The 48,199-nt window shown below is 48.6% G+C and carries 53 protein-coding genes and 2 pseudogenes; 13 read left to right on the top strand and 42 right to left on the bottom strand.

Annotation, left to right across the window (positions count from 1 at the left end; all coding sequences use genetic code 11):
- Positions 1 to 176: 176 nt before the first annotated feature.
- Positions 177 to 2,741, top strand: a complete 2,565-nt coding sequence (locus tag U8U68_RS15900; RefSeq protein ID WP_322202534.1) for a YfhO family protein — start codon at positions 177 to 179, stop codon at positions 2,739 to 2,741.
- Between the two features lie 55 nt (positions 2,742 to 2,796).
- On the opposite strand, the gene U8U68_RS15895 is transcribed toward U8U68_RS15900, so the two are convergent.
- The 4 genes from U8U68_RS15895 to asd all read right to left on the bottom strand — a co-directional run bounded on the left by U8U68_RS15895 (position 2,797) and on the right by asd (position 6,163).
- Positions 2,797 to 3,258, bottom strand: coding sequence for an ACT domain-containing protein (locus tag U8U68_RS15895; RefSeq protein ID WP_322202532.1), 462 nt, complete (start codon positions 3,256 to 3,258; stop codon positions 2,797 to 2,799).
- Between the two features lie 23 nt (positions 3,259 to 3,281).
- A complete protein-coding gene (dapB, locus tag U8U68_RS15890) occupies positions 3,282 to 4,043 on the bottom strand; it encodes a 4-hydroxy-tetrahydrodipicolinate reductase (RefSeq protein WP_322202530.1) in 762 nt (253 codons plus the stop codon).
- Positions 4,044 to 4,075: 32 nt separating this feature from the next.
- Positions 4,076 to 4,969: a 4-hydroxy-tetrahydrodipicolinate synthase gene (gene dapA, locus U8U68_RS15885; RefSeq protein WP_322202528.1), complete on the bottom strand. Its 894-nt coding sequence runs from the start codon at positions 4,967 to 4,969 to the stop codon at positions 4,076 to 4,078.
- Between the two features lie 114 nt (positions 4,970 to 5,083).
- The gene (asd, locus tag U8U68_RS15880; protein ID WP_322202526.1) at positions 5,084 to 6,163 is read right to left on the bottom strand and encodes an aspartate-semialdehyde dehydrogenase; all 1,080 of its coding nucleotides are present in this window, start codon (positions 6,161 to 6,163) and stop codon (positions 5,084 to 5,086) included.
- Between the two features lie 470 nt (positions 6,164 to 6,633).
- On the opposite strand from asd, the gene U8U68_RS15875 reads away from it, so the two are divergent.
- The 5 genes from U8U68_RS15875 to U8U68_RS22460 all read left to right on the top strand — a co-directional run bounded on the left by U8U68_RS15875 (position 6,634) and on the right by U8U68_RS22460 (position 9,788).
- Positions 6,634 to 7,419, top strand: coding sequence for a class I SAM-dependent methyltransferase (locus U8U68_RS15875; protein ID WP_322202524.1), 786 nt, complete (start codon positions 6,634 to 6,636; stop codon positions 7,417 to 7,419).
- A gap of 94 nt (positions 7,420 to 7,513) precedes the next feature.
- Positions 7,514 to 8,536 (top strand): tRNA preQ1(34) S-adenosylmethionine ribosyltransferase-isomerase QueA, encoded by a 1,023-nt coding sequence (gene queA, locus U8U68_RS15870; RefSeq protein ID WP_322202522.1) that lies wholly within the window; start codon positions 7,514 to 7,516, stop codon positions 8,534 to 8,536.
- 393 nt (positions 8,537 to 8,929) lie between these two features.
- Positions 8,930 to 9,193 carry a hypothetical protein gene (locus U8U68_RS15865; protein ID WP_322202520.1) on the top strand — a complete coding sequence of 88 codons (264 nt, stop codon included), beginning with the start codon at positions 8,930 to 8,932 and terminating at the stop codon, positions 9,191 to 9,193.
- A 10-nt stretch (positions 9,194 to 9,203) separates the two neighbouring features.
- A complete protein-coding gene (locus U8U68_RS15860) occupies positions 9,204 to 9,581 on the top strand; it encodes a hypothetical protein (protein ID WP_322202518.1) in 378 nt (125 codons plus the stop codon).
- Positions 9,582 to 9,629: 48 nt separating this feature from the next.
- Positions 9,630 to 9,788, top strand: coding sequence for a DUF3732 domain-containing protein (locus tag U8U68_RS22460; protein WP_367575841.1), 159 nt, complete (start codon positions 9,630 to 9,632; stop codon positions 9,786 to 9,788).
- A 285-nt stretch (positions 9,789 to 10,073) separates the two neighbouring features.
- On the opposite strand, the gene U8U68_RS22680 is transcribed toward U8U68_RS22460, so the two are convergent.
- From U8U68_RS22680 to U8U68_RS15850, 3 genes are all read right to left on the bottom strand, one after another.
- Positions 10,074 to 10,460: a hypothetical protein gene (locus U8U68_RS22680; RefSeq protein WP_322202516.1), complete on the bottom strand. Its 387-nt coding sequence runs from the start codon at positions 10,458 to 10,460 to the stop codon at positions 10,074 to 10,076.
- Between the two features lie 142 nt (positions 10,461 to 10,602).
- A complete protein-coding gene (locus U8U68_RS22450; protein ID WP_367575838.1) occupies positions 10,603 to 10,719 on the bottom strand; it encodes a transposase in 117 nt (38 codons plus the stop codon).
- Between the two features lie 261 nt (positions 10,720 to 10,980).
- Positions 10,981 to 11,160 carry a hypothetical protein gene (locus tag U8U68_RS15850; protein ID WP_322202514.1) on the bottom strand — a complete coding sequence of 60 codons (180 nt, stop codon included), beginning with the start codon at positions 11,158 to 11,160 and terminating at the stop codon, positions 10,981 to 10,983.
- Between the two features lie 534 nt (positions 11,161 to 11,694).
- Between U8U68_RS15850 and U8U68_RS15845 the strand changes: the two genes are divergently transcribed.
- The gene (locus U8U68_RS15845; protein WP_322202513.1) at positions 11,695 to 11,859 is read left to right on the top strand and encodes a hypothetical protein; all 165 of its coding nucleotides are present in this window, start codon (positions 11,695 to 11,697) and stop codon (positions 11,857 to 11,859) included.
- On the top strand, positions 11,849 to 12,136 hold the full coding sequence (locus U8U68_RS15840; RefSeq protein WP_322202538.1) for a CHAP domain-containing protein: 288 nt from the start codon (positions 11,849 to 11,851) through the stop codon (positions 12,134 to 12,136). The genes U8U68_RS15845 and U8U68_RS15840 overlap by 11 nt, the downstream gene beginning before the upstream one ends.
- Positions 12,137 to 12,322: 186 nt before the next feature.
- Here U8U68_RS15840 and glsA read toward each other — a convergent pair whose 3' ends face one another.
- A complete protein-coding gene (gene glsA, locus U8U68_RS15835) occupies positions 12,323 to 13,240 on the bottom strand; it encodes a glutaminase A (RefSeq protein ID WP_322202510.1) in 918 nt (305 codons plus the stop codon).
- A 202-nt stretch (positions 13,241 to 13,442) separates the two neighbouring features.
- On the opposite strand from glsA, the gene U8U68_RS15830 reads away from it, so the two are divergent.
- The 3 genes from U8U68_RS15830 (at position 13,443) to U8U68_RS22445 (ending at position 15,063) form a co-directional block, all read left to right on the top strand.
- Positions 13,443 to 13,895: a DUF8626 domain-containing protein gene (locus U8U68_RS15830; RefSeq protein ID WP_367575837.1), complete on the top strand. Its 453-nt coding sequence runs from the start codon at positions 13,443 to 13,445 to the stop codon at positions 13,893 to 13,895.
- Between the two features lie 506 nt (positions 13,896 to 14,401).
- Positions 14,402 to 14,587: a hypothetical protein gene (locus U8U68_RS15825; RefSeq protein ID WP_322202508.1), complete on the top strand. Its 186-nt coding sequence runs from the start codon at positions 14,402 to 14,404 to the stop codon at positions 14,585 to 14,587.
- Between the two features lie 278 nt (positions 14,588 to 14,865).
- Positions 14,866 to 15,063, top strand: coding sequence for a DUF3800 domain-containing protein (locus U8U68_RS22445; protein ID WP_367575836.1), 198 nt, complete (start codon positions 14,866 to 14,868; stop codon positions 15,061 to 15,063).
- Here U8U68_RS22445 and U8U68_RS15820 read toward each other — a convergent pair.
- The 9 genes and pseudogenes from U8U68_RS15820 to U8U68_RS15780 form a co-directional block, all read right to left on the bottom strand.
- A complete protein-coding gene (locus U8U68_RS15820; protein WP_322202506.1) occupies positions 15,050 to 15,265 on the bottom strand; it encodes a hypothetical protein in 216 nt (71 codons plus the stop codon). The two genes, U8U68_RS22445 and U8U68_RS15820, sit on opposite strands and share 14 nt — an antisense overlap.
- Positions 15,262 to 15,834 carry a TetR/AcrR family transcriptional regulator gene (locus U8U68_RS15815; protein WP_322202503.1) on the bottom strand — a complete coding sequence of 191 codons (573 nt, stop codon included), beginning with the start codon at positions 15,832 to 15,834 and terminating at the stop codon, positions 15,262 to 15,264. Before U8U68_RS15815 ends, U8U68_RS15820 begins: the two co-directional genes overlap by 4 nt.
- A 153-nt stretch (positions 15,835 to 15,987) precedes the next feature.
- Positions 15,988 to 16,734: an ABC transporter ATP-binding protein gene (locus U8U68_RS15810; RefSeq protein ID WP_322202501.1), complete on the bottom strand. Its 747-nt coding sequence runs from the start codon at positions 16,732 to 16,734 to the stop codon at positions 15,988 to 15,990.
- A 5-nt stretch (positions 16,735 to 16,739) separates the two neighbouring features.
- On the bottom strand, positions 16,740 to 18,974 hold the full coding sequence (locus tag U8U68_RS15805) for an ABC transporter permease (protein ID WP_322202499.1): 2,235 nt from the start codon (positions 18,972 to 18,974) through the stop codon (positions 16,740 to 16,742).
- Entirely contained in the window at positions 18,968 to 19,681 is a 714-nt protein-coding gene (locus U8U68_RS15800; protein ID WP_322202497.1) for an MFS transporter, read from the bottom strand. The genes U8U68_RS15805 and U8U68_RS15800 overlap by 7 nt, the downstream gene beginning before the upstream one ends.
- Positions 19,682 to 19,799: 118 nt before the next feature.
- Positions 19,800 to 20,249: a HEAT-like fold family protein gene (locus tag U8U68_RS15795; protein WP_322202495.1), complete on the bottom strand. Its 450-nt coding sequence runs from the start codon at positions 20,247 to 20,249 to the stop codon at positions 19,800 to 19,802.
- 13 nt (positions 20,250 to 20,262) lie between these two features.
- Positions 20,263 to 20,742, bottom strand: a complete 480-nt coding sequence (locus tag U8U68_RS15790) for an AraC family transcriptional regulator (RefSeq protein ID WP_322202493.1) — start codon at positions 20,740 to 20,742, stop codon at positions 20,263 to 20,265.
- A gap of 42 nt (positions 20,743 to 20,784) precedes the next feature.
- On the bottom strand, positions 20,785 to 21,408 hold the full coding sequence (locus U8U68_RS15785) for a TetR/AcrR family transcriptional regulator (protein ID WP_322202491.1): 624 nt from the start codon (positions 21,406 to 21,408) through the stop codon (positions 20,785 to 20,787).
- 266 nt (positions 21,409 to 21,674) lie between these two features.
- A pseudogene (locus U8U68_RS15780) lies at positions 21,675 to 21,962 on the bottom strand (XRE family transcriptional regulator).
- A 726-nt stretch (positions 21,963 to 22,688) separates the two neighbouring features.
- Here U8U68_RS15780 and U8U68_RS15775 point away from each other — a divergent pair.
- Entirely contained in the window at positions 22,689 to 23,231 is a 543-nt protein-coding gene (locus tag U8U68_RS15775; protein WP_322202489.1) for a nitroreductase family protein, read from the top strand.
- A gap of 87 nt (positions 23,232 to 23,318) precedes the next feature.
- Here U8U68_RS15775 and U8U68_RS15770 read toward each other — a convergent pair whose 3' ends face one another.
- The 5 genes from U8U68_RS15770 to U8U68_RS15750 form a co-directional block, all read right to left on the bottom strand.
- Entirely contained in the window at positions 23,319 to 24,365 is a 1,047-nt protein-coding gene (locus tag U8U68_RS15770; RefSeq protein ID WP_322202487.1) for a hypothetical protein, read from the bottom strand.
- Position 24,366: 1 nt separating this feature from the next.
- Positions 24,367 to 24,987 (bottom strand): DNA cytosine methyltransferase, encoded by a 621-nt coding sequence (locus tag U8U68_RS15765; RefSeq protein WP_322202536.1) that lies wholly within the window; start codon positions 24,985 to 24,987, stop codon positions 24,367 to 24,369.
- Positions 24,988 to 25,124: 137 nt separating this feature from the next.
- Positions 25,125 to 25,277 carry a hypothetical protein gene (locus U8U68_RS15760; protein ID WP_322202485.1) on the bottom strand — a complete coding sequence of 51 codons (153 nt, stop codon included), beginning with the start codon at positions 25,275 to 25,277 and terminating at the stop codon, positions 25,125 to 25,127.
- Positions 25,278 to 25,853: 576 nt separating this feature from the next.
- Positions 25,854 to 26,102 carry a transposase gene (locus tag U8U68_RS15755; RefSeq protein ID WP_322202483.1) on the bottom strand — a complete coding sequence of 83 codons (249 nt, stop codon included), beginning with the start codon at positions 26,100 to 26,102 and terminating at the stop codon, positions 25,854 to 25,856.
- Entirely contained in the window at positions 26,099 to 26,545 is a 447-nt protein-coding gene (locus tag U8U68_RS15750; RefSeq protein WP_322202481.1) for a transposase, read from the bottom strand. The genes U8U68_RS15755 and U8U68_RS15750 overlap by 4 nt, the downstream gene beginning before the upstream one ends.
- Positions 26,546 to 26,884: 339 nt before the next feature.
- Between U8U68_RS15750 and U8U68_RS15745 the strand changes: the two are divergent.
- Positions 26,885 to 27,116 (top strand): annotated as a pseudogene (locus U8U68_RS15745) (IS3 family transposase); the annotation flags it as partial.
- A gap of 198 nt (positions 27,117 to 27,314) precedes the next feature.
- Here the strand turns inward: U8U68_RS15745 and U8U68_RS15740 are convergent.
- From U8U68_RS15740 to U8U68_RS15650, 20 genes are all read right to left on the bottom strand, one after another.
- A complete protein-coding gene (locus U8U68_RS15740) occupies positions 27,315 to 28,220 on the bottom strand; it encodes an NAD-dependent epimerase/dehydratase family protein (RefSeq protein WP_322202479.1) in 906 nt (301 codons plus the stop codon).
- A 3-nt stretch (positions 28,221 to 28,223) separates the two neighbouring features.
- Complete coding sequence (locus tag U8U68_RS15735; protein ID WP_322202477.1) at positions 28,224 to 30,020, bottom strand: thiamine pyrophosphate-binding protein; 1,797 nt, start codon at positions 30,018 to 30,020, stop codon at positions 28,224 to 28,226.
- A gap of 235 nt (positions 30,021 to 30,255) precedes the next feature.
- Positions 30,256 to 31,026 carry an HpcH/HpaI aldolase family protein gene (locus tag U8U68_RS15730; RefSeq protein WP_322202475.1) on the bottom strand — a complete coding sequence of 257 codons (771 nt, stop codon included), beginning with the start codon at positions 31,024 to 31,026 and terminating at the stop codon, positions 30,256 to 30,258.
- 113 nt (positions 31,027 to 31,139) lie between these two features.
- The gene (gene dmpG, locus U8U68_RS15725; RefSeq protein WP_322202473.1) at positions 31,140 to 32,174 is read right to left on the bottom strand and encodes a 4-hydroxy-2-oxovalerate aldolase; all 1,035 of its coding nucleotides are present in this window, start codon (positions 32,172 to 32,174) and stop codon (positions 31,140 to 31,142) included.
- Complete coding sequence (locus tag U8U68_RS15720; protein ID WP_322202470.1) at positions 32,164 to 33,045, bottom strand: acetaldehyde dehydrogenase (acetylating); 882 nt, start codon at positions 33,043 to 33,045, stop codon at positions 32,164 to 32,166. The genes dmpG and U8U68_RS15720 overlap by 11 nt, the downstream gene beginning before the upstream one ends.
- A gap of 16 nt (positions 33,046 to 33,061) precedes the next feature.
- Positions 33,062 to 34,399 carry a lipopolysaccharide biosynthesis protein RfbH gene (gene rfbH, locus U8U68_RS15715; protein WP_322202468.1) on the bottom strand — a complete coding sequence of 446 codons (1,338 nt, stop codon included), beginning with the start codon at positions 34,397 to 34,399 and terminating at the stop codon, positions 33,062 to 33,064.
- Positions 34,400 to 34,408: 9 nt separating this feature from the next.
- Positions 34,409 to 35,476, bottom strand: coding sequence for a CDP-glucose 4,6-dehydratase (rfbG, locus tag U8U68_RS15710; RefSeq protein ID WP_322202466.1), 1,068 nt, complete (start codon positions 35,474 to 35,476; stop codon positions 34,409 to 34,411).
- Between the two features lies 1 nt (position 35,477).
- Positions 35,478 to 36,254 (bottom strand): glucose-1-phosphate cytidylyltransferase, encoded by a 777-nt coding sequence (gene rfbF, locus U8U68_RS15705; RefSeq protein ID WP_322202465.1) that lies wholly within the window; start codon positions 36,252 to 36,254, stop codon positions 35,478 to 35,480.
- A gap of 150 nt (positions 36,255 to 36,404) precedes the next feature.
- Complete coding sequence (locus U8U68_RS22440; protein WP_367575839.1) at positions 36,405 to 36,641, bottom strand: transposase; 237 nt, start codon at positions 36,639 to 36,641, stop codon at positions 36,405 to 36,407.
- A 120-nt stretch (positions 36,642 to 36,761) separates the two neighbouring features.
- Positions 36,762 to 37,145 (bottom strand): COG3415 family protein, encoded by a 384-nt coding sequence (locus tag U8U68_RS15700; RefSeq protein ID WP_322202463.1) that lies wholly within the window; start codon positions 37,143 to 37,145, stop codon positions 36,762 to 36,764.
- A gap of 103 nt (positions 37,146 to 37,248) precedes the next feature.
- Entirely contained in the window at positions 37,249 to 38,559 is a 1,311-nt protein-coding gene (locus U8U68_RS15695; protein ID WP_322202461.1) for a hypothetical protein, read from the bottom strand.
- A gap of 483 nt (positions 38,560 to 39,042) precedes the next feature.
- Entirely contained in the window at positions 39,043 to 40,362 is a 1,320-nt protein-coding gene (locus U8U68_RS15690) for a B12-binding domain-containing radical SAM protein (protein ID WP_322202459.1), read from the bottom strand.
- Entirely contained in the window at positions 40,362 to 41,753 is a 1,392-nt protein-coding gene (locus U8U68_RS15685; protein ID WP_322202457.1) for a radical SAM/SPASM domain-containing protein, read from the bottom strand. Before U8U68_RS15685 ends, U8U68_RS15690 begins: the two co-directional genes overlap by 1 nt.
- Before the next feature lie 24 nt (positions 41,754 to 41,777).
- The gene (locus U8U68_RS15680; RefSeq protein WP_322202456.1) at positions 41,778 to 42,329 is read right to left on the bottom strand and encodes a hypothetical protein; all 552 of its coding nucleotides are present in this window, start codon (positions 42,327 to 42,329) and stop codon (positions 41,778 to 41,780) included.
- Positions 42,330 to 42,333: 4 nt separating this feature from the next.
- Complete coding sequence (locus U8U68_RS15675; protein ID WP_322202454.1) at positions 42,334 to 43,314, bottom strand: glycosyltransferase; 981 nt, start codon at positions 43,312 to 43,314, stop codon at positions 42,334 to 42,336.
- A gap of 145 nt (positions 43,315 to 43,459) precedes the next feature.
- Positions 43,460 to 44,182 (bottom strand): dTDP-4-amino-4,6-dideoxyglucose formyltransferase, encoded by a 723-nt coding sequence (locus tag U8U68_RS15670; RefSeq protein ID WP_322202452.1) that lies wholly within the window; start codon positions 44,180 to 44,182, stop codon positions 43,460 to 43,462.
- A 37-nt stretch (positions 44,183 to 44,219) separates the two neighbouring features.
- Complete coding sequence (gene rfbB / locus U8U68_RS15665; protein ID WP_322202449.1) at positions 44,220 to 45,239, bottom strand: dTDP-glucose 4,6-dehydratase; 1,020 nt, start codon at positions 45,237 to 45,239, stop codon at positions 44,220 to 44,222.
- Positions 45,240 to 45,264: 25 nt separating this feature from the next.
- Positions 45,265 to 46,149, bottom strand: a complete 885-nt coding sequence (gene rfbA, locus U8U68_RS15660) for a glucose-1-phosphate thymidylyltransferase RfbA (RefSeq protein WP_322202447.1) — start codon at positions 46,147 to 46,149, stop codon at positions 45,265 to 45,267.
- 10 nt (positions 46,150 to 46,159) lie between these two features.
- On the bottom strand, positions 46,160 to 47,266 hold the full coding sequence (locus tag U8U68_RS15655; protein ID WP_322202445.1) for a DegT/DnrJ/EryC1/StrS family aminotransferase: 1,107 nt from the start codon (positions 47,264 to 47,266) through the stop codon (positions 46,160 to 46,162).
- On the bottom strand, positions 47,259 to 48,199 hold a 941-nt coding region (locus tag U8U68_RS15650), incomplete at its 5' end, for an NAD-dependent epimerase/dehydratase family protein (RefSeq protein WP_322202443.1). The genes U8U68_RS15650 and U8U68_RS15655, both read right to left, overlap by 8 nt.

Here is a 48,199-nt window from a genome sequence, read left to right as displayed (position 1 = left end):
ACCTGACTGCGTATCTGCTTGAGCCCTTCTTTTCCCACTTTCCGCAAATCGATATATTCCATATCCCTATTATATCACTCTTCCTCTCTTTTTCCTAGCTTTTTGAGCGGGAGTAATAATAAATCTGTAAGAATTTGTAATAGTATAAAGTAAGAATTTTATGGCATACTCTTTTTATGAGAGAATTATGCTTATCCAGAAAGATTCTGCGCCCTGGTGCTGCCTTTTTGCTCTCGGCAGTGCTGCTGGGCTGTGTGTTTGCTGCGTCTGGGCTGTTCCCTTTTGGGGAAAATACCTTGGCCTGGGGCGATATGTCCCAGCAAGTGGTCCCGCTGCTGATGGAACTGAAGGACATTATGCAGGGCAGGGCAAACCTGCTTTTGAACCTTCAAAATGCCGGCGGCATGAGCTTTTGGGGGGTATTCTTTTTCTTTTTGGCCAGCCCGTTCAGCTTCTTGGTGGCTTTTGTAGAGAAGGGCCAGATTTATTTGCTGGTCAACCTGCTGGTCCTGGTAAAGCTCTGTCTGGCGGCTGCCACGGCTTCGCGGTTTTTTGACCGGGAAGCACCAGGGCTAGCGGCTCCTGTGCACTTGGCCCTGTGCGTCTCTTATGGGCTATGCGGTTATGCCCTGCTGTATTACCAAAACCTGGTATGGCTGGATATGCTGTGCCTGTTTCCCTTGATTTTAATGGGCTTTATGCGGCTGATAGAGGGGAAAAGCTCCCGGCTGCTAACCGGGACCCTGATAGCGGCGTTGGTGGTCAATTACTACCTAAGCTACATGGTGTTTTTGGGGATGATCCTCTGCGCTGCGGTATTTCTCCGCTGCTATGTAAAAAGAGAGGCACAGAGAGAACTGGCCGGGAAAATTGGCCTAAGCGCCCTCACTGCTTTAGGGGCCACGGCTGTGGTGTGGCTGCCCTCTTTACTGCAATGCCTTGCCTCTGCCCGGACCAGCGGGGGCCTGATGGACCTGGTGCGCACCGGTAGTTTTTGGAGCAGCCTGACCACCACCCTGCCGCTGCTTCTGTGCACAGCGGGGGCCTCGGTATTACCGGCGCTATGGTTCTTTTTTCAAAAGACTTCCAAGCTAAGGGCCATTGCCCTCTGCTGGGGGCTGACCGTTCTGCCCCTGGTGGTGGAGCCAGTAAATAAATTGTGGCATATGGGCAGCTACCAGGCGTTTCCTGGGCGGTATGGCTACATGCCAGTGCTTTTTGGGCTTTGGTTCCTGGGCGTTGGTTTGGAACAGCGGGAAGAGAGAGCCGGGGCCCCTGGCTGGAAGAAAGCGGCCCTATGGGCACTGCCTCTGCTGGCGGTGGCCGGGGCGGGGATGTACCTGCTGCTGGCCCGGTATGACGCCGTATCCTCTTACACCTCCAGCCTTTGGGTAGACGCAAAGGCCTTTGGGCTGCTGTGCTTGTTCTGGGGCCCCTGCATGGGGGCAATGGTTCTGGGGTGCCGCTTTTCCAGCCGCCGGGCAGCTGGCTGGCTGCTTTTGGCGGTCTGCATGGCCCAGGGCCTGGTGCAGGCAGAGATCTTTATAGGGTCGGCCGCCCGGTCGCCGTCTCGGGGACAGGCTGTGGTGGAGGCCGCGCCCCCAGAGGACGCGGGGCTTTACCGGGTAAAGACAAAAGAGAAGTTTTTTGACGTGAACCTGCTGGGGGCGGCTGGCCACCCCACCTTGAACCACTACACCTCGTTAACGGACAGCCGGTTTCTTGCTGTTATGAAGAAACTGGGGTATTCTTCCTATTGGATGGAGACCTCTGGCTGTGGCGGCACGGGGATTAGCGACCTGCTGTTATCGAACAAGTACAGCATGGACGGCCACTACCTTTGGACTGCCACCGGCAGCGGGAATTTGGGGTACCTTTTGCCCCAGAACGTTTTGCCCGCGGCCCTGGAGACGGAAAATCGCTTTCAGGTGCAGGACCGGCTTTACCAGGCGGTAACAGGGGAGGCAGAGGGGGCTTTTTCCGTCTATAGGCCGGTACAGGGGAAGGCTGTCCTGGGAGAGGTTACCCTAGAGCCAACGGTGCTGCGCTACGAGGTCCCTGTCCTGCAAAGGGAGACATTATATTTTGACGCCTTTTCCTGTATCTCTACCCGGCTGAAGGAGAAGATTAACGACGGCTTTCACATTAAGGTGAACGGTCAGGAGATAGCCGCCTCGTATCCCACCCAGAGACAAAACGGCATTTTGGAGTTGGGTACCTTTGAAAACCAGAAGGTGTCTGTGGAAGTGACGGTTTTAAAGAGGGTAGAGCTATGCTCCTTTGGGGTGTACGGCCTAAAAGCCGCCAAGGTGCGGCGCCTTGCAGAGGCTTTAGGCAGCAGCGGCCTCTTTTGCCAGAAGGGAGGCCTTGGCTGCCAGACAGAGGCGGAAGCGGGACAGGCTTTGTTCCTGTCTGTGCCCTGGTACCAGGGCACAGAGGTATGGGTGAACGGGGAGCGGGTCCAGCCCAGGATTGTACTGGACTGCTTTATGGAGATTCCCCTGCCCGCCGGCTGGGGAGAAGTGGAGCTGCGCTATATTCCCAGCGGTCTAAGACTGGGCGGGTGCCTTAGCCTTGCCACCCTGGCGCTGTGCGTGATTTTCCGCAAAAAGCGGAGTCAGAACGCCGGAAAGCTGCGGCGGGCCTGGTACAGGGCCGCGCCGGCCCTGCTAACAGCGGCCTTTTCCGCAGTGATTCTGCTGGTATATGTTCTTCCACTGGCCTTGTGGATTTTAGGATAAGCGGCCAAAAAGCCCCCCTCCCGGGAAATTCCAGGAGGGGGGCTTTGCCTTGTTATTATTCCGCCATAGCCTTTTGGATGGAGAGCAGCACGGTATCAAAATCCGCCTCTGTAACCAAAAGGGAAATCTCCACCTCCGAGGTGGTGATTAACCGCAGGTCGGCCCGGGTGCTGGAGATAGCCCCAAATACTTTGGCAGCAATGCCGGGGGTGTTCTTCATGTCCGGGTCATAGACAGAGATTTTATGGTTTACCGAGCTGACAATTACGTTAACGTCGGTTTCTTTCTTCAGCTTGGTGGTAAAGGCCAGAACGTCTACCAAATCCTGGTCGGAAATGGTAAAGGAGAGCCCGGTAAAGGCCCCGTGGGTGGGAGCCATGGAGATCATATCAATATTAATGCCATACTGGGCAATGGAGTCGAAAATTTTGGCGATGGAATCCACATTGGCGGGAAATCCCACCAGGGTGACCAGCGTAATATTGTCCACTGTGCTGATTACAGTCTTTGCGCTCATTTTTACGTTCCTTTCCAGTAGTTTTATCCCAGCATATGGGACATGTCATACAGCCCTGGCTTCTGGCCAGCCATAAATACAGCGGCGCGAACCGCCCCGGCGGCGAAGAGCTCTTTAGACTGGGCGGAGTGAGACAAAGTGATCACCTCATGATTGCCCGCGAAGACCACCTGGTGCTCCCCCACAATGGTGCCGCCCCGCACAGAATGAATGCCGATCTCCCGGCTGTCCCGCTTTTTTCGCTGGGAGTGGCGGTCGTAGGTATACTTCATGTCTCCATCCCGCACCTGGTTGATGGCGTCCGCCAGCATAAGGGCCGTACCGCTGGGTGCGTCAATCTTCTGGTTATGGTGGGCCTCCACAATCTCCACATCGAACCCGCTGCCTAAAACAGCCTCGGCCTTTTTGGCCAGCTCAATGAGCAAATTAATGCCCAAGGACATATTCCGGGAATAGAAAATAGGCAGTTCTCTGGCGGCGGCATGGACCTGCTCCACCTGCTCGGGGGTATAGCCAGTGGTGCACAGCACGGCGGCCGCGCCAGGGTGGGCCCGGCAGTAGTCTAGAATCGAGGAGAGAGCGCTGGGGTGGGAGAAATCCACCACTACATCCACCGGTTCGGAGACTTCCTGGATTTCTTGGTAGAGCGGAAAGTCCATCTCTCCGCCCAAACGGTCCACACCGGCAACAATTTGGCAGTTCTCCCGGTTTTGGACAAAATTTCTTACAGCCGCGCCCATTTTTCCCGCGCAGCCGCACAGCAGCAGCTTGGTCAAGCTTATCACGTCCTGTTTTTTTTTATTGCTAGAAGCAGCCTTTATGAAATCAGCCCATGCTCCCGCAGCATTTCGTGCATTTTTGTCTGCTTCTCCTCTGGCATACAGGTCAAAGGCATCCGGCAGAAGTTGGTGCTAAGCAGCCCCATGCGCCAAAGGGCGTCCTTAATGGGAATGGGATTTACGTCCATAAAGAAGCCGTCCATCAGGTCCAGGAACTGGCAGTTTAGTTTACGGGCAGTGTCCAGGTCGCCTTTTAGCATAGCGTGGGTCAGGTCACGCATTTCTCGTGGCAGGGCGTTGGAAAAGACAGAGATGACCCCCTGGCCGCCCATGGCCATAATGGCCAAAGCCTGATTATCCTCGCCGGAATAGACCGCCAGTTCATCGCCGCACAGGGCCAAAGTGCGGGCCACCGAGGCAGTGTCGCCGTTGGCCTCTTTGGTGGCCACGATATAGGGATTTTTGGAAAGCTCCTGGTAGGTGGCGGGCTGAATATTGCAGCCGGTGCGGCTGGGCACATTATAGAGGATGCAGGGCATCTGTACGCAGTCGGCAATGTAGTTAAAGCTTTCTACCAGGCCTTTTTGGGAGGTTTTGTTATAGTAAGGGGTTACCAGCAGAAGGCCCTCCACGCCCAAAGCCTTGGCCTCTAAGGAGAGGTCCACACAAAAGCGGGTATCGTTGCTGCCGGTTCCCGCGATAATGGGGACCCGCCCCTTGGCCTTTTCCACAATAAAGGCAATGGTTTTCAGGTGTTCCTCTGTGCTCATGGTGGCGGCCTCGCCGGTGGTTCCACAGGCAATGATGGCGTCTACGCCGCCGGCCACCTGCTGCTCTACCAGCTGCTCCAGTTCATCCCAAAGGACGTCGCCGCATTGGTTCATAGGGGTGACGAGGGCGGTGCCCACGCCGGTAAAAATGGTATTCTTCATAAGGTTGGCACGTTCCTTTCAAAGTGGCTTACGGATTCCTATTTGAAGTAAAAGAGAGGAGATATTGCGCACCCCAGGGGCAAAAGAGCGCAAATTTTGAAAGCGGCAAAAAAATCAGTCAAAATAGCCCTTCTTGCACAGCAGTTCGGCCATCAGCAGGCCGCCGCCGGCCGCGCCCCGCAGGGTGTTATGAGAAAGACAGACAAACTTGTAGTCATACTGTGTATCCGGGCGCAGGCGGCCTACTGAAATGGCCATGCCGCCCTCTATATCCCGGTCCAGCTTGGTTTGGGGCCGGTTGGGCTCGGTAAAATAGTGGATAAACTGCTTGGGGGCGCTGGGCAGCTCCAGCTCTTGGGCAGGGCCCCGGAACTGGTTCCAGCGCCGGATAATCTCTTCGGCCTCCACCTTCTTTTCCAAAGAGAAGAACACCGCCGCCATATGTCCGTCGGCCACAGGCACCCGCAGGCACTGGGCGGTGATGGAGGGCGCTGTGGCATTGACAATTACGCCGTTTTCCACATGGCCCCATATTTTCATAGGCTCCCGCTCGGACTTTTCCTCCTCGCCGCCAATGTAGGGGATAATATTGTCCACAATCTCCGGCATGGTCTCAAAGGTCTTGCCCGCGCCAGAAATGGCCTGATAAGTGCAGGCCAGCACTTTGCTGACCCCCAGGTCCAGCAGGGGGTGGATAGCGGGCACGTAGCTCTGCAAAGAACAGTTGCACTTAACGGCAATGAAGCCCCGCTTGGTGCCAAGCCGCTGGCGCTGGTGCTGGATGACTTGGGCGTGGTCCGCGTTCAGCTCTGGAATAATCATGGGAACGTCCGGGGTGCCGCGGTGCTCTTTGTTGTTGGAGATGACCGGGCACTCCAGCTTGGCATAGCTCTCTTCCAGGGCCAGGATGTCCTGGGAGTTCATATTGACAGCACAGAACACAAAGTCTACGAGAGAGGCCACGGTTTCCCGGTCTTTTTCCGCGTCATAGACCATAAGGCCGGCCATCTCCTCTGGAATAGGGGCGGCCATGGCCCAGCGGCCCTCCACGGCCTGACGGTAGGTCTTTCCCGCCGAAGAAGCGCTGGCCGCCAGGGCGGTGACTTGAAACCAGGGGTGTCCGTCTAAAATGGTGGCAAAGCGCTGGCCTACCATACCTGTACATCCAATGATTCCCACGCGATATTGTTTCATTTTCAAAAATCCTTTCTTAAAAGAACAAGAATGATAGGGGGAACGCAGTCCATACAGTGGTAAAGCATTTTTAGATGGGCGGCACAGCGGCTGGTTTGAGAATCGGTGAACGCAGATGCTCAAACGCATTTCCCCGTAAAAAAGGGTTGAAAAAAGGCCGGCAATCCCCTATAATGAGAAGAGTATTGTATAATAATACTCTAGTTCGCGGTCTTTGTCAAGGTGAAGCGCCATCAGGGAGTGTCCAAATGCAGTGTTTTATGAGCAGACTTTCCGGCGACGGAACAGGAAAAGTTTCGTCGTCTCCTCTGGGGCTTGCCAGCAATTTCCTCGGCAGGCGAGACTCCCCAATATTGTCATAAACGCCTTGTTTGGGCCACGCCCCGCAACCAGGAGGGAATCCCTTTTTAGCTGACCAGAAGATTTTTTATGGATAACGTTTGAATTTGGTGGAGAGGAGACCATGACCCGTGGATTTTCAGCGCAATTTTGATAACCAGGCAGAGGCGTATGAAGCCTCCCGCCCGGAATACCCCAGGGAGCTTTACCAGGACATGCTCCGCTATCAGCCCTTGGAGAGAACAAGCCAGGTGCTGGAAATTGGCCTGGGCAGCGGCAAGGCCACAAAGCCGGTTTTAGAAACAGGCTGCCGCCTGGTGGGACTAGAACCAGGTGGCAGCCTGGCGGCGCTGGCCCGGCGGCGGTTAAGGGATTATGAAAACCTCACCCTGTTGGAACAAGTGTTCCAAGATTACAGTGGGCCGGATGAGCGCTTTGATTTGATCTATGCTGCCACTGCGTTTCATTGGCTTCCAGAAGACTACGGCTACCGGCGGGTCTATCGTTTGCTGCGGCCGGGCGGGGCCTTTGCCCGGTTTGCCTACCACGCGGGACCAGACAGAAAACGCCTGGCCCTGACCGAAGAGGTTTATAAGCTGTACCGTGAGCATATGAACGGGGGCAAGGGGACATACCGCCCCTTGTGTCCAGAGGACGGGGAACGGCTTTTGGCCGTTCCCAAAAGCTATGGATTTGAGGAAACAGAGTTTCATCTGTATGAGCTGGAAAAGAACTTCACCGCCGAAGAGTATCTGTGTCTTTTGAGGACCTACCCGGACCATATGGCCCTGGACGAGGAGCACAGGGCAAAGCTGTTCCATGGGATTTATCAGGCTATTGAGCGGCATGGAGGGACCATGACAGTGTATTATACAGTAGATCTGGAGTTGGCCCGAAAACCAGGGGAAGCGCGCTAGGTAAGTGGACGCCCTGGCTTATAATATGAAAGAACATAAGAAACGTGAAGCCTGACGGAGATATTAGGAGAGAGCTGTCATAAATCAAACAACTATGAAAACGCATGATTTTTATTATAACCTTCCGCCGGAGCAGATTGCCCAAACCCCGGTGGAGCCCAGGGACTCCTCCCGGCTAATGACCCTGGACAAAACCACCGGCCAGGTGGGGCACCGGCACTTTCGTGATATAACGGAACTGTTGAACCCTGGCGACTGCCTGATTCTCAATGATTCCCGGGTGCTTCCGGCCCGTATCTATGGAGAGAAAGAAGAAACAGGAGCCCATGTGGAGTTTCTGCTGCTTAAAAACCGGGGGGACGTTTGGGAGGCCCTTTGCAAGCCTGGAAAACGCGCAAAGCCTGGCAGCCGTTTTTCCTTTGGCGGGGGACTTTTGCGGGGGGAAGTCACCGGCGTGACAGAAGAGGGCGGCCGCCTGGTGCGCTTTACCTGTGAAGGGGAATTTTTCAGCGTGCTGGACCAAATCGGACAAATGCCCCTGCCGCCCTACATTAAGGAAAAGCTCCAGGACCAAGAGCGTTATCAGACTGTGTATTCTCGAGAGAGGGGCTCCGCGGCCGCTCCCACAGCTGGCCTCCACTTTACTCCAGCGCTGTTGGAGGCCGTCCGGGCAAAAGGCGTCCAGCTGGGATTTGTGACCCTGCACGTGGGGCTGGGGACCTTCCGGCCCGTGAGCGCGGAGAACATTGCCGACCACAAGATGCATTCAGAGCACTACTTTATGCCCGGAGCCACAGCGGAGCTGATCAACCAGACCAAAGCCAATGGCGGCAGGGTGATCGCGGTGGGTACCACCAGCTGCCGTACCATTGAGTCTGTGGCCAGGCAAGAGGGCTGCTTTAAAGAGAGCGGCGGCTGGACGGATATTTTCATTTATCCCGGCTACCAGTTTCGGGGGATTGATGGGCTGATCACCAATTTCCACCTGCCGGAGAGTACGCTGATTATGCTGGTTTCCGCTTTGGCCGGGCGAGAAAATGTTCTGCAGGCGTATCGAATCGCGGTGGAGGAAAGATATCGCTTTTTTTCGTTTGGAGATGCGATGCTTGTGGTGTGAGTAAAAATTTGGGGCGGGGTAGAGCCCGCAAAAGCGTAGTATTACTGGGGGTTCGCGGGTCTTTTGCGCTTAATTTTCAAAACAGCATTTTGGGCGTTTTTGAGGCAAAATCGGGGCAAAAGGCCCTTTTTGGCCCAAACTTTTGCAAAAGTTTTAAAGGAAAAAATGACGAATCAAAACGCATAATTAATGAATGTTCATTCAGCTTCGTTTGGATGATGTGGGAGTATGGTTGAACTATACTCTGTGATTTCAGGAAATTGCGGAAATGGCAAAAAGAGTAAATGATGTGGAAATATATAGTATTATAACACTATATATTGAGGAGCAGCTTATAAGCAATACAATGCAATTCAATTTAACGGTCTGTAATGGTTTATAGGCCGTATAAAAATGGAGGAGTGCATATGTCAAACAAGACGCTGGTTCCTGATTAAGCTGCAAGGGAATCTGCTTCAAGTGGGGCATATGCTCTATGAACTGATTTCAGTTGATGATCGTATTGTAAGTGTTGAGAAACTGGATGATGTAGCTGTGGAGATTGATGGAAAAGTTATTGCCGAACAAATCAAAAGTGTTACATCATCTAATAATCCAATGGATGAGAGATCCGTAGTTTTTTTGGAAGACACTTTACAATTGGTGTACTTACATTGAATACGGTTCTTTGCCAGCCGGCGCTGTTTGGCGATTTGTTGTTGTTGCGAATGGAACCATTACCCCTGGTAGCATTCAGGAGATATTTGCAAATGCTCATTCCAATGATGAGGCTCGAAAAGCTTTTGATGATGCAAAAATTACTATTTTAGGAACACCTCCAGATGATTCAGCTGTTGATGTATATACTGCTTTGCCAGATACTTATAGAAAGTATATCAGATATCTTTTTAATAAAAGTCGGGAAAGAATTGTTTGCGATATTATCAAGGCCATGGAAATTGAAATTCATTGCGATACCTATGATGAAGATCTCTTAAACCGGTTCCACAGTCAAACAATCCCCGTAGAATATGCGGATCTCCTACTGACAGATATGCTCGGTTAGGTTACTCAAACAGTAGAGTCATTTACGAAGAACAATAAGCCTGCCTGTATTGCCGCAAAAGACTATCGTAAAGCATTGAATAAACAAATTAGAGCATGTGATACAAATTCGGTTAGAAAAATATTTGAGACCTTATCTGCCTTTGTAAAGAACGCAAAGTTTGACATACAGATTATCGTTACAGAACATGCTGATGATGATATATGAGGTAATATCCCCGATTCCCAAATTCATCTTGTTGAAAAATGGAGAAATAACGTTAAGCCTGTTCCTGTCGATTGGCTGAAGGAATAAGAATATATTGGAGTTTAGGGCTTGTTTGAAAAATTGGAAACGCCGTCTTTTTGCTCGATTTCGCAAAGCGAACATCGAAAGCGGTTATCTTCTGCGTCAAAAATCCTCGTCAACCGACCGGTTGACTTGCGGTTTTTTTTCTGAAATCTGACCACTTCTGACCAAAAATTCGTCATTCCCTCTATTCTCAAACAAGCCCTAGGGCGCGTCTTCAAACTCAAGCAATCCAAAGGAGGATGGAGGCAAGAAGAGCAACAGCAAAAAATAAGTAGGCGCGTTTTTCATATCTGGTGGAAAAGCGGCGGTGGGCCTTAAACTTGAGGAATAAATTCTCCACCAAATGGCGTTCCTTGTAAATATGCCAGTCAATATTGCGGGGATGCTTGGCAATTTTGCGGCTTGGAATCCCAACAATGGCCCCGCGTTCCTCCAGCCAATGGACAAACCGATCACATATTTCCCCTGTAGATCAAAAGGTTCCAGCAGTTTTTGCGCATAACAAATGTCATTGCGGTTTCCTGGCGACAGCAAAGGCCGCAATGGGTTTCCCAGCCCATCTACTACCGCATGGACTTTCGTGGTCAATCCTCCCCGGCTGCGTCCCAGCTCTTCTTGGCCCCCTTTTTAGCGCCGCTTCATGCTGATGGATTTTGACCGTGGTACTATCCAGCATCAGAGTCGTTTCATCCACAATGTCCTGGGCAATCAATTCCTCAAAAATGTGCTCCTAAACACCTTGCTGGCTCCATCGGCGGAACCGGGTGTACACGCTTTTCCACGGGCCGTACCGCTCCGGCAGGTCCCGCCATGGGATCCCTGTATTCAGCCAGTACAAATATCCCATTGAGCATCATCCGGTTGTCTTTTCCCGGCCTTCCTCCATGCTTTGGCTTTTCTGGCGGCAACAAGTCTTTCACTTTTTTCCACTGTTCTTCGATCATTTCATTCTTCTACTTTACCACAGTTCCCTTCTTTTGTCTACTTTTTTTAAGACACTCTTTAAGGCTTGGTTAGTTTTTGATTAGTTTTTCTGATTTTCTTCGCTAATCAGCAGGCTTTCGCTTCTTTAGGAATCAGCCATAAGCGGCTTCATGGTGGTGCTCCTTTAGACATATTCAATTTTTACTCTCTTGACGGGGGCATTGGCTACCTTAAAGATAATCTCGTCAACGCAATCCCCGTATCTGCCCTGCTGTATGAGCTGGTTCTTCAGCTCCACAAGACTATGTAATAAAATATTTCTTTCTTGGCTATCCACATATATGTGAGGTTTCTTTTCTCTCATACCGTCCACTGTCCTGTCTTAACTTTATTATAATAAGACGGCTTGAAATTCAAAGGTGCAAAAGATCAAAAAAAACAAGCGTACCTCCATTCTTAATGGTATGCTTATCTGAATTCAGTTCTTAATCAAGATCGACATATCCCGTTACGGTGGTTTCTCTCCATTGATTTTTCCTTACATACGGTCCGTTAACCTTTTGGTAAGCCGCCGCCTGCTCAAAAGATAGCGGTAATTCAAAGGAAAGAGAACTCCTACTTACTTTTGATAGCCGCCTGGAGGGCAGCCAGGGCAATGGGCTATAAAAGGCTGATTATTATATATTGGAAAGCAAAACGGAGCCAGCCTCCGGGCCGCAGGATGGAGATGTGTGGGGCAGGCAGGCGGCTTGCGCTGGACTGGGATAGTTAACACAGTTCAAAAGAGGAAGAATCCCTCTTTTGAATCAGGCGGCACAAGAGCTGCTGCGGCCTCCGTCCATGGAGATGGACCCTGCCGCTCCAGACTGAGATCAGCGCGTATCTGGAGCAGCACGGCATGGCTATGGACGAGTTCATTGCCCTGGCCACACAGGACAAGTTACATCCCAAAATACCGGAAAGGGAGGGAAAGGAAAGGGAGAACATGAGAACCCTGGCGTTCCAGGTGCCGGAGAGCCTGTTTCAGCGGGTCAAGCGGTACCTGGAACGCAATTATACCTAAATTCGCAGGCTGCAACACTGGCGTAAACTGGTTCAAGAATAAAAACCAATGGCTGGAGGGCAGCGCGACTCCCGACTCCGGCTGCATCATTTTCTTTAATTGGCCGGATGAGTACGGTGTCCAGGGCGGCAGCTCGGACCATGTAGGCATTGTGGAAAAAGTGGAGGGCGGCAGGGTCTACACCATCGAGGGCAACTCAGGGGACGCTTGTGAGCGGAACCGCTATCCCATCGGCGACGACCAGATTTGGGGGTATGGGACGCCGATATTACGATAAGGCAACACCGCACCATTCGCGGGTGGCGCCTTAAGCACCGTCTTGCTTGCAGATTTTCCGTGATAGCGCACAGCTTTCGCTTGTCAATGGTGAGATGGACGGCGCTCAATCTGTACACTCTCACGAAAAATCTGACTGCACAATACGGTACTTAGAATTCTGCGGTATTGTCTTAATTGCGGGCGGTCAAAAAATACTCAAATAAAGTTCCCGGCTCAGCTTCTCTAAGAGCCGGATCCCCGCCACGCTGTTGCCCTTTTGGTCCAAGGCAGGGGAGTAGATCCCAATGCCCATGCGGGTAGGGACCACGGCCATAATACCCCCGGAGACCCCGCTCTTGGCGGGGATCCCCACCCGGATGGCGAACTCGCCGGACCCGTCATACATGCCGCATGTCATGAGGATGGCGTTCACATACTGGGCCAAAGGCGCGGGGAAAATGCGCCGGTTTGAGTCCGGCAGCCGTCCCCTGTTGGCCAGCACTGCGCCCATATGGGCCAGGCCCCTGCAGTCCACCTGGATGGAGCAGGCCCGGAAATAGCAGTCCAAAACCTCTTCCACGTCATCCTCCAAAATACCGTGGGACTTGAGCAGATAGGCCAGCGCCCGGTTCTTGCTGCCGTGGTTTTTCTCAGAGAGATAGACCGCCTGGTCAATGGTGATCGTATCGTCCCCCACCAGCTGGCCGGTCAGGTTCATCAGGCGCTGAAAGCGTTCCTCATAGCTGCCGCCGTGGATCAGGGTGCACATGACGATAGCCCCCATATTGACCATGGGGTTGATATGCCGGCTGTCCAGGGTGTGCTCCCCGGCGTTGATGGCGTCAAAGGGCTTGCCGGTGGCCTCCACGCCCACCTTGCTCTGAACCGCGCAGGCCCCGTTGTCCAGCAGGGCTTGCAGCAGCAGGACCGGCTTCACCATGCTCTGCAAGGTAAAGGGCTGGCGGCAGTCCCCGGCCCAACTGTGTTTTCCTTCGCTGTCAATAACGTAGAGCCCCAGGGCGCTGGGGTCTTTTTTCGCCAGCTCCGGAATATAATTTGCAACCCTGCCCGTAGCGGTGTAGGGCCGGCACTCTTCTAGCAGTTTCTCAAGCAATTCTCCCATAGATATATCGGGCCTTTCTACAGTGATAATACGATGATTTTAGCACAGAAGCTCGAAAGATGCAAGAGGGTCATAAATATTCATTTACCAGCATAGGAGAAAGGGAAGATGAAGAATACTAAACTCTATTATACCAGAGTTCAAAGAAGCGTTTTGGACTGCGTACCCAGGCGGGAATGTCGCCCAGGAGAGGACAAAAGCGGTGAATGCTTACTACCGGAAACACAAAACCCTGGATGGCTGTCCTCGCCTCTCAGAGGATGAGGTGCTAAAGCTGAAATCGGGCATGGCGAGTTCCTGGCACATCGAGGACAAGCCCTCCCCTTCCTGGGCCTTATCCAACAACAACACAGAGATCCGGCGGGTCAAGGAACGCATAACCATGCTGACCCGCCAGCAGGAGGTTGGGTACACGGGCTGGGACTTTGACGGCGGGAGAGTAGAGGCCAACGCCGAGGATAACCGCCTGCAAATCATCTTTGATGAAAAGCCGGAAGCGGAAACCCGACCCGCGCTTAAAAGCAACGGCTTTCGGTGGGCTCCCAGCGCAGGGGCCTGGCAGCGGCTGTTGAAACAGCAGAGGTCTATGGAGGAAATTGCCGATATTTGTGGCCTGGATTTGGACGAAGTCAAAAAAATCGCGGAAGAAGGCTGAGTTAGCTTTTTGCGCGAAACGAGTGTTATATTTTGTCATCATCGAATGGCGATTCCAGGTGCCAACAAGGGAGAAACTTTTTCTTGGCATTAGACAAAAGGGTTCGAATTTCTTTTTTTGTATCGAAAAAGCGGCATCTTTTAAGCATGGTAAGACCAAAAGGAGACAAAAGCATTTTAGAGGCGTTTACCTCCTTTTTTATGCTCTGAAATTCTAATGATGAAACAAAAAGTGTGGATAACATCATAAAGTACACTTTCGGCATTATTGACCACGCCACCTACTGTGCAGTAAAAGAAATGAAATCTGGCCAATACCGAAACCCCAATCGAAAATACTGCGAATATTGAAGAACGGAACGAGCAAGCCAGCATGAACTATTACGGGCCCATGTTATCATATAAGTCTGAGTTATTCCAAGTTGTTGCAATTAGAATAGCTATTTTCAATGAAGAATTTCAAGTCATGTACAAAGCATTAATTAAATTATTGAGGAGAGAACAATTGTGAAACGTGTTTATGCTTTCACAGATGAATATGGCGCGTTCGGATGTGATAGTAACAATCTAGATGTATCTACACATTTCATCATTACAGCAATTATTGTAGAAGAAGCAAATGTGGACAAGTGCAGAGACTGTGTGGAACAAATTCAAACAACATTTTCAAACAGGGGAAATGAAATCTTCTAAAGTGAGTAGAAATCATGAACGGCGCAAACGTATACTTGCGGATTAAGCCCCCCTACCCTTCAGTATTTTTTCAGTTTGTATTGATAAGAAAAACACATAGAAAATATGAATTTGAAAGGACTTCAACACAAGAAATTATTCTATAAATTCATGAATAACATTGTTCACAAGGAGTTGAGGCGGGCATTCAAGAAAAAGTAACCATTATTGCTGACGAAATTGGCAGTAATGAGTATATGCAAAGTTTTTGCCAGTAATATGTTATTAATCATCAGGATATGCCGAATCTGTGGGGAGATGCAGATTTTAGTTTTCGAAACAGCAAAAATGATGTTGGTCTTCAAGTAGCTGATTTTGTTAGTGGGACATTAGCTTATATGTTTGATAACCACAAAGTGTCAGATGATACACCAAACTACTTAGAAGTACTAAAATCTCAACTGATAAGATTTGAACTTTACCCTAAACCATATTAAAACGTAAACCCGATTCGGCATTTGGTGTTTTGGAAACCGCTTCCACAATGAAGATAAACGCAATCCCAACAAACACGGAATAACTCGCAATATTTGAGGACGGCACAACTTTCGTTGCCGTCAATAGTATCATTATTGCCACACCTATCATCGTGAGGACAGTACCCTCTTTATTATTTTCCATAGCCTGTTGATTTTTCATTTCATTTCCTCCTGTACGGCTAATATTGCTCCTCGGTAAGCCTGTTCTATATGAGATTTAATGAGTTCCTCATCATACTCCAATGAATTGTTAGCTATGATGCTTGCGTATCCATGAGCAAATAGCGAAACTTTCAAAAAAACTTTTTTTGTTTGTTCAATATTCATACCTATTGTCTCCTGCATTGCAGAAATAACTGGCACAAGTTCCTCTGAATCAATCATTTCAAGCAAATTGTTCTCAACTGCAAAACCCGATTGAAACAGGAAACGAAACAAATTCGGTTCTTCAACTGCAAAACGAATATAATTCAAGCCTATTCCAAGCATAACGCCTTTCTGTGGCTTCTGAATGTTCATCAAATATTCCGTATGATACCACTCCAATTTCGCATAGACAGCTTTTTTCAATTCCTCAATCGTCGCAAAATGGTACATAACGGGATGTGTGGAACAATTTAGTTTTTTTGCAACAGTCCGTGCGTTGATGTTCTCTCCACCTGCTTCACGGGCAACTTCAAAAGCAGCGTTAATGACCATCTCTTTTGTGATTTTAGGTTTCGGCGGCATAACTTTTCCTCCTGTTTGGTAATTTGCGTTACATAACATGAATTACATTACACTCTGCAAAACTGATTTTGTCAATCCTTAGACTGAACGTTCACCCAATGGCTTTTTGTTCTTCCATATACGGAAAGTAAATTGATTGTCCATGTTACGACCTCACCATCCCATCTCCATCAGCCACCTCGCCGCCGTTTCCTCCCGCCGCTTTTCCGCCCCGGCTGCTGATTTGCCCAGCTTCAGCTCTGCGGAAATCTGGCCGTCCAGCAAGTAGATGATCCGGTCACATCTGCTGGCGATCCTGCTGTCATGGGTCACCATCAAAATCGTGGTTCCCTCCCGGTTCAGCTTGACCAGTTCCTCCATGACCTCCCCCGCCGCGCTCATGTTCAGCGCCCCGGTGGGTTCGTCCGCGAACAGGATTTCCGGCTCGTTCATCATGCTCCGGCAGATACACGCCCGCTGGAGCTGACCCCCGGACACCTGGGTGATCCGGCGCTGTTCCAGCCCCGTGATTCCCAGCTTCTCCGTAAGCGTTCGCGCCCGCAGGCGCAGTTCCTCCTTTGATTTCCGGCCCTTACCTCTGTTGGCCTGCGCTGCCGGAAGCAGGATATTGTCCAGCAAATTCAAATTTGCCATCATGTTCATCTGCTGGAACACAAAGCCCATGCGGTGCAGCCGCAGCCGCGCCTTTTCGTCCTCGGACAGCCTCGTGATCTCCACATTGCCAAGCCAGACCTGCCCAGCCGTGGGCTGATCCATCCCGGCCACGTTGTAGAGCAGCGTCGATTTCCCGGAGCCGGACGGCCCCATGACCGCCAGCATTTCGCCCTGCGCCATGCCAAACGTGATTTGGTGCAGGATGTTTTCTTTTGTCAGGTTCTCTACCCTCAGTAACTTTTTCATGCTCCTTACTCCCTCCCCGTGCAGCACTCGTAGGCTTTGATGCGCCGGACTTCCGCCGTTCCTATCAAAACAGCCAATATCGTTGTTCCGAGGATGATGGCCGGGATACCAACCATCAGGCGATCCCAACGGATGATGAAGCGAAAGCTGTCCGCACCAAAGGACTTCAGCACAATTCCGCAAAAGTTCTCTCCCAGCAAAGTGCCAAGAGTCAGCCCGGATATGACGCCTGCTGTAGCGGAGAGAAAGCCTTTGAGACAATAGGCCCGTCCAATATCTCCACTGGTAAATCCAAGAGCTTTTTGCAGTGAGATTGCGTCCCGGTTCCGCTCCACGATCAGCCGGAGGAACAGCGTAATCACCACAAAGGCCACCAGAACGGCAATCAGCATGGCCCCTCGTGAGGCCAGACAGAGCTGCGCCAGGGTCGGCCCATAGGTATCCCGTACATAGTCCTCAACGTCCGTCACATCGCCCCCCGCCTGACTGTAGGTTTCCGTCCACCGGGGGCTGGCCGGCCGATTTTTGAGGGAGACATACGCAACGCTCCAGATCACAGGGGCGCTGTCCGTTCTGCTGCTAATTTTCGCTGTTTTCCCACCGTTTGTAATATCCGAATAAATTCCGCAGACGGAGTAGAGTGTTTCTATACCATTTATCCGCAGCGGCAGAGTATCGCCGACAGACAGCCCCAATTCTTTTGCGTTCAGAGAAGATAGCGCAATCTCGTTATCCATAACTGGCGGCGTTCCCTCCGAATACCGCACAGGGAATATAGTATGATCGCCTATTTCCACGGTCAGATTGCAGGTCGTGCCATCCGCTAAAACTACCGGGAGGGATTGGGTTTCCAGCACGGCGTATCGCGCTACCTGCCCGTCCCGCTCCAGGGCGGCGGCAAGCCGGGCCGCTGTCAGGCGGATGTCCACCCCCTGGCGTATATCCATGCGGATGTCCGCGTCCCCAATGCCCATATAAGTGACAAACGTGGGGGAGGACATGGTGGAATATAGATTTTCCGGCAGCAGCATCAAAAAGGCGCAGGCGGCGGACACAAAGCCAATCAGCAGATATTGACACCTGTTCTGCTTCTGCTCCCGAACCGGGAACAATGCGGCCAGGACGGACAGCCTATCTGTCTTTTTCAGACTGCGCCACGCGGAGAAAAGAATCACAGCCTCCGCCACGGCAACGGCGCAAAAGGCAAGCGCCGCCGTCTGTGCGCTGTGATCAGACGCGCCGTATAACTCCCGTATCTGCCCCTCCAACGGCCCTTGCAGGGCGGCGGCAGCCCCAAGGCCCAGCAGACCGCCGCAGACGGAAAACAGGAGATACTTTGCAAAGTAGAGCCGCTTGATTTCGCCCTTCCCGATTCCCAGGGCTTTCAGCATCCCAACCTCCCGCTTATCCCGCTCCATACGGATGGACAGGATAAAGCGGATGCAAAGCAGGGCAACCAGCAGCACTACCACAGCGGCCAGGAAGATCACGAATATGGCCGTCCCGTCCGATAGCGCGTTCATCATGCGGATCAGCGGCTTCGTGATGGCGGGGCCGTTTGCCGGAAGCCCCTGCCTCGTATAAGCAGTACTAACGGCGCTGGTGTCCTCACCGTCCTTCAAGAGAAACTCAATGAGATAATCTTCCTCGCCCCTTGATTTCAGCCGTTCATAGTCCCATTGGCTCACCAGGAACCGCTTGGAGGAGGCCATCATAGAGTTCATCTGCGCGTCCCGGAGAAATCCGGCGATGGTAAGCGCCTCGCCGCCGATCCGCATGGCGTCCCCGATGTTCAAGTCGTAACGTGTGCGGTAGCAGGCGGGGACATAGACCTGCCCGGGCAGTACGTCCGGGCGGTTGTTGTCCATGTCCAGAAGGTAGTCAAACCGCTCACTCTGCACACACAGGCCGTTGTCCTGGGTGCTGTCCAGCAGGCTGTGACCGCCCAGGGCGACTTCGCTATTATCCAGGTTCAGCAAGCGGCAGATTTGCCACTGGCTGATGTCCTGCCGCGCCCCGGCAAACCGGCTGATCTCCGATTCCTCCAATTCGCCGGTGTGCATCTGCAAAAGGTCGGGCACTTGTGCCTGCTCCATCAGGGCGTTGACCGAACCCAGCAGGCTGGAAAACAGCAGCGCTGTCAACGCAAGCATCATAGCGGAAACGGCCATGAAGAAAACCGTGGCGGCAGAGAGCAATTTGTTTTGTCGTATATCGTTCCAGATCAGTTTGTTCAGCATGGTGCCTCCTTCTCCAGCCCCCGGACACTTTTGGGCAGATACAGTACCGCCGCCGTCAGCCCCAGCAGTACACCCGCCGCCATCACAACCCAGGCCGCGCCCCGGCCCACGCCAATCTGGAACCGGGCGGCAATGCCATCCGCAAGCGCCCCGGCCCCGCCGTAGGCCACTACATAGCCGATCTGCGACAGGAAACCGATCAGGCCCCAGGCCCGGCCCTGCAATTCGTCCGGGATGTTCACCCGGACTAAATAATCCAGACAGTTGTTGGCAAAGGGGAGCGCGGCAAAGAACAAAAATCCGAACAAGCAGACGGGGTAGATGTTTTCCCAAATGCCAAACCCCACAATGCTCACCCCTGCCGCCAGCAGGGACAGGCACAGCGTTTTGACATAGCCCCGCCGGATTCCCTTGGCCCCCAGGTACAGACTGGACACCAGCATCCCGGAGGCGCAGATCGTTTCTCCAATCCCCAGCATCATCAGCAATCGCCGGTCATAGCGGTCTGCCAGCACCCCGGCGGGGACGCTGAGCAGCAGCGTGGGCAAAAACGCCAGCAGGGTGATCAGGGCCATGCTGGCCGCGCTGCCGGTCTGGCCGAACACATAGACCCCCAGGCCAAAACTGGTCAGCCCGCCGCCGATGGCGGAGATCAGCTCTCCCGCCCACAGTAACATAAATTTTGGAAAGTTGCTTTTCTGCTTCATTGTTTGCCCTCCTTATAGACCGTATGCCTGTCGATACTAAGTCACAAAATAAAGGAACAGCGTGGTTCCTGCATTTTGATTCTGCGATCAGCTTTCCGATAAGCTGGAATTTGTGCTTTTATAATTCTTGTATGTCTTTTAGTGCTTTTTGAATGTCTTTATAAACTAATGGCTGCATACTGTTATTATAAATACAAGCATTTGCCTTATGAAGTGCGGAAAGAATATCGTTCCTCAATTCTGGTTTATGTTTTGCAATAATCGGCAATAGCCTAATACATTGTCTTGCTGTTATGGGCTTAACATCTGTTATGTGTTGTAAATATTTATCGATGATTTCATCAATCTTATAATCTGTGTCCCACTTTGCATTACAGGCAATCAGTGTAAGCCCCCTTGTACGAATATAGGAATTATCACTGTCAAGCATACCGCTTAATCTATCCATATAAGGATAAATACAATTACTTTTTTCACTTTCCCTTTGCAATTCCAGTAATGCCTTGTATGCAACCTTATTGTTTTTGTCGAACAGCAGTTCAAAGATTTCTACTACATCAACCACCATAGCATTTTCCTTTTTAAGCTTGAGATTTATAGCGTTTTTTTATTGCAAAAATAATATCAATGACTGGGTGCTTTCTTATTGCTTTTTCTGTATGATATTCATATTCCATATTAAGTGCTTCATAAGGATTTTCCAGAAGCCATTTTCTATAAAAATATCGTTTTGCCTCTCCAATAGAAGCACCCCATAAAAATCCCAATTTAGGCTTTATGGTAATTTTTGCGTACTCGTTGGCTGAAAGGACGCAGCTTTCTAAACCGCTCTTGTCAATCACGCTGCCAATAAACAATTCAAAATCGTGGCTTTGCTTATTGTAATTTCTGGACAGGACAAAATAGGGTAACACATTTCCTTCTGGCATGGAAACAACGGTATAATATTGTTTAGAGAGAGCATTTATATCTTTGGAAACAGTTCTATCATTTGACTTTTTCCACAATCCGTATATTGTTTTTTGCTCAATATACTCTATGTTCACTTTTAATCTTGACATTATTACTTCTTCCTCCAAATCCCGATTTGTCTGGTTTACTTATCACCCGAAAATCGGGAGAATGGCCTCCCGCAAACTGCCCTCCTCCATCCCCAGCAGCCGCTCCAGGTTGTAGATGAACGCGGCAATCTTTCTCTGCCGCTCCTCCGCACCGAGTGGAGCTAAGTCGTCGAATACCGTATTGGAGTAGAGCAGGGTCATTTCCGCCACCTCCGCCGGGTAATCCGTCTGGCAAATCCCTTGGGCGATCCCTTCCTCAATCAGACTGGTGACGATCGGATTCACCCCGGCCAACAGCCGTTCCTGCATCTTTTGGTGCATGAGTGCGTTCTGCGGCTTATGAATCCGCTCCATGATTTCATGTCCGAGATCGTTGTTTACATTCAGCGCCATCATCATCAGGGTCAAGCGCTGCAATACCGGTACGTCCTTATTCTCGACAATTTCACTGGCCTTTGCCACCAAACTGCCGGTCATACGCTCAATCATAGCGTCCAAAATATCCTCCTTGGACTTGAAGTGGTAGTAGAGCGTTCCCCTGGCAATACCGATCTCATTGAGAATATCCGTAGTGCTGGTGCCGTCAAAGCCCTTGGTTCCAAAGAGCCGTTCCGCTACATCCAATATCTCGTTTCTTCGTTCCTCAGCTTCTTTAACGATACGCATATGCTTGCCTCCTCTTTATTGTATATAGACCGACAGCCTGTCTACAATTATTGTAGCACCGATTGCTGTAGTAGTCAACCATGATTTTCAAGTCAATCAGGGTAATATTGAAAGATGCACGAATTACGATGAAATCCATTTTCCTAACTTTAGGCCATAAATTAAATTCCTGAACTTTTCTTGGATTATCACCAGTATAAAAGCAGGACATATCCTGAATATCATCGGGTACAATGCAAAATGAAGCGGCCAGTCGCTTGGCCGCTTCATTTTGTATTATTCAGCTTTTTCATGATGCCGAGGATGTATTCCAACGATTGGGAGTCCAGCTTTTTCGCCTCTGCTATAAATGCCTGGAGCGCCTCCGGGTGGACGTTCCCTTCATCGAAGAACTCCTAGGGCGTCACATCGAGGTACTCGCAGATGTAAAAGAAAGCCTGCATGGAGGGCAAGGCCTTCTTGTTTTCGATGTTGTTGATATAGTTGTTCGCCTGTTCCAGCGACAGGGACATATCACAGGCAGATACGCCCTTTTGCGTCCTCAGCTTTGCCAGCCGTTCCGGGAGAAAATCTTCATACTTAGATTGTACCTATCCATTTTTAGCTCAACTCATGTTTGGGTATGGGTACACTTTGAAGGCTATACCTATACAGGTTACATTATACACTACCCGCCTCCGAAAACAATTCCTCTTTCCTTAAAGTTCCAAGAATTTTTTCCATAACCGACAGAAAGGATAAAAATCAGGCACGCAAAACTTTTCAGCGCGGCGGGAAACGGGCAGGAAGAACGGGCGCCAAACGCGCCTGTGGACGGTTAGAAGCCCTTTTCGTGGGTAGGCAGTATAAAACCCTTACCCTGTGGATTTTCGCGTCCGCAACGCCTTAAAAATCAAGCCTTTTCAAGCCCTATTGCGTAACACTCCATTCTGTTCTTTGGGAGAGGTCGGGGGCGCGGGGGCAGAGCCACCGCATAACCTACCGCCCGCCGCCGAAGTAGTGCAGACGGTTTTGCCGTTAGAATGGAGCAGACGAAAGCGGGGGCAGGATTTTTTTATCCTGTTCCCCGTTTTCGGCGGCGAAATGGCAACGGCAAAAATCCAGACGGTCAAGGGTTTAAGAGTGGAGATTTTTTCGCGCTCTTTGCGAAAAAATACTACTCGTCCCTTGACGGTCTGGATAGTCGGAACGGATGTAAAACGGGATTGCTTTTCGTAATTGGCTATGGTATAATTTTTTCCAGTACAAACCGATAAATCGGTATTTGCGGAGGTAATATAATGAATGTCATAGAAACAATTAACAAAAGGCATAGTTACAGAGGTAAGTATAAATCTGATACTGTTCCCAGAGAAGATTTAATAACAATAATGAAAGCGGGGCTGAACGCTCCGTCAGGCTGTAATAAGCAAACAACAAGTCTAATAGCAGTTGATGATAAAGATGTATTGAAAAAACTACATAGAGTTATAAACCCACCAGTTGGAGAAACGGCTCCCGCTATGATATGCGTTTTAACACAAAGAATACCTGCATACAGGGAAAAGTGCTTTGCGGTTCAAGATTATTCCGCTGCAATCGAAAATATGTTGTTAGCTATAGTTGAACTTGGATATCAGAGCTGTTGGTATGAAGGACACATTACTGATGAAGATAAAATTGGTTATCAAATGGCTCAAATTTTAAACGTTCCCGACAACTTTGAGTTGGTGTGTTTTTTGCCTGTTGGTATTGCCGAGACAGAACCAACTTTACCTAAGAAGCGAACTTTTGAGGAGCGAGCATGGTTTAATGCCTTTCCGAATATTCAAAATGAATTTTAGTATGCGGCAAATTCCAGTTTATCGGTCTAATAAAAGTCCAAAACCGGGCGGCGGTAATAGGTATTGACTATCTCGCCGCCCTGTCTGTTATCGCTCCATATCTTGCTTTCTGTGGGGCTGTTGTTCCCGCTGTTCCTGCCGCAAGATACTGTAAACGCTCTTTCTGATTTTCTCCGCTTCTTTCACTTCCTCTTTCAATGCAAGATACCGCTGATTGAGTGTTTTCCTCTCGGCGGTCAGTTTGGTGTATTCTTCTTTCCATGTCTTTGTCGGGATTGTGGTCTTGCCGTTCATCACGCCTTTGAGATAATCTTTCGCCGTTGTGAATAGGATTTGCTCGGCTTCGGTCAGCGGCTTCTTTCCCTTACACTTGAAATAAATGTCGGCTTGGTCTAAGTGCTTTTTCAGAGTGGCAAGCCGCCGTTCAACGGGTTTCAGTTTCCCTTGAATATCCAGTTGTTCCCCTATCATGGACTTGAATGTTTCATCAAGCCCCGTCATATCCATGATGTTGTTGGCTTGCAGAAAATTCAGCATATTTGCCGCGTCTTTGAGGTTATACAGCGATTGTGAATATCCCGATTTTCCCGTCTGTGCCTTGCGTGACAGTATGCCTTGAATGTAGTCGGCAAGGGAGTTTCCCAGGGCCTTTTGACGGGCGCGGGCGGAGCGCCCGTCGTGGCCGTATGCCGTCCAGCCGTCAGGCAGGCCCATGGCCCGCTCCCCCTCCGTAGGGGTCAGCCACGTTATCACCCCCTCCGCCTCCCGGCCCTCCCGCCACAGGGCAAACACCGTCAGCCTCCGGCAAGCAGGGTGGGAAAAGGGTCTGTTGGTTTTCCAAAGCTCCCCAGGAAGTTCCCCACGTCCCCCACCTTGGTCGCCTCCGCATACGGTAGCCTTGAAAGGGGTGGACGACTGGTAGCGGCCCCCTGTTTCAAAAGCAGATATTCGATTGCCTCCGGCGGGGGGCAGCCCAAAGTCTCCGCAAGGCGCAGGAGCCGGGAACAGGCGGCAGGGCTTAAACAGGACCGCTCTGGCACGTCGGCCTCCAAAATCCGCCACGACGAACACCCGCTGACGCCGGGCCAGCCGGGGGTCTGCCCAATGCTGGACATCCAGCAGACGCCAGCACACGTCACGGCCTCCGCCTCGCACCATTCCGGCATTGGCCCAGCGCCCGGAAGCAGGCATTGGAATTTCGGTCGGAAGCAGGCATTGGAATTTCGGTGTTTGTGAGAGATTGCAGGACGGCCTTAAAATCCAGCCGGTTTCCTGATAGCAGAGCTCCCATGACGTTTTCCCAAATAACGATTGTTGGAAATTGACCTCCAGTGGCATCCCTCATTTCCTCTATGATACGCACCGCCTGGAAGAACAGGCTGGACTTTGCCCCGCCCAGCCCCTCGCGGCGGCCCGCGCTGGATAGATTTTGACAGGGGAACCCGAATGTAATGACGTCCACGGGCGGGACCTCGCCGCCGTGGAGCCGGGTAATGTCCCCCAGGTGTTCCATATCCGGGAAGTGGCGTTTCGTGATGGAGACAGGGGCCTTTTCAATTTCGCTGGCCCACAGGGGAACGATCCCCTGCCGCCGGTGGCCCGCTATGATCTCATAGCCCCCGCCCTCACGGGGACGCACCAGGGCGGGCTGGTGGACGCCGCCTGCCCGCACAGACGACACCAGCCCTTTCATTTCATTGTCGTCCCGGACGCCGAACGGGTGATCCTGGAACGGGTGGAGCTGGGAGAGGTCCAGGTAGACGATCTCCTCCTTTTCCCCACGGGAGGCGTCCTTGGGCTGGGGCGGCTCCTCCTGGGGCTTCTCCCACTCCTGCCCGCCCTCCGGGGCCGGGTCCGTCTACTCCTGCCCCTCCCGGACGGACGACAGGTCGATCACCTTGTTCTCCGGGGACGGGGGCCCTCCATGCCAGGAATCACACCCTGGGCCCCCGGCTCTGGGGCGGGCGGGGCCTCCGGCACTTCCGGTACAGCGGCCTCCAGCTGCTTCTCCTCCGGGATTGGGGACGTTTTCTTTTCTTCTACCATTCGCTTGACCTCCTTACTTTTTCAAATACAAACGGGACCAAAACCCTATTTTGGCCCCATCCCCTCATACGTTTTCCTCCTTTCCCTGTCACGCAAAAACGCCGCCCTTTTTACAGCCGGGCGGCGTTTTCGGTAAGGTTGACAGTCCATTTTTTGTTGTTTATCATGTTTCCCTTTGTCAAGCGTTGTAAGCGGTTTACCTTGAAACAGGCACTCCGTTTCCGCACGTAGAATCATTTCTTCGCTCTACCCCTTTATATTCAAATGACAATCGCCATCGGTCAGCAGGAAAGGTTCATTGCCTGCTCCCGCCAAGCTTTTTAGAAATATATCTGTGGTTGCATTCTACTTGCTTCATGTATCTGCGACCAAACGTCTCATATGTTACAAGGATAACAGAGCACTTATCCGCTAGAGTCTGTTTTAAAACCGTCAAAGTAACCAAACGAGGATACAGGCGAGGAAAACAACAGCCTGGAAATAAAGAGCTTTCTTCTCATATCTGGTAGCAAAACGACAGCTGTTTTTGAGTTTTAGGAACAGATTTTCCACCAAATGGCGCTCTTTGTATGTGTGTCAGTCAGTTTTTCTGGGGCGTTTGGCAATGATACGGCTGGGGATCACCGCCATTGCACCCCGTTCCTCCAGCCAACGCACAAACTTATCGCGGTCATAGCCCTTATCTGCCAGTATGAGTTTGCCCTTCAGATCAAAAGGCTCCAGCAGCGTCTGCGCCATACAGATATCATTGCGGTTCCCTCTGGAGAGCAAAAAGCGCAATGGGTTCCCAAGCCCATCCGTTACCGCATGGACTTTTGTCGTCAAGCCTCCCCGGCTCCGCCCGGTTTCCTCGTGATATCCCCTTTTTTAGCCCCACTGGTGTGCTGATGGACTTTGATTGTGGTGCTGTCAAGCATCAGCGTTGTCTCGTCCATCAGGTCTTGCTCAATCAGGGCTAAAATGATATCTTTCCATACTCCGGCTTTTGTCCATGCCCGGAACTGGCTGTATACGCTTTGCCATGGCCCGAACCGCTCCGGCAGATCCCGCCATGGTATCCCGGTGTTTAGCCAATACACTATGGCGTTGAGCATTTCCCGATTGCTTTTGCCGGGCCGGCCCCCTTGCAGTTTCCTTTCAGGCGGAAACTTAATCCTTAGGCAACACCGCACAATTCGCGGCTGGCGCCTTAAGCACCGTCTTGCTTGCACATTTTCCATGATAGCGTACAGCTTTCGCTTGTCAATGGTGAGATGGACGGCGCTCAATCTGTACCCTCTCACGAAAATTCTGACTGCGCAATACGGCACTTAGAATTGTGCGGTATTGCCCTTAATCTTATTCCATTGTCTTTCGCTTATCTCATGTCTCTTCATGTGTTCTATTCTATCACTTCGTCCTTTTGCACGCAATAGCAGAGTTTTAAAACAGACTCTAGCCTTTTGTCTGAAATGTAGTTTAAGTTTGCTGCACAGAGTATTACCTGGACAATCTTGCGGAAGAAACCAAAAAGGGGCACCGGAAAACGGCCTTAAAGGGCCTGTACAACGGCGGGTATTCCCCTTTTGGGTATGGACGTGGTAAATCAGAAGTACGTCATAAACGAGCTGGATCAGGCCATTGCTGATTTGCCCGAGGGACGGCACCCTATTATTCATTCCGACCGAGGTTGTTATTATCGCTGGCCTGGATGGATCGGGCGAATGGACCAGGCCGGCTTAACCCGGTCTTATGTCCAAGAAGGGCTGTTCCCCCGATAACTCGGCCTGTGAGGGTTTCTTCGGACGACTTAAAAATGAAATGTTCTACTGCCGCTCGTGGTTGGGTGTCTCACTCCAACTTTTTATCCACACCCCCGAGCCAAATTTTGCGTCACTAAACAGGGAAAAGATTTCGCCAAGTTCACTTCAAAAAACCAGTGAACACTTCTCCGCACTTATACACCATTCCATAGTGCATGTAGAGGTCCTACCATAGAATACACCGAGACACATTTTAAAATTATCCAAAAAATGAGTTGAGGCTTCATTCTCAAACTTACAAATATGGTAGAATATTCCTTATCCCGCAAGCAAAACTAACCTCCGGCTTCCACCCAGTATCATCCTGCAAAGAAGAAATATCTGCATAAATCCCCACTTCTTCTCCAGGCTTAAATGGGATTTCTCCAAACCCCAAGTCCCATTGAGGGTTTATGACATTCCTCATTTCAATAATATATTCTTTTAACTTTCTTTTTTGCCCACACCCTAAACAGTATGTTTTATTCCCCGTTGACTTTTCACCTACGAGAAAAAGGGCTCTTGCAGCATCATCGCAATGCAAATAATCCCATACCTGTGTCCCTTCTGTGAACAGGCATCTTTCTCCCTTTTTCATTCGAGAAGCTGTGGAACGCAGCATGGTTTCCGGTCTGTCATATCTTCCATATACACTGAAAACCCGTATCCAAAAAAAATCTATTCCCAATTGTTCCGCCAGTACCGCCCCTAATTGACCAGCGGCATATTTACTGATTCCATATGCCGTATTGGGACAGGCTGTATCCACCGGGGAAAGCAAAGCGTGTTTATGTGGCCCATACTCAGCCTGTGAGCCGGTACCGATAAATTTTTTGCATCCCAAATCTTTCGCAAGACGCACAGTACGCAATGTATACGCTATATTATCCTGCTGCAGATCTGGGTTTCCCCGACTCTCCTTATCGGTCCCACACCATGCAAGATGAAAAAACACATCACATTTTCTATTTATATGCAGCTCTCTTTTCCTGTCTGTCAAATCAAAATCCACAATCTGCAGCCTATCTGATTTGGGAAGCCTGCCGATATGTTGAGAACTCTTGCGCATACATGCAATTACAAAGCAGCCCCTTTTCAGGCATTCATTCACCAAAGAAATACCCATGCTGCTGGTTGCCCCTGTTATTGCTATCGTATCCATAGGTCACTCCAAGTTAACAGGGGTTACAATCATTTCCTGGTTAAACTCATCGCGTTCGAGAAACGGATACATATCTTCTAATGGTTTTGATATCATTGTTCCATCTTCCCGCATGGCAGCCGCATTAGTAGGAATTATTTCCATGTAGTGCGTGGTTTTAACTTCAACGATAACCGGCCCGACTTCGGCAAAGGCTTTCTCCATTATCTTTTCAGCTTCTTGAATAGAGCCAACTGTATAAAAAGGAATTTCAAAAGCTTCTGCAATTTTTCCCATACTGGGGAAAGAAATTCCACTTTCACTACTTTCCCCAACTAAGTTCCCTTGAAAATACCGGTTCTGCGTTTGGCGAATAGAGAAGTACCCTCCATTATTCATGACAAATAATTTAATATTAAATTGTTGATGCCGAATCACTTCCAACTCTTGCAGGTTTTGCATAAAAGATCCATCGCCCGTTATTGCGATAATCGGTATTGCAGGGCTTGCAACAGCTACACCTATCGCTGCGGGCACAGTAAAACCCATCGTTGCCGTCCCACCTGCTGTAATATATCTTTGACCCTTTTTAAGTTTTATCGCCTGGGAAGTCACATAAAATGCCGAACCCGCATCTGCTATGATAGGCATGCAGGCATCTGTATGTTTGTTTAACAAATCTATAAACTTGTAATAATTGAGACCGTGGCTATCGTTTTCGTACTCTTCCAAAATGACAGGATACTTCTTTTTCCAATACTGGCACTTTTCAAGCCAAGGCGTATGCTTTTCTTGTGGTAAAGGCTGGCGAAAACACTCCCGGACAAATGTTTTCGCATCGCATAACAGGAATTCATTCCAATGAATGGTTCTTTTCTTATGCTCCTGGCCATCAACATCCACAATAACAATACGTGCATCCCTTGCAAACAAATTGTATTCGTGCCCAACCACGGAAACCGCAAGCCGACTTCCAATTGATATAATGAGATCTGCATTTTGCATAGCAAAATTACCAGCGCGGGTTCCTTTTGTGCCGACCCGCCCGATGTTGCAAGGGTGGTTCTCCTCTACAACATCTATTCCCATAAAGGGAGTCACTACAGGAATTCCCCAGTCTGCAACTGCTTTTGAAAATTCTGGACATCCGTTTGCAAGACGAATCCCATGGCCCGCAATGATAACCGGGCGTTTCGCTGTTTGGATCATTTTTCTGACGTCTTGTATTTTTTCTTCTAAATCCTTTCCTACTAAAGTATGCTCTGGCCTATAGCCCCGCAAGCTGAATGGTTCAATTTCAGAGCTCTGCACATCTAACGGGATGCTAAGCCACACTGGCCCAGGGCGGGCATTTGTCGCTTCATAAAAAGCTTTTTCCAAATAGTATCGGATAGAACAGGGATCTGTAATTTCCACTGCCATTTTTGTAATCCCCTGGACAATAGAAACGATGTCTGCCTCCTGCACCCCAAATTGGCGCAATCCTGGAATCCCTGCGCCATGGACTGTTTGCTTGCTTTTAGCTTGTCCAGAGATAAAAATGACTGGGGTGGAATCCTGATAACAATCTAACACACCTGTAATGGTGTTCGTAGCGCCTGGGCCGCTTGTCACCAGTACAAGACCAACGTCATTCTTCATTTTACTATACCCTTCTGCCGCCATAGCAGCAGCTTGCTCGTGGTGCGTACACCAATACTTCATTGTGGCAGAATTGCCAAAAGAATTGACAAGGTGCATACAGCCGCCTCCCGTCACCATAAAAATGTCCTCTACCCCTTTTTCTTTAAAAAAGCATACGATATAATCAGATAATTTCATTTTTATGACCATACCTTTCCGCTGCGCTGCAAGGCACCAAAGGATATGAAACTCTCTTGACTTGGACAGCACAGCAAGATTTAATTATTTCAGAATAGTGACCTCCCGGCGCAGAGCAGCAAGATTACCGTCATTTTGCTGCTCTGTGTGCAGGAGTTGTGGCAAAAGCCTTGGACTATTCTTTTATCTAAGACGGAATAGCGTGCAAAAGCGTCCAGTAACTGGGCTTAGTACTTTATACGATTTTTTCTTTTGGCGGAATTTGCAATGTTTCAGCCTTTACCCCTTTTACAAAGCTATGCATACTCTCGAATAATACCCCGGTATCCACTTTGTATGTGATAAAGTTAAATCCCATATTTATGTACTCAATTGCATCTGATATCCCTTGGGCCATACAGCCGGCTCTTTTCCCTGCAGAGCGAATTTTGCATACCACTTCTTTCATGATTTGAATAACTTTTTGATTATTAACATCACCAGGTATGCCTAAAGCAGCAGACAAATCGTACTGCCCTATATAAATGACATCCACCTGAGGGAAAGAAAGAATCTCTTGAATCTGTTCCAGTATTTCTTTTCCCTCGAGAAGAACAATTAATGCAATGCGGGCATTTTCTTTAGCAACCATCTGCTGGCCTGCCCCCGTATACCCGCCAGCCGCAACATAGGGATTAAATCCCCGACAACCCTGGGGCGGAAAAAAGGAAAGACGTATAATATCTTTTATCATATCAGCGCATGTAACTTGCGGGAACACAATGCCGTCACACCCTGTATCTAGTGCTCGCAGCACCCAAACCTCGTCAATGGCCGGAACGCGTACAAACATTTTTTTATTCTCGCTGTGGGCTGCAAATACCATGCTTTGTATCGTTTCGAAAGTTAGGATGCCATGCTCCATATCTGCAATGGTAAAATCCAGCCCTGCTTTCGATACGACATTTGTAACATATGCGGTAGGTATTTCCGCCCATGTGCCAACCCACACATCGTTTTGAGCCATCTTAATCACCATGCGATACAGAAGTCGCACAAAAAGCTAGGAAAAACAGCCTTTTGTACCGGATATCGTTCCTTTCATTTGTATTTTTCACACTAATCCTCCTTATGACAAATTCAAAATGATAACCCTCTATTGATAAGGTTTTGTTTTTGCAGTTCTGCCGCTACATCTATAATCATGTCTTCCTGTCCAGCCAGAATCTGGCGCTTCCCTAATTCAATAAAAATATCTCGCGGGTCCACATTGAATTGATGCGAGGCCAATTCTACTTTTCCCCTAAATCCAGAAAACACTCCCGCCATACCACTTACAATGGAAAGCCCGCTTAGGCCGTCACTTCTTGTTCCGAAACCGCTTACAATACCATCCGAAATATCTAGTAAAGTGTATAAATCAATTCGCGAGAGGTCCATGCCCTCTTTTTTTAACAGAGCCACTATAACTTCCAATGGGCAATTCCCCGCCCCCGCTCCAAAGCCACGCAAAGTTCCGTCAATGATTGTGGCTCCTTCCTGAATAGCTATATATGTATTTCCAACTGCTAGCCCTAGGTTATTATGTGCATGAAAACCGACCTCTATATTGAGCCTATCGTGTAATATGCAAATTGTGCGTTTCACCATCTCTGGTGTTGACGCACCTGCACTATCCATGACTATCACTCCTCGCGCTCCATATTCCTGCATTTTCTGTGCTTCGCGAAGCAGTGTTTCTGTGTCTGCTATATGGTACATCATCAACACACCATATACTTCTTTTTTCCTTTGTGCCAGCCATTCTATGTGTTGACGGGTAGTATCAGCCTCTGTACATTGACAGCCTATTTTGAAAACTTCCACGCCTTGGTCAACCGCTGGCTCCAAAGAATCTCGGATAGTTCCAAACCCAGGAATCAAGTAAGCGCCTAATTTAGTATGTTGCAAATGGCCTCTGGCTATAAAAAGCATCTGTTGGTCGCTTAATTTAGAAAGCCCCACTTGTATAGAAGAAGCCCCCAATCCATTACCATGGCCAACAATAACGACATCCAGCCCCGACTTATCAATTGCCTTGCAATATTCAACTATCTTTTCCTTGCTAAACTGATGATGGATAGCATGAGAACCATCCCTAAGCGTTGCATCAAAAAATCTTAATTTATTCCTCATATTTCAATAGCCTTCCTGCATATTCGCTTGCCACCTCTACTGCCGCACAAGTAATAATATCCAAATTCCCTGCATACCTGGGCAAAAAATCGCCAGACCCCAGTACTTGCATGGTAAGAGTAATCTGTCCATTACTATAGATTGGTCCTGTTACTATGCGATATCCTGGTATATATCTCTGTAGCTTTTTTTCCATATCTTGAACCGCACACCGTATCTTACTCATATCCGGATTATCAACCAATATATACATTGTATTATGCATGACAATAGGTGGCTCCGCTGGATTCAAAGTAATGATAGCTTTTGTATTTTCTATCCCTGTAAAATAAGTCAATGCATCTTTTGTCGTTTGTGTGAATTCATCAATGTTGTTGCGTGTGCCGGCACCAGCAGATTTAGAAGCGATTGTAGCCACAAGCTCAATATATCTAACTCCAGGTTGAACTTTACAAATAGCGTAGGCTAAGGGTACAACAGCCTGTCCTCCGCAGGTAATCATGTTCACATTTTTGCTGCTCATTATAACTTTTTTTAAGTTTATCACTGGGATACAAAATTCTCCTACATGTGCAGGGGTTAAATCAATCACAAATTTCCCAAGACGTGCCAATATGGCAGCGTTCTTTTTATGTGCTGCCGCAGAGGTTGCATCAAAAACAATAGGACAACTGCTAGGATGAGACTCAAAATAGCTTACTGATTCGCTAGTAACAGGCACCCCCATTCGCTGGGCCCAAATAATGTTAGGGGAATCCATTCTTTGGCCTGAAAAAATCTCGCATTCCAATATCGGTGAACGCATAATTTTCATTAACAGATCTGTCCCAATATTTCCTGTACCAATAATTCCTACTTTTATCTTATCCATCAATATCATCCTAGTATCAAATTAAGTTCTCCGCAACCCTTAGAATCACCTGCACCATATACTCCAGCATCTCCTGTGTCATCCCCGGATACACCCCAACCCAGAAAGTGTCCTGAACAATCCTATTCGTGTTTGCCAAATCACCCACCACACGATACCCTGTCCCCGCTTTTCGCAACTCGTCAAAACAAGGGTGTCGCAGCAAATTCCCCGAAAAAAGCATGCGCGTCTGCACGCCTTTCTCCTCTATATACCGCACTACCTTTTCCCGGTCTATGCCCTCCCGGACAGTCAGTAAAAATCCAAACCAACTGGGCAGGGCTTCCTCCTCATGGTAAGGCAAGAGCAGCTTGTCCTCTGCCCCAGCCAAGCCCTCCCGCAGCACCTGCCAGTTTTCATTGCGCCGCCGAATAAAGCCGTCCAGCTTCTTTAATTGGGCGCAACCCACCGCCGCCTGCATATCTGTCATTTTGAGGTTATAACCGAAATGCGAATAAACATATTTGTGGTCGTACCCTTTCGGCAACTGCCCATACTGCCCATCAAATCGGCGCCCACAGGTATCGTCCACGCCAGAAGGACACACACAGTCCCTGCCCCAGTCCCGCATAGAGAGCATAATGCGGCCCAGCATGTCATTATTTGTGTAGACAGCTCCGCCTTCGCCCGTAGTCAGATGGTGGGCCGGATAGAAACTGGAGGTGCCCAAATCGCCAATCGTGCCGGTTTTTCGGTAGCCATCGCCCATGTCATAAGCCGCACCCAAGGCATCACAGTTGTCCTCAATTAGCCACAGATTATGCTTGTCGCAGAACTCTTTGACGGCCTTCAAGTTGAAGGGGTTTCCTAATGTGTGCGCCAAAAAAACACATTTTGTTTTCTCCGAAAGCCCTTCTTCCAACATGGAAACGTCGATGTTATAGGTGCCCAGCTTCACATCCACGAACACGGGCACCGCACCGAATTGTAAAACAGGCGTGACGCTGGTGGGGAATGCCGCCGCTACGCAAATCACCTCGTCGCCACGTTGGATGGCACGGTCTTTCAATAGAGGGGAGGTCAGCGTCATAAAAGCCAGCAGGTTTGCCGAGGAACCGGAGTTCACCGCTGCCACATGCTTCACACCCAGAAATTCGCCTAAGCCGCGTTCAAATTCCTGGCAGTACCGTCCGGCAGTCAGCCAGAATTCCAACGCGGAATCCACCATGTTTATTTGCTCCTCTGCGTCGTAGACTCGGGAGCAGTATGGGATACGGTCGCCTGGACTGAAGGGCTTTTTCGCTGCATCCTCCACTTGGCGGTACTCTCTCACCAGCGAGTATATTTCCTGCTTTATTTCATCTCTAGTACGCATGTTTATTCCTCATATTCCATCTAAATATTTCATAATCTGCTTGTCCATCACAGAAGGGGCATCATTCTTTTCCATCCAAGCCTTCGTCCACTCCACTGTTTTTTCGATAGCGGTTTGAACGTCCCATAACGGTTTCCAGCCAAAAGTGGATTTCATTTTAGAACAGTCCAATTTTAAAAAATTGTCCTCATGGGGCGCGTTCGGTTCGGCTTGGTTCTCCCAAGTTGGGTCGTTGCCCCAAGCCCGGCAGAACATATTCACCAGCTCTCCTGTGGTGACACATCCGCTGTCATCCGGCCCGATATTGTACCATCCCGCCAGCTTTTTATTTCCACATTGATGCTGTGCAATTAGCAAATATGCAAACAATGCCTCCAGCACATGCTGGTATGGGCGGATGGAGTTGGGGTTGCGAACAGCGATGGGTTTTCCTGCTTGAGCCGCTCGCACGCAGTCTGGAATAATGCGGTCATGGGCGAAGTCACCGCCGCCAATTACGTTGCCTGCCCGCACGGTGGAGACTGCTACAGGCGAATCAGCAAAGAAACTCTGCACGTAACTGTGAGTTACCAATTCCGCGCAGGACTTAGAATTGGAGTAGGGATCCCGGCCATCCAATGGGTCATTTTCCCGGTATCCCCAAGCCCAGTTTTTGTTCTCATAGACTTTATCAGTGGTGATAATCACCACTGACCTTACAGGTACCTGTAAGGTACGGACACACTCCAGAAGGTTTACAGTGCCCATCACATTTGTCTCATATGTACCAGCAGGATTTTTATAACTATCGCGAACAATAGGCTGCGCTGCTAAATGGAAAACTATCTCCGGCTGGGCATCACAAAACGCCTGCATCAGCTTATCCCTGTCCCGGATATCGTCGATGATGGAGCTCATATTTTGTTCCAATCCCGACAAAGAAAACAGGTTTGGCTCAGTGGGCGGCGGCAAGGAATAACCAGTTATAACTGCGCCTGCGTTTATCAGAATCCTGCATAGCCAACTGCCCTTAAAGCCTGTATGCCCCGTGACAAACACCCGCTTCCCGCGAAAGAAATCCAAAGAAAACCCAGTCATTTTACCACACCTTCCAAGGGGCACGGCCCTCTGTCCACAGCTTTTCCAGCAATTCTTTTTCCCGCACAGTGTCCATGCACTGCCAGAATCCTGTATGTTTATACGCCATCAACTGGCCCATTTTCGCAACAGTTTCGAGAGGAGATTTCTCTAAAATTGTGTCGTCTCCCTCTATCATGTCAAAAAACTCCGGCTGGCAGACCATGAAGCCGATGTTGATGAGGTTGCCATCGCCCTGAGTTTTCTCGCGGAACTCTTGGATTTGCCCGTCTTTGTCAACGTCCAGAACGCCAAAGCGCTGGCCCGCGTTGTACGCAGAAATGGTCACCATTTTGCCGTGGGATTGATGGAATTTGACCAGTTCTGAGATATTTACATTGGAAACGCCGTCGCCGTAAGTCAGAAGGAAGGGTTCATTGCCAACATAGTCCCGCACACGCTTCACCCGGCCTCCAGTCATGGTGTTCAGACCTGTGTCCACGATAGTGGCTTTCCAGGGTTCTGAGGTGTTTTTATGTACGATCATGTCCTCTTTGCCATTGGTAAAGTCAAAGGTAATGTCAGAAGTATGAAGAAAATAATCGCCAAAAAACTTCTTGATGACGTGTTGCTTGTAGCCTGCGCAGATAATGAATTCATTAAAACCATAGTGGCCGTACAGCTTCATAATGTGCCACAGGATGGGCATGCCGCCCAACTCCACCATGGGCTTGGGCTTAAATTGGCTTTCTTCGGAGATTCGGGTGCCGTATCCACCGGCGAGAATCAGGGTTTTCATGTAGTTTCTCCCTTAAATCAATATAAAGAAATAGAAATGTTATTGCCAGCCAAGAACAGATAGGACACAGAACCTTGGAAACTTCAAGCCAAACGGCCAATGTTTTACAAAGTCTACTCCTACTCACAAAACTCCTCTGTATCTGAGCTATTACTCCCGAACAAAAATATAGGAAACATGATAATGTTGAAAGAGAGTGGAGACCTTATCAGGGGAATATTTCAAAGCCCGCATAAAGCGAATTTTCCCCTCCATGCTCAGTGCGGAGAGCATATTCAGCCGCTCTCTTTTCGTCTCCACCGGCAGAACCGGGGGCTGCTCTTTGGGGGCGAACTCGCGCTCGCAGTTCGAGCAGTTGTCGATCCCAGTCTCGTCTCCCCAGTAGATCCCGGCATTTTCTGCCCTGGCTCTCTGAGCGATGGCCGGATATTCCTCCTCCCGCCACCTTCAGATTCGGGAAGGATCCTGCTTCCGGGCACGCTTGACCGGACGCTGACAGGTCAATCCCTAGCGCCGCATATAATCCGATGCACTGCCGTCTGACATCTTCTTTTTCCAGACGTATGCGCACACTTTTTTCAGCGTCCACAAACTGCCGGGAATGCTGAATTCCTCCGGGCGGCGCGTCACAATCGTTTTCCGTATTTCCGCCTGTTCCTCCGATGTCAGCCGGAGATGCGTCCCCTTCTGGAACCCACGTTTCTTCGGTTCCAGGGAACCCTCGCCCTCTCGCTGATACGCCGTCCATATTTCGCTGATGCGATTCTGCCGCACTCCGGTCAATTCCTCTATTTCTTTCCCGATTTTCCCCATCTTTTTGAGGCGTACGACCTGTCGGCGTACCTGCTTGAGCTCTCCACTTTTCAATTTTCGTAAATCAATGTATTTCATACCCTCTATTTTACCACTTTTTACATCCTTTTCCTATATTGTTTTTTAGAAGTAATACTGTATCAATCTGTGCGCTTTAACCCCTGCTCCTGTAGAAAATGCTCTAAATATTCAGTGCTTTATAACCAGACTCAAATGCAATATCACGTCGCAGGGAAGGCACATTGAAAATGTCTTTTGGAGGAACTAAACCACTTAAATTTTCCAAACCAATTCTTGTGTCATCTGGCCCCAACGCCAATACAATGCCTGTATTCTGCAACAGATAATGATTTTCTTGGAATTCAAAAACAGGATGCTCTAACATCTCATTATTTGCGGCTTTTCCGGGCAAAACAAAAAATCCTTGAAATGGTATATTGTTTTTTATAAAATACTCCCCATATATTTCTCCAATCCGGCCTGCGCCCAAAATGTATATCTCTGCATGTGCACGACAGAATCTTTTGAGGTTTCCTGTATTTAAAAGAAATCCAATTTTGCCAGTCACACGAATAAAAAACTTAGGCTCTATGGAGATTAGAAATAGCCTAAACAAGGAGATCTCCGTTACCTTATTCCAATATTCTATATATTTTCTGAAAACTTTATAAGAATACACACCATCCAGTTTTAATCTTTTAAAGCTATCGACATTCCCTAAAAGGCTCTTTCCTTGTGACATTACTATAGCCATTTTGTTTTCATAGTAATCAGGCAATGATTCTATCACTTCTGTCCATTTATACACCCATGTAGAGAAACAATTCTGGTACCATGACGAAGTTTTCTTTTTTGTGGATAACCTATACCGATGCTTTCCTAAATTTAAATTCAGGCCGCAAAATTGCTCCAGCTCTAAAATTCTGTGGAAAATAAAAGAAATATGTGAAAACCCCGCTATAGAGGCCTTTAAGCATATGCCTTTGTAGTAGTCCCAATTAACGTCACGAAACACAGTGTGTGTGTTCAGGATGGCCGCCCCATATAACGTTAACTGTACCGCACATGTTTGAAAATAATTATTTATATCACAAATAATTTCAGCCTGAATCACACCATTGCGGTTTCTTGAATTCAACGTAACCAAATCGTACTTTGTATCTAATTTGCTTAAAATGAATTGTACTCCTTCCTTAGGGTATTGCACTCCGTCCCCACTTAACCAGATAAAATCATATTCTCCAGTTATCCCATAGCCCTGAAAAATCATAAATGTCTTTTCATCTGGTTCCACGTATTCTGGAATTGCAATATAATGGATGCGTCCACTTGTCATGAACTTTTTAACAACCTTTTCTGTTGCATCTTCCCTGCTTGAGTCATAGAAGTAAATATCGATTCCACATTCCATATAATATGGAGCGCAGTTTATCAAAAAATCCTCCACAACTTTTGAGTTTTCATATGTTGGGATACACAAAGCTATATGCATATTGCAACTCCTTGCTTATTTCTTTTTGTATCGGAAAAGAGGCTCATTACTTTTCTGCCCGGGAAACCCCTTCAAATATTCTTGGGTACGGGTTTGCTGGATCCCAAATCTCCAAATACGTCCTATACAGTGTGTCTACGGCTGCCCTAAAATCATGCTCATCCTTGGCCGCAGCCACCATCCTACACAAATATTCTAATTTGTCATAATTGGGGAGGCGTTCCTGATTGCACCAAAAATCTGCGCTGCGGAAGCACTCCTGGCAGAGGATTTTAAAATACGACTGCCGTAACATAGACTCTCGGACATTATGATAGATATTCTTAGCACCACAATGAGGGCACTTCGTCTCCAGTACCCATTCCCCATATTCGTTTTGATAGATACTCTCAATTGTACCAAGGGTAGACTGAGGATGGTAATAGAAAGATAAGAGTTGCACAAGGACAACATATTTCCAATATGTTTCATCTGGCATCTGCATTAAGTTGATCCGCCAGTCATCTTCAGGAATGCAAGTTTATCTGTTATTTTCCCGCACTGTACAAGTTCTTTATAATATTCACTTCCTGGGTATGTCTCAATCATAGAAAGGTTTATGCCATATTGAGGGTGGTCAAACCAGAAGCGCATCGTTTCATAAATCGTGGATTCATCCTCAACTTCATCTCCAAAAATGAAGTTCCCTATGATGTTGATAGATGCATCATAGGTCATCTTCAACGTATGCTCTATTTGCTCTGGTGTGATATGCTTCCTCATATTTTTAAGCACTTTAGGGCTGTAACTCTCCAAGCCATATGATATACAGCAACAGCCTGCATCCCGCATATTTTTTAATAATTCAAGAGACAACCCCTTCATATCCACCCGCATTTGCACCACCCATGTAAGGCCATATGTCTTAATCCTTTTGCAAAATTCATCTACCTGCTTAGGGTCGGCGCTGAAAAGTTCATCCATGATGCTGAGAGATTTGGGGTGATATGTCTTTACAACCACATCCAATTCTTTGAAAAAGTTGTCCAAGCTTCTCTGTCGGTATTTAGTTCCCGAAGGATGAAAACAAAACTTACACTGATATGGACAGGACCGGCCCAAAACCATGGACATTGTCCTAGGCCTGTCATAAGAACACGAAAAACCTAGTTGGTCTGATACTTTTTGTTCATCCAAATACTTGTCCATATCAAGCCCCTCATAATTGGGAAAAGAAATCGTATCCAGATCGTGAATTTCTTCGCGGGGAAATGTCTGTTTGTACTCTCCGCTCTTTGCTCGATAAACGATGCCTTTGACATTCGCAACATCGCCACGGTCTATCAGGGTTTGAACTAACTCAACATCCGTGATTTCCCCCTGCCCAACTACTGCGTAGTCTACTTGAAGCAGTTCTGCACATGGGATGGGTTCCGAAGTAATCATCCCACCGCCGCAAATCGTAATGATGTCTGAGTGAACAGATTTTGCAGTATCAAATATCTTCTTAATAACCCTCCATTCTGGGCACAGTCCGCCAGAAAGCACACAGTCAATTTTTTCTGAGCGGATATAGTCGGCCAAATATGCGTATCGATCTTCCACGTCAATATGGTTCATATTAAGGCCATCAACGTCAAAACCCGCTTTCCGCAGAGCTGCATTGACATAAGCGATGCCTATTGGAAAGGAATAACTTTTATCTCTTCGCTTCAAAACATTATATGGAGGTATTACCAGTAACAGCTTCATATATATCTCCCTTTGTCTTATAGAATGTGTACTTCCAACTGTCCCAGCTGGCCTGTACCGCTTTTCTGCCATCACGCATTTCTTCCCATAAACTCTTCTATTGTCAAAATATCGCCTTCAAATCCTAAAGCCTGCAAATCCTTGAACCAATATCTGCCCTTGAAGAAGTCAATGATCAGCACGGCATCCGCCATATCGGGCCTAAATTCCTGTTTAGCCACCTTGTGAAATTCCCCTTTACAGTCCTCCGGCACCCAGGTAAGCTGGAAAATTTCAACACCGGTTTGCTTTAACAAATGGGCAAACTCCTGCGAAAACTCATTCTTCCCATAGAAGCCAATCCGTTTTGCGCCCAATTTGTCCACACACTTTTTAAGGTACTCAACAGGAGAAAGGCCAAACTCATTGTTATAAATTTTTGAGAGAATCTTCCGGTAAATCTCCTCCTGTTTCAGTGGGTGGGGCAGCGCCTCCCGGATATTGTGGCAGCCCCAGTCATAAACCTTGGGATCCTTCCAGCAGTCATCAGCTAAAATTTTAAGATATTCCTTATGATAGGGATGCATGGGATTCAGGATATTCTTGAACCAGTAGGTTTCGTCCTCCATACCAAACCAGCGGTATACAGGACGCATGGTAATCTGGTCTACTGCAAACTCATCAGACTTTGCAAATCTCTGAACATAATCCGGTATTTCCCAAAAGTTACTTTCCTGCACCACCATGGCCAATTTTAATTCTTTGATTTGCCCTTCTCTTCGGAGTTTGCTCAAAAACTCTAGATTAGCCAAGACTTGCTCGAACTTATCAAACCCTCCAGTCAAATATCGAAAAACCTCTTTACGCAAACTATTTAATGTGACATTGACTGCAAAATGATATTCTCCTAAGTGAGAAAACTTTTCCCAATGAGCCTTATCAAATAGTATTCCATTAGTTTCAACGCTGAGTTGAAACTCTTTGCGTTCAGGACGCAAAACTTGTAAAAACTTGATAAAACTCGGATTTGCCAAAAATTCGCCTTGTCCGTTCAAGTTTATGGCTTTTGCCTTATTGGCAAAGGGGATTAGTCGCTCCAACGCAGTATCAATCTTTTCCCTCTCTCCTTCTTTTGGACAATAAAGAGAGGTACGGCAGGTAGTACAAGCTATATTACAAATGCGATCATTTGCAATATTTATAAACAAAGGTGTTTCGCTGGCAACAGCTTTCTGCTTGAATTCATCTTCTAACAAATCCGGCAAATCATCACGCTCTAAAAATGGACAGGAGGTTTTCCGGCAAAACGCAAAAGAACCATCTAAGATGCTGTCCCGAGCCTGCTGTGCCGCTGCACTTTTCCAAATTTTATCCAAATCATTTTCGTACAAGTTGCCGATAATGCAGTGCATCCAGCTACAAGGCCACACCGCTCCATCTGGAGCTAAGTAAGCACTGTCAAAAGGTCTATTGCAAAATTTCATCTTCCTGTCCTCCACATAATTTGATTATTTCGCCGGCCTGCTAGAAGTAGACTGCCCCCGCCACTTCTTAATGCCGTGCCTGTCCATAAGCCACTCTAAAACTCCTTCCAGCGCCACAATTTTGCCGGAAAATTCTTGCTGCGCCAAGGCGATTTTTTCCTCTGTCCGGACTAAGTCACACACCACCAAACAGTCCGCCGGGGGCAGCTCATCCTCCCCCAAACGGTAGACGATCAGCGTCTCATGTACAGAACCCAGATAGTCTGCCTCCACGCCATAGGCCGTGGTAATCTCCTGCTCCTTGGCCAGCTCGTCCAGCAGATACCTCCCTTCCCGGCCCATGCCCAAGACTGCTACAGATTGTAGCCTATGCTCTGTAAAGTATTCTCCGAACCGAACGTCCTTCTGTTTCAGCTTCAGCAGGATGTGCAGCAGTTCCCGCTCATGGCTGGTTGCCGCCAATTCTACCTTCTGTTTGCGGTACTTCTCCAGCCACAGCTTTTTTACCAGCGCCCCGCCTGCCACCGCGCCTACAGTCACTCCGAAAAACAGAGCAACTATATTTGATTTTTTCATATTGTCACTCCATTTCTATCAGCGCTTTCAGCACGTACCAGCTGTATTTCAGGGGCTGGTGGCTGCGGGCTATCATCTCAAATAGCTGCTGAAGCCTCTTGCGCCCTGGCTTCCTCACGCACTCCTCTACAAACCGGGCAAAGCGGTAGGGGTTGCGTTTGCCAAAGTGCACATTCCGGGGAAGTTTCATGTTTTTCCTCGCCCAGCTTTCCAGATTGCAGGGGTACATGAACATGTCGTAATTCCGGTAAGGGTTTGCGTGATGGGTAGAGAACCAGTTGTTTTCCCCTTTTTTATCCACAAAACGATAGGCAGATAAAATCTCATTGCTGCAATATATGGAACCACGAAGGAGCGCAAGCAGTATTATAGTCTTGTCACACACCATGGGATGAGCCTCATAGAAAATATTGCACTGCTCCGGGTCCATGCTCAGGAAAAAGTTTCGAAGCATTACCGTCCCCAGGTGGCCCGGTAATTGCCAGCTTTCGGCCAAATCTTCCAGCGTAAAAACCCTTTTGTTCCAGGCAATATGGCAACTGCGTTCATAATCCGGCTTGCTGTCCTCATCTACAATCAGGCACTTGCTGCAACAGCCAGTATGCTCTGGGTGAGACTCCAAAAAGTCAAACTGCTTTTGCAGCTTACGCTTGTCCAACCAGAAGTCGTCGCCCTCCAGTATCGCAATATATTTCCCCTGGGCCCGGCAAATCAAATCGTACAGGTTGCAGCTTGCCCCTACATTACCGGCCCGAAGCACCGGCTTGACGATGTCCGGATATTGTTTCGTAAATTCCTGGATAATGCCGGCGGTCCCGTCCTGTGACGCGTCATCCCCCACCAGCACCTCATAACACAAGTCTGTCTCTTGATCCAAAATGCTTTCCAGCGCCTGCCTGATATATTTTTCATGTCCATAACTCAAAACAAGAATACTCACAAGGCAATCGTATTTATTCATGTTTTTGCAGTTGTCAAATTCCATAATGAATCATCCGTTCTGTTCATACGTTTAAATTAGCCTACAATTTTATTTGTTTATTTGAATCGGCAAACACAACAAAACTTAAGTTAATCTAAAGTTTTTTGCTTTATTTTGCAATCTCTTCGCTATCATTGAGTAAGACACTCTATTCAGGTATTAGCTTTAATTGCACATATACCTTTCGGTTCTCCTCAGTAATAAAAAAGGCATTATGATACCCTTCAAACGTCATGGCGCGCAAGCGATCTATCGCTTCTCCATATGTGCAAATCTGATTTAAATCTATTTCACACAATTGTAAAAAATCTTTTTTATAATTTAGATTACCTTCCGATTCAGCAGAAAACTCCTGTACAGCATTGCATAAAATTTGAGGAAGGCAGTCTCTTATCATCACTATCTCTAACTCTTGGATACGTTTATACACATCAAAGGATGTATCCCAATCATAAACTGGTATTTCTCTCCTAAAAAAAATAGGCCCATGATCCAATTCTGCATCCATTTTATGAATTGTAACTCCTACAGGATGCTTATTGATTATACTAAACACTTGCGGAAAAACACCACGATTGTATGGGTTATAACCTGGATGAACATTTATACATAGCTTTTTACTCACTAACTGATGTGGAAATATTTGTTTAGAATGCAATGAAAGAAAAACATCATATAAATCAAAAAAGTTATGGCTTTGGGCTTGTAGATTAATGGGAAAAAACTTCTCACCGTTATATTTTGAGGTAAAATCCAAATTTGTGTCTGAGTAGAAAAAATCGAAATCATTTCCAAAGAACACACCTTCTTTGACCATGGAGAGAAATTGAATATAAATATATTCATTATCCGCGATAACGCACACTTTCATTAATAATACCGCCTGACTATTATATTTCTACATGTCGTTATATTTCTTTATACATCTTTTTATAGTACTCCTGATACTCCCCGGAAACGATATCCTCCCACCATCCCCGGTTCTCCGCATACCACCGAACCGTCCGCCTCATGCCGTCCTCAAACCCCGTCTCCGGCAGCCAGCCCAACTCGCCATGTATTTTCCCCGGGTCAATGGCATACCGCCTGTCATGCCCCTTTCGGTCGGCCACGTAGGTTATCAGGCTCTCCGGCTTACCCAGCTCAGCAAGGATCAGCTTCACCACGTCAATGTTGCGGCGCTCATTGTGCCCGCCTACATTGTAAACTTCCCCCAGCCTGCCCTTCTGCAAAATCAACTCTATGGCCCGACAGTGATCGGTTACATACAGCCAGTCCCGTATGTTTATGCCCTCCCCATACACAGGCAGAGGTTTATCCTGCAAAGCATTCAGCACCATTAACGGGATCAGTTTTTCAGGGAACTGGTATGGCCCATAATTATTAGAGCATCTTGAAATTGTCGCCGGAATCCCAAAGGTTTTGTGGTATGCCTGCACCATCAAATCCGCCCCCGCCTTGCTGGCGCTGTAAGGAGAGCTGGTGTGCAGCGGGGTGTTTTCTGTGAAGAATAAATCAGGCCTGTCTAAAGGCAAATCCCCGTAAACCTCATCTGTAGAAACCTGATGATAGCGCCCCACACCAAATTCCCGGCAGGCCTCTAAAAGTGTGGATGTGCCGAAAAGGTTTGTCTGCAAAAACACACCGGGGCCGTCAATGGATCGATCTACATGGGTTTCCGCCGCAAAGTTTACCACAACCTCCGGATGCTCTGCCCGGAACAAATCGAACACCAAATTTTTGTCGCAGATATCGCCCTTTACAAACCGAAAATTGGGCTCATCCATCACCGATTTTAATGTGGACAAATTCCCCGCGTAGGTCAGTTTATCCAGGCAAATTACCCTATCCTCCGGGTGCCTCTCCATCCAGTAAAATATGAAATTCGAGCCAATAAACCCAGCCCCGCCCGTCACCAAAACCGTCATGCAAACCACCTCTTTTCTCTCAAAGTCACAGCAAAAACCTGTCCTCTGCCACCCGCCGCAAATGTTCCCCATAAGGCGACTTTCCGTATAATCTTGCATTTTCCAACAGTTTCGCTTTGCCGATCCACCCAGCATGATAGGCGATCTCCTCCGGCGCGGAAATCACCACCCCCTGGCGGTTCTGCACCGTCTCCACAAAAGTGCCGGCCTCCATCAAACTGTCTACAGTGCCCGTATCAAGCCACGCAAAGCCCCTTCCCAGCACCTGGGCCTTCAATTTGTTTTCTCGCAAATACAGCCGGTTTAAATCTGTAATTTCCAACTCCCCACGGGCTGATGGCGTAAGTTCCTTTGCCATCTCCGAAACCCCGCCGCTGTAAAAATATAACCCGGTTATGCAATAATTAGACTTGGGATTCTCCGGCTTTTCCTCCACGGAAACCACGTTGTGCCCCGCGTCAAATTCCACGATCCCAAAGCGCTCGGGGTCCCGCACATAGTACCCAAAAATGGTTGCAAAACCGTCATAAGCATTCTTTACAGCCTCGTCCAGATTCTTGCTGAACCACCCGCCGTAAAAGATGTTGTCGCCCAAAATCATGGCGCAGGGCTCATTGTATAAGAAGCTTTCCCCGATGAGAAAGGCCTGGGCGATCCCCTCCGGTTTTGGCTGTTCCGCATAGCTTAACCGGATGCCAAACTGCTCCCCATCCCCCAGTAAATCCTGAAATCTTGGCAAATCCTGCGGCGTAGAAATCAGCAAAATATCCCGTATCCCCGCCAGCATCAAAGTGGACAGCGGATAGAAAATCATAGGCTTGTCGTACACGGGCAAAAGCTGCTTGGACACGATTTTCGTCAACGGATAAAGCCGCGTCCCCGAGCCCCCCGCCAGAATGATTCCCTTCACGATTTCCACCTCACTTTTTGCAGCTTAAAACGATATCGCAAACCCTGTCCACGTCCGCCAAATCCAAGTCTGCGTACAGCGGCAGCGTCAAAACCTTCCGACTGATTTCTAATGCAACCGGCGTTTTTTTTGGTTCAAACTTTCCTTTATAACAACTAAATTCACTTGTCAGCGGATAAAAGTATTTCCTTGTATGGATACCATTCTCTGCAAGTTTATGCAGTACAGTGTCCCTGTCTGCCCCAAAAACTCCCTCATGGAAAACCACCGGGAAGTAAGCAAAATTCGGCTCCACATTTTTCTGTACGGGATTTATCTGCAAGCCCGGAACATTTTCCAACCTCTCCCGGTACCGCTCCACAACCCGCTTCCGTTTGGCAATTTCCCCGTCTAAATGCCGCAAATTGCACAGCCCCATAGCCGCCCGGAATTCATCCAGCTTCGCGTTTGTGCCGACTTCCTCCACGTCCTCCGGCCCCGCCAGGCCAAAGTTTTTCAGCTTCGCTAAACAATCTCCAAACACCTCATTTTGAAAGCACGCACACCCACCTTCAACGGTATGAAAAACCTTTGTGGCGTGGAAACTGAAGCAGGAAACATCTCCAAAATTTGCAATCCCCATGCCCATGTATTTCACCCCAAAGGTGTGGGCCGCATCGTATATTACTGCAAGATTATACTTTTTCGCTATCGCCTCTATAGCCTCTACACCGCACACATTCCCATACACATGCACAGGCAAAATAGCGCTGGTTTTCTCAGTAATAAGGGGCTCAATCTTCTCCGGATTTATGCAAAATGTTACCGGGTCAATGTCGCAAAACACAGGTGTCAAGCCATTCCGCACAATAGCCTGGGTGGTGGAGGCAAAGGTAAATGGCGTAGTGATAACCTCCCCAGAAAGCCCCAAAGTCTGCAAAGAAACTTCAATAGACATATGCCCATTTGTAAGCAGTTCCAGGTGCCCTGTCCCCAAATACTCCTGCAATTTTATTCGTAATTCTTCATGCTTCTGGCCCATGTTTGTAAGCCACCGGCTGTCCCACAAATCTTTAATTTCTGCGCAATATTCCTCATAAGGCGGCATAGACGAGCGCGCCACGTTGACCTCATTCATGGCCGCACTCCCGCAAAATTCGAACTGTATTTTCTATTCCATTACTTTCGTTGTTTTGCATGCCCCACCCCAGCTTTTCCACTTTTCCCGCATCCAGCACCTGTCTGGAAATCCTGGAATACCCTCTGCTTTCCATATCACTTGGCAAATCAAAAACCACTTTGCAGCCGCCAGCGTCAGCTGCTTTTTCCGCAAACGCCCGGATTGTCCTCTGATACCGTTTATCCGCAATATTATACGCCTGTCCGGACTCCCCTTTTTCCAATACAACCAACAAGCCCTGCACCGCGTCCACCACATAGCAATGGGAGCGTTCTCTCAGCCCATCGCTCTTCAGCACAATGTCCCGTCCCTCCGCCGCGGCCCAGAGGAACTCCGCCACCGCCCGACTGTCCTGCCGTGACATGGTTGGCCCAAACAGATGGCAGGGCCGCACGATAACCACATCCACCCCAAACTGGCTCCGGTAACTCTGGCACAGCACCTCGGCGGCGCGCTTGCCCTCCGGGTAGCAGGAACGTGGGCTGGACAAATCTAATGCCCCGCAATAATCCTCTGTGAAATCATCCTGGTTCTCATTTGGCTGCCCGTAAACTTCCCCAGAAGAAACATACAGAAACCGCTTCATCCCATGTGACAGTCCATATTCCATCAGATTTTTTGTACCCAGCACATTCGCCAGCAACGTATTCACTGGATGTTTTGCCATATTCACCGGGTCTGCGTTGCTGGCGGCATGGATGATAAAATCAACCTGTTCCAAAAAATTTTCAAATGGCTTGCATACATCTTGTTGAATAAATATGAAGTTCCAATTATTCCAGAATGGCTCAAATCTTTCCCGCGCCTTTTCCAAATTGCGCCCAACTGCCACCACCCTGCATGGTTCTGCCTGCTGCCGGTTCCACACCATAACGGCGTCTGCCAGACAGC

The sequence above is a fragment of the Acutalibacter intestini genome (assembly GCF_034334985.1).
Lineage (GTDB): Bacteria > Bacillota > Clostridia > Oscillospirales > Acutalibacteraceae > Acutalibacter > Acutalibacter intestini.
The sequence above is the reverse complement of the archived record's forward strand: the minus strand, read 5'-3'. Positions and strand labels throughout refer to the sequence as shown.

What these genes read in the sequence shown, in the direction of transcription:
- U8U68_RS15865 (WP_322202520.1), top strand. Translation starts at nt 8,930, where the DNA reads ATGGAGGAGTGCATATGTCAAACAAGACGCTGGTTCCTGATTAAGCTG.
- rfbG (WP_322202466.1), bottom strand. Translation starts at nt 35,476, where the DNA reads ATGACTGGGTTTTCTTTGGATTTCTTTCGCGGGAAGCGGGTGTTTGTC.
- rfbB (WP_322202449.1), bottom strand. Translation starts at nt 45,239, where the DNA reads ATGACGGTTTTGGTGACGGGCGGGGCTGGGTTTATTGGCTCGAATTTC.
- U8U68_RS15795 (WP_322202495.1), bottom strand. Translation starts at nt 20,249, where the DNA reads ATGGTGGTTGATGTAGTAGAAATCTTTGAACTGCTGTTCGACAAAAAC.
- U8U68_RS15655 (WP_322202445.1), bottom strand. Translation starts at nt 47,266, where the DNA reads ATGAATGAGGTCAACGTGGCGCGCTCGTCTATGCCGCCTTATGAGGAA.
- dapA (WP_322202528.1), bottom strand. Translation starts at nt 4,969, where the DNA reads ATGAAGAATACCATTTTTACCGGCGTGGGCACCGCCCTCGTCACCCCT.
- U8U68_RS15895 (WP_322202532.1), bottom strand. Translation starts at nt 3,258, where the DNA reads ATGAGCGCAAAGACTGTAATCAGCACAGTGGACAATATTACGCTGGTC.
- queA (WP_322202522.1), top strand. Translation starts at nt 7,514, where the DNA reads ATGAAAACGCATGATTTTTATTATAACCTTCCGCCGGAGCAGATTGCC.
- dmpG (WP_322202473.1), bottom strand. Translation starts at nt 32,174, where the DNA reads ATGAGGAATAAATTAAGATTTTTTGATGCAACGCTTAGGGATGGTTCT.
- U8U68_RS15790 (WP_322202493.1), bottom strand. Translation starts at nt 20,742, where the DNA reads ATGTCAAGATTAAAAGTGAACATAGAGTATATTGAGCAAAAAACAATA.
- U8U68_RS15805 (WP_322202499.1), bottom strand. Translation starts at nt 18,974, where the DNA reads ATGCTGAACAAACTGATCTGGAACGATATACGACAAAACAAATTGCTC.
- U8U68_RS15785 (WP_322202491.1), bottom strand. Translation starts at nt 21,408, where the DNA reads ATGCGTATCGTTAAAGAAGCTGAGGAACGAAGAAACGAGATATTGGAT.
- U8U68_RS15690 (WP_322202459.1), bottom strand. Translation starts at nt 40,362, where the DNA reads ATGGCAGAAAAGCGGTACAGGCCAGCTGGGACAGTTGGAAGTACACAT.
- U8U68_RS15670 (WP_322202452.1), bottom strand. Translation starts at nt 44,182, where the DNA reads ATGAAAGTGTGCGTTATCGCGGATAATGAATATATTTATATTCAATTT.
- asd (WP_322202526.1), bottom strand. Translation starts at nt 6,163, where the DNA reads ATGAAACAATATCGCGTGGGAATCATTGGATGTACAGGTATGGTAGGC.
- U8U68_RS15695 (WP_322202461.1), bottom strand. Translation starts at nt 38,559, where the DNA reads ATGCATATAGCTTTGTGTATCCCAACATATGAAAACTCAAAAGTTGTG.
- U8U68_RS15820 (WP_322202506.1), bottom strand. Translation starts at nt 15,265, where the DNA reads ATGAAAAATCAACAGGCTATGGAAAATAATAAAGAGGGTACTGTCCTC.
- U8U68_RS15685 (WP_322202457.1), bottom strand. Translation starts at nt 41,753, where the DNA reads ATGAAATTTTGCAATAGACCTTTTGACAGTGCTTACTTAGCTCCAGAT.
- U8U68_RS15675 (WP_322202454.1), bottom strand. Translation starts at nt 43,314, where the DNA reads ATGGAATTTGACAACTGCAAAAACATGAATAAATACGATTGCCTTGTG.
- glsA (WP_322202510.1), bottom strand. Translation starts at nt 13,240, where the DNA reads ATGGGAGAATTGCTTGAGAAACTGCTAGAAGAGTGCCGGCCCTACACC.
- U8U68_RS22450 (WP_367575838.1), bottom strand. Translation starts at nt 10,719, where the DNA reads ATGGGATATTTGTACTGGCTGAATACAGGGATCCCATGGCGGGACCTG.
- U8U68_RS22445 (WP_367575836.1), top strand. Translation starts at nt 14,866, where the DNA reads ATGCCGAATCTGTGGGGAGATGCAGATTTTAGTTTTCGAAACAGCAAA.
- U8U68_RS15815 (WP_322202503.1), bottom strand. Translation starts at nt 15,834, where the DNA reads ATGCCGCCGAAACCTAAAATCACAAAAGAGATGGTCATTAACGCTGCT.
- rfbF (WP_322202465.1), bottom strand. Translation starts at nt 36,254, where the DNA reads ATGAAAACCCTGATTCTCGCCGGTGGATACGGCACCCGAATCTCCGAA.
- U8U68_RS15720 (WP_322202470.1), bottom strand. Translation starts at nt 33,045, where the DNA reads ATGGATAAGATAAAAGTAGGAATTATTGGTACAGGAAATATTGGGACA.
- U8U68_RS15700 (WP_322202463.1), bottom strand. Translation starts at nt 37,145, where the DNA reads ATGAAATACATTGATTTACGAAAATTGAAAAGTGGAGAGCTCAAGCAG.
- U8U68_RS15845 (WP_322202513.1), top strand. Translation starts at nt 11,695, where the DNA reads ATGGCTATGGACGAGTTCATTGCCCTGGCCACACAGGACAAGTTACAT.
- U8U68_RS15810 (WP_322202501.1), bottom strand. Translation starts at nt 16,734, where the DNA reads ATGAAAAAGTTACTGAGGGTAGAGAACCTGACAAAAGAAAACATCCTG.
- U8U68_RS15680 (WP_322202456.1), bottom strand. Translation starts at nt 42,329, where the DNA reads ATGAAAAAATCAAATATAGTTGCTCTGTTTTTCGGAGTGACTGTAGGC.
- U8U68_RS15900 (WP_322202534.1), top strand. Translation starts at nt 177, where the DNA reads ATGAGAGAATTATGCTTATCCAGAAAGATTCTGCGCCCTGGTGCTGCC.
- U8U68_RS15760 (WP_322202485.1), bottom strand. Translation starts at nt 25,277, where the DNA reads ATGGTAGAAGAAAAGAAAACGTCCCCAATCCCGGAGGAGAAGCAGCTG.
- U8U68_RS15740 (WP_322202479.1), bottom strand. Translation starts at nt 28,220, where the DNA reads ATGGATACGATAGCAATAACAGGGGCAACCAGCAGCATGGGTATTTCT.
- rfbH (WP_322202468.1), bottom strand. Translation starts at nt 34,399, where the DNA reads ATGCGTACTAGAGATGAAATAAAGCAGGAAATATACTCGCTGGTGAGA.
- U8U68_RS15775 (WP_322202489.1), top strand. Translation starts at nt 22,689, where the DNA reads ATGAATGTCATAGAAACAATTAACAAAAGGCATAGTTACAGAGGTAAG.
- U8U68_RS15850 (WP_322202514.1), bottom strand. Translation starts at nt 11,160, where the DNA reads ATGAGAGAAAAGAAACCTCACATATATGTGGATAGCCAAGAAAGAAAT.
- U8U68_RS15730 (WP_322202475.1), bottom strand. Translation starts at nt 31,026, where the DNA reads ATGGCTCAAAACGATGTGTGGGTTGGCACATGGGCGGAAATACCTACC.
- U8U68_RS15800 (WP_322202497.1), bottom strand. Translation starts at nt 19,681, where the DNA reads ATGAAGCAGAAAAGCAACTTTCCAAAATTTATGTTACTGTGGGCGGGA.
- U8U68_RS15735 (WP_322202477.1), bottom strand. Translation starts at nt 30,020, where the DNA reads ATGAAATTATCTGATTATATCGTATGCTTTTTTAAAGAAAAAGGGGTA.